Origin of the sequence: Nesterenkonia rhizosphaerae (assembly GCF_039544555.1) — a bacterium.
In the GTDB taxonomy this organism is placed as follows: Bacteria; Actinomycetota; Actinomycetes; order Actinomycetales; family Micrococcaceae; genus Nesterenkonia; species Nesterenkonia rhizosphaerae.
This window is the reverse complement of the sequence record NZ_BAABLW010000007.1, coordinates 1,688,375-1,746,045: the sequence shown is the minus strand read 5'-3', so window position 1 is coordinate 1,746,045 and position 57,671 is coordinate 1,688,375. Positions and strand designations below refer to the sequence as shown.

The following is a 57,671-nucleotide window of genomic DNA, read 5'->3' as shown; positions in this document are numbered from 1 at the left end:
TCTGGAGCTGCTCAACCGCGACCCACTGCTCGCCCCGGTCAGCGGTGTCTTCGCTGCCCAGCAGATCAAACCTCAGGCCAGAACTCTGGCTGAGGATCGAGGCATCCGCTGCGTGGTGCTCGACTACGAGGAGATGAAGGGCGTCGACGACGCCGACTCGCGGCTGTTCTGAGTCAGTTGCGCCAGGGACATGAGGCTTCCCACCGTTTGTTGCGCTTTCGACGCGATTTTCAGCCTGTCGCGCACCATCGGATGGGAGAATAGTCCTATGGCCAAGCGCAGAGCATCGAAGTGGCAGCGGGAACAGCGCCCGTTGAGCACTCAGTTCCTCGCTCCTGGCGGTATCAGTACCGGTATCGCCACCAAGCGCGACGGTGAATATCACGTGCGGTTCATTTCGGCAGCTGCTGCGCAGAAGGAATACATCTGCCCGGGCTGTCACGGTCGGATCCCACCTCAGACGGCGCATATCGTCGCCTGGCCCACTGGTTCACTCTTCGGTGTTGAATACGCTGCAGAACAACGGCGCCATTGGCATTCCCACTGTTGGAGAATCGCCGCCTGAATCCGTCCATTCCTCGGGAGGGCCCGCGCTGACCAGGTGCTATGCCGGCCACCAGTGCGGGGCCAGCGTCCAGGCAGTCACAAGATTGTGACCTTATCGTTATCTTCGATAGTGTAGGCCGCTGAACTACCGCGTATCCACCACCAAAGGACACTTCGTACCGTGCGATTCCTCTATCCCGTCTCTGCCTTTCTTCTCGGGCTGATCCTGCTCGGCTTCGGCATCGGCCAGCTCGTCCCTGGCGAACCCGAGGACGTCCGCAGCCAGCCGGCAGAGGAGGCACCGTTCACTGTCATCACCGATGACCTCATCGACGCCGAAGAGGGTCACGATGAGTTCACCATTGAAGGCGACGGCGAATACAGCCTGGCGATCGGTCGGGCACATGATATCGAGGCATGGCTGGGCGACGCCGCCTACAACCGCGTCACCGGAGTCACTGACTCAGCCGATCAGGCAGAGATCGAGGTTGAGCACATTGAGGGTGAGCAGCAGGCCCCGAATCCGCTGAACTCAGACCTCTGGGTAGCGACCGAGACCACTGAGGGCGAACTCCTCTACCGCTGGAGCACCCCCGACACGGACGAAGAATGGTCCTTGCTGGTCTTCCGCGACGGTGAAGCCGCTGCTCCCGTGACAATCTCCGCTGAGCGCCCGGCGCCGGGCTCGCAGGGTCTGGGTATCACCCTGGTGATCCTCGGAGCCCTCGCCGTGCTGGTTGCCTTGGCGCTGTTCTACCGAGCTCTGGGAGCAACGCGCCGTGAAGCTGCGGCTGACAACGCCGATGGCGCCACCGCAGCATCCGCTGGTCTGGCCACCGAGCCAGAGTCCTCATCAGTTGAATCCGATGACCAGGCGCTCGATCACCATTCGATCGCTCTGCCCGGTGCTGCTGACGCAGACCCTGCAGCAGATCTCTCCAGCGTCGAAGAATCTTCTTCAGCTGAGCCTTTGGCGGCAGACCACGCTGATATCACCGAAGAACACCCTGAAGTCGACGAGGATGAAACCACGGCCCTGAGCTTCGACTTCCAGGACGACTCCGACGATTCCTTCGCCGAGACCGAAGTCATCGACGATGAGCAGAATGAGTCGCAGCAGGAAGCCAGCGAAACTGCCATCTCCGAAGAAGACGCCAACCGTGAGACCGGGGATGAAGCAGCTGACCCCGAAGACGCACCACGGACAGACCAGGAGCACGTCATCAACGACGACGAACCCGCCTCCGAGCAGTCCAAGTCAGACGACGCGCAGACACCGGCGCAGAAGCCCAAGGGCCTGCGCGGACGATTCGGTCGTGGCACTGCCTACGCCGTCGTACCTGCGGTGGCAATTGCGCTGACCTCAGCTCTAGGCGGCACCGAGCAGGCATATGCTGCGACGGAAGAGCCCGAGCAGACCGAGACTGACATCGACGTAGCAGAGGAAGTGCCCTCCGAGGGCTACTCCGTGCTGCTGGGAACCCAGTTGGAGCGGATTCTCGGTGATATCTCCGAGGTGGTGGCCAGCGCCGATGAGGAGCAGGATGCTGAGGCCCTCCAGCAGCGGGTTGCAGGTCATGCACTCGAAGTGCGAGAGCTCAGCTACCGCAATCATGACCTCGCTGAGAGTTCTCTGCCGGCGCCTATCGGCACCGAGGTGCTCTCTGCGGCAGTGACTTCCGAGACAGAGTTCCCGCGACAGGCTGTGGTGATCACTAACCACCCAGACGGTGAAGTCCCACAGATCCTGATTCTGGAACAGAACTCCGCGCGGGAGAACTACAAGCTCATCCATGCCTCCCTGATGGCACCGGGCACCGAGTTCCCGTCCTTCTCCGCAGAGCAGGGCGGTGTGGTTCCGGTTGATCCGGAGGACGAGTCCGCCTCTCCTGCACCAGCTCAGGCACTGAGCGGCGTCGCCGGCTTCTTCGCCGATTCCGAGGACGAGTTTGGTGAGCAGGTCGCTGAGAGCATCTACCTGCAGAGCCTGCACGGCTACTACGAGGAATTGGCCGAAGCAGCTGAAGACACCGAGCTGAGCTTCCCAACCCCGGAGATGGGTGAACAGATCACAGCCCTGGAGCTGCCTGACGGTTCGACTCTGGTGGCTGGCTCCTTCGAGCTGGTGATGCAGATGGCCCCACTGGACGACGGCGATACGATCTTCCTGGAGCATGACCTGGTCGAGGAGCTGGCCGGCACTGACTGGACCACGTTCCCGACCGAGATCAGCACCACCGAGTCGGTAGTGCTCCAGATTCCGGCCGATGAAGACGGCGAGGTCGTCCTGCTGGGCATCCACGACATCATCTCTGACGCTTCCATCGACACGCCGGAGTGGTTTGAGGGCTACGATAGCGACTGATGAGTGAACAGCCTTCAATCAATGCGCGAGGGGCAGTAGACCTCTCCTCTCTGACCGACCAGTCCCAGCAGCCACAGGGCCGACCAGCCGGGGCTGCTCCGGCGGGCGCCTCGGGCTCCGCTGCGCAGCAGCCAGGTGCTGACACCTGGAGCGTGAGCATCCAGCCGCAGCAGCTGCAACAGGTGATCCAGCTTTCAGCTCAGGTGCCTGTTCTGGTGCTGATCCATGGGGCCGATGACACATCAGCTCAGTTCCGCGAGACGCTGGAAAGCGCGGTTGATGCCCAGGGCGGCCGACTCGTTCTTGCCCAGATTGACGCAGCTGCTTCCCCAGAACTAGCCCAGCAGGCGGGGCAGCTGCCCGTGGTGACCGCGTTCCTGGCCGGCCAACCAATCGGTGAATTCGACGCAACGGCACCGGCGGAGCAGCTGCCGCAATTGGTCACCCAGATCATGCAGCTGGCCACCCAGAACGGCATTACCGGAACCGTGCCGCCCCAGGGGCGTAAGGCAGGGACCGCCGAGGGCGCGAGTGAACCAGAACTGCCGCCGCTGCACCAGAAAGCTCACCAGGCGCTGGAGCAGGGAGACTACGACAGCGCGATCGCTGCTTTCGAACAGGCCGTGCGGGAGAAGCCCGACGACGAGGACGCCAAACTGGGCATTGCCCAGGTCAAGCTGATGAAGCGCACCCAGGATGTGGATCTGGCGGCAGTGCGCCAGCGCGCCGCTGAGCATCCTGATGACGTGCAAGCCCAGACCCAGGTGGCAGATATCGATGTCCTCGGTGGTCACGTCGAGGACGCCTTCGCGCGGCTGGTGCGGTTTATCCAGACCCATCCCGGTGATGATCGCGAAACTGCGCGGCGCCACCTGGTGGAGCTCTACAGCATCGTGGGTGACAGCGATCCTCGAGTGGCGGCCTCGCGCAAGCGCCTAGCCTCTGCCCTGTTCTGAGTTGGTTCCGCGGGCGGGGAGACCCCGCCACGGCCATGACGTGGCCCGCACGCCCGTGTTGCGGGCGCACGGGTCCCTGACGTCACGGCTCCACTCGGCGGGCTTATGCCCGCCATCACGCCTGAAGGGTTCCGCGGGCGGAGCCTCACGTTCGGTGGCGCAATTTGACGTCATTGTTGTGCGATTCCGGGCTTTTCAAGCCCCAGCTGCGGTTAGAACGCGCCACCGAACGGCTGTGCTGGACCGAACCGCCATGACGCGGCCCGCACCCCGCGTTGCGGGCGCGCTGGCGGAAGTCATCCGCAGGGCTGACGGCTGCCCGACTGTGGCATCGATAGGGTGGAGCCTATGGAGAATAATGCACTGAGCATCCGTGGGCTGCATAAGCGATACGGGGATAAGATCGCTGTCCAGGACCTATCGCTGGATGTGCCCAAGGGATCCTTCTACGGATTCGTCGGCCCCAACGGTGCCGGTAAGACCACCACCCTGTCGATGGCCACCGGTCTGTTGCGTCCCGACGCCGGCTCAGCCGAGATAGCCGGCGTCGATGTCTGGAAGCACCCCACCGAGGCCAAGCGGCGTATGGGCGTCCTTGCTGATGGGGTGTTGCTGTTCTCCAAACTCACCGGTGAGCAATTGGTGACCTACGCGGGACTGCTGCGTGGAATGGACCGCGAAACTGTCGCCACCCGCACCGAGGACCTGCTGCGCGTCCTGGGACTGGAAGAGGCCGCTGGCAAGCTCGTTCAGGACTATTCAGCTGGTATGACCAAGAAGATCGCGCTTGCTTCTGCCATGGTGCATGCCCCTGAGCTGCTTGTCCTGGATGAGCCCTTCGAAGCAGTCGATCCGGTTTCCGCCCGGACCATCCGCGGGCTCCTGGATGCCTACGTGGCCAGCGGCGGAGCCGTCATCCTGTCCTCCCATGTGATGGACCTCGTTCAACGCATGTGCACCCATGTTGGCATCATCGCCCACGGTCAGCTGCTGGCATCCGGAACAGTGGATGAGGTGCGCGGTGACTCAGATCTGGAAACCCGCTTCGTGGAACTTGTCGGGCTGGAAGGCACAGATCAGGAGCTCTCGTGGTTGAAAGCCTGATCCGCCTCAAGCTGCGGCTGCTGGGGAACACGTACAAACGCTCGGGATGGGCTCTGGCCGGGACCGTGATCGCCGGGCTCTACGGTCTCGGCCTAGTAGGGCTGGTGGTCACGACTCAATTCGTCGAAGGAGCCCGCGCAGAATCCGCTATGGATCTACTGATCCCCAGTGTGGTGGTCTCCACGGGTGTCACCCTGGTCTGGATTATCGTGCCGCTGGCGATGACCGGAGGCGATTCCGTGATGGATCCGCGGCAGCTGATCACCTTCGGCATTCCTCGGCGCAGCCTCGTCATTGGACTCAGTGCCGCCCGGATGATCTCTGTGGGTGCGATTCTGACCGTTCTCTGGCTGGTGGGGCAGGTCCTGCTGTGGCGCTCTGACCTTATGGCCGCGGTGATTGCCATACTGAGCGTCCCACTTCTGCTGGTGACTTTTACTGCTGTGTCACAGGCGGTCACGACAGCCGCTTCAGCGTGGCTCTCAGCCCGCAAATGGCGCGATCTGCTGGCTATCTTGGGACTCGGTCTGGCCATGATGGCGTTCCCGATCGTCTCGAGCGCCGTCAGTGTCTTTGAGAATGTGCAGGAGGCTCTTCCGGTCATCGCCGAAGTGCTGTCCTGGACCCCGCTGGCCGCCGGAGCCGCACTGCCCTACGATGCCGCCACCGGGGCCTGGGGAGCGTTTGGCTTACGGCTGCTGATCCAGTTGGCCACCCTAGGTGCGGCACTGCTGATGATCCGCGCCGCCCTGATCACCATCACCGAGAAGCCGCGTGGCCAAGGCGGCCAGCGTCGTTCAGCAAAGCGCGGAAACATCGGACTTTTCGGGCTCTTCCCGGCTACTCCCTGGGGAGCAGTCGCAGCGCGCAGTCTCACGTACTGGCTGAAAGACCCCCGATACGGTGGGTCCTTGATTGTGGTCCCCGGTCTCGCCGTGCTCGGCCTCTTCCTATGGTGGCAGTCAGGGGAGACCTGGACCCTCTACGCGCTGGGACCCTTCATCGCATGGATGCTGGGCTACGCCATCTCGGCCGATATTTCCTATGACAACACCGCATTCGCCCTCCACGTCACCACCGGGGTCACCGGCGTCGCGGATCGGACCGGACGTGCCGTCTCACTGCTGACCTTCTCTCTGCCGGTGACTTTGGCGGTAAGCGTGCTGCCGATGCTGGCAGTAGGCAACGTGGAGCATCTGCTGGTGGTGACCGCCTTGAGTCTGGGCATGCTGCTGAGCACCATCGGGCTCTCCTCGGTGATCTCCGCTCGGCTCGTCTATCCCACACCGAAACCCGGGGACTCACCCTTCAAGCAGCCTGAAGGTGCTGGCGGACGAATGATGGCGATTCAGATGGCGACCATGCTGCTCACCGCCGCAGTGATGATCCCCGATGTCGTCCTGCTCATTCTGTGGGCCGTCAATGGTGCCGGCTGGCTGTTAGGGCTCTTGGTCGCAGCAACAGTGCTCAAGGGCGTCGGATTGGTCGTGGCTGGCATAGTGCTGGGGGCACGGGTCTACGAGCGCGCCGCTCCCGAGCTCTTCCAGGAAGTCGCAGCCCACTAACGCGGCCCACTAATGCGGCCCGGAGAAGCCCAGTGCAGAGATAGCCCAGTTCGGCGTTAGCCCTGTTCAGAGGTCCTCGGAGTTCTCCACGTACGCGGTGCATTCACGTGATTGCTCAATGCGGCTGACTGCATCGGTCAGTGGCGGCATCGCATTGACCGACGAGATCTGCTCCATCGCCAGCAGGACCTCCACGGTAGGAACGCGCCCGTAGCTGATGAGCTGCCAGTGATCCTCGCGGTCCATAGCGACCCAGTCGATACCGCCGTATCTCACACAGGGTTCCGTGGTGGGACCGATGGGCTCCACGCCGCAGCGCAGCACAATCTCCGATGGCTCGCCCCAGACAGCAGTGCCTTGCGAACTGGTGGGGCGGCGCTCCTGGTCCCCGATGACTTCAGGAAGCCGCAGCATGACCTCCGCGCAGTCAGGATCTTCAGCGTTGGGAGCAGGTTCCACGGTGGCCGTGGCTGCGCAGGAAGTCAGCAGCAGCATTCCGGCTGCCAGCATGGCTCGCCGCCCTCGTGCCAACGCAGCAGACCCGGTTAGGACTGCGCCGATCCTGGGTCGGGGGCGCGGTGCGGAGGACGTCAACACCGTGGGCTGCGCGGAATTATCAGACATATGGCCTATTCTGATCGAATCTGAGGCCGCACGCTAAACGCTGGCGGTCAGCACTTGATGAGCAGGCACCCTGAGGAGAATGTGATGACTGCTGCCCCGCCGCGGCACGGCGCCCCGCACAACGGCCCCGTCTTCTTTGAGGAAGAACCTCCACCCAAGCGCCGCAAGACCGGACGATGGGTGCTTGGTGGATTCGCCGTGCTGGTAGTTCTTGGCCTGCTGGCATCACTGACGTATCTCTTTGTGCTTCAGCGTTCTTATAACGAGAACGTCACTCACTTCCCCTCCGCTGAGGATGGACAGAGCTCGGTGTTCCCACCTGAAGAGGAACGTCCCGCCGACGACGACGCCCTGAACATCCTGCTGCTGGGCTCAGACTCCGGCGGCGGATCCGGTGATAACGAGAACCTGCCGCGGGTCCCCGGCGGCGGGCGCAGCGACACCATGATGCTGGTTCACATCCCGGAAAGCCGGGATGCCGTCTCAGTCATCTCCATTCCGCGCGACCTCTGGGTCGAGATTCCCGGCGGGTACGGCTGGCATAAGGTCAACGCAGGCCTGGCACTTGGCGGGGGACAGGGCCCTGGCCTCACTGTGGCCACCATCGAGTCGCTCTTCGACGTCCGAGTAGACCACGTGGCCGCCATCGATATGCTCGGTTTCGCCGGGCTGGTGGACTCCATGGGGGGAGTCACAGTGAACTCGCCTATGGCCTTCACCGCGCAGAACGGCATGAGCTTCGCCGAAGGTCCGCAGCATATGACGTCGGAACAGGCATTGGCCTTCGTCCGCGAGCGGAAAGCCTTCCCTACAGGAGATCTCCAGCGCATCCAGAACCAGCAGACCTTCATCCGGGCAGTGATCGACCAGGCCGCCACACCCTCGACCCTGTCTAATCCGGTGCGGGTCAACGAAATGGTCGGTACTTTCGCCCAGCACCTGATCACCGACGAAGAGCTCGATGCAGGTGCCGCCGCGAGCCTGGCGTGGAGCGCACGCGGGGCAGTCAACAATATGCAGTTCACCACGTTGCCCACCGCAGGAAACGGATACTCCGCAGATGGGCAGTGGATCTTCTACCAGGACACCGAAGCCATCGCCGCGATGTCCCAGCATATGAAAGACGGGACCCTGGCGGACTACCTCTCGCAATAGCGGCTCTGCGCACTTCAGGCGCTGGTAGGGGAGAATAGGGACAGGACATACGACGACGGCGTGAGGGAGTCTTCTTCGTGAAGGGCAAAGTCAAGGGCGCAGCAGCTGCGCTGCAGTGGTTCGCCCAGGCCGAGCAGATGCTTGAAGTCCACGCGCCGCAGATCAACAGGCTCAACGTCTTCCCTGTCCCGGATTCAGATACCGGCTCGAATATGCTTGCGACCATTCGGGCCTGCCGGGAAGCCGTGGAAGAAGCCGCCGGTGCCCGCCAAAGCGATGCCGAGGAGGACCTCGGTCGGCTGCTCAGCCTGGCGGGAAGCCGGGCCATGGGGGAGGCCTGCGGAAACTCCGGCACCTTGCTGGCAGTGCTGATCTCTGGTTTCGCTGAACCCCTGCATGGGTCCTCCCGGTTGACGGTAGAAGGCCTCAGCCGTGCCCTAGACCGAGCAAGCCTGCGAGCCTGGTCAGCGTTGTCTGCACCGGTGGACGGCACGATGCTCTCGGTTCTTGATGCGGTGCGCGACGCCGCCCACAACGAAACCGCCGCTGCACAGGAACCTGACTCACGGGCGGCACTGGAGGCCGCCATGCCGCAGTTGGTGGTGGCAGCGCGGGAGGCTCTGGTGCGTACCGAGCAGCAATTGCCAGTGCTGACCCGGGCACAGGTGGTGGACTCCGGCGGGCTGGGCCTGCTGCTGGTGCTGGCCGCACTGGCTGCCACGGTTCGTGGCGAGAACCCCATGCAGTATGTCCAGGATGACCTGCTCACCGGCCTCTCCGGCTGGGCTGCTGCGGGCGAGGAGCCCCGTGCAGGGGCCTCCGGGGCGCCGTCGTCGGTAGAGCCTTCCACCGCAGACGGCAGCCTCTCCGGCGTCGAGATCATGTCCACCGTGCGTCTGGACCCACTGGGCGCAGCCTCGCTTCGCCATCGCTTGGACGAACTGGGCGAGGCTGTGATCATTACGCCCATCGGTGCCGAGGCCGAGGTCGATGGCTCCCTGCGCTGGCGTATCCACGTCCACGCCCAGGACGAGCAAGCCGTACTTGAGGCCATCAGCGCCGCCGGGGCGGTAGAAAGCAGCGCGGTCACCCCGCTGGGTTCGTGATCGCTTGCAGGTGCAGATGACCGCAGTGGGTAATTCATGAGCAGTCTCGCTCCAGACTCTGTCCGCCCGGAGACGCCCCTTGAGCGGCTGCTCGGCGGTCGGACCGCATCCAAGCTGGCCAAGGAGCTCAACCTCACCACGGCCGAGGAACTGCTGCGGCATTTTCCGCGCCGCTACGTTGCCTACGGCCAGCTCTCGGCGTTCGTGGACCTCAACGAGGGCGAACAGGTCACGTTCATGGCCGAAGTGGTGTCCTGTATTAAACGCGATATGCGCAGCCGTCGTGGCTTCATCGTCGATGTGGCGGTCAAAGACGAACAGGGCGGCCTGCTGCGGATGGCCTACTTCTACGGCCACGAGGCGTTCACCAAGCTGCGGCCTGGTGTGGTTGCACTCTTCGCCGGCAAGGTCACCACCTACGCCGGACAACTGACTCTGAATAATCCGGACTTCGAAGTGGTGGTGAAATCCGATGGCGTGACGATCCCGCACGGTGCCGGTGAAGGCAAGGATCGCTTGGAGGTGCCGGTTCCGCTTTATCCGGCCACTGCTGGAGTTTCCAGCTGGAAGATCAAAAGCTGTATGGAGATCGTGCTGAATCAGACTGACTTCAGTCTTTGGCCACAGACGATTCCACCCGCTGTGGCGCAAGCGGAGAATCTGCCCGGCCTCGGTGAAGCCTACGAGCTGGTGCACCGTCCCCAGGAGGATGGAGCGCAGGAGCGTGGATGGCGGCACTTCCGCTTTGCCGAAGCGCTTATTGTGCAGGGGCTGATGGACCGACGTCGTCGTCAGCTAGCGGCTTCCCCTGCACTTCCGGCAGCGCCGAAGCCAGACGGGGTGCTGCAGGCTTTTGACGACCAGCTGCCCTTTGACCTGACCGTTGGACAGCGCCGGTGCGGTGAGATCCTGGCGGCAGATCTCGGGCAGTCTAAGCCCATGAACAGACTTCTGCAGGGCGAGGTGGGCTCTGGTAAGACCTTGGTGGCGCTGCGCGCCATGCTGCAGGTGGTGGATGCCGGGGCGCAGGCCGCGCTAGTAGCCCCCACCGAGGTGCTGGCCATGCAGCATGAACGTTCGCTGCGACGCAGCCTGGGTGCTCTGGCCGCCGAGTTTCCAGGCGACGACGGCGTGCACATCACCCTGCTCACCGGCTCCATGAGTGCCTCAGCGAGGAAACAGGCGTTGCTGGACATCGCCAGCGGACAAGCCGGCATAGTAGTGGGCACCCACGCACTGCTGGGAGAGAAGGTTCAGTTCGCTCAGCTGGGTTTAGCGGTCATTGACGAACAGCACCGTTTTGGTGTGGAACAGCGCAACGCACTGCGCAGCCGTTTTACCCCCACCCCGCACACCCTGGTGATGTCAGCCACCCCCATTCCGCGGTCTGTGGCCATGACTGTCTTCGGCGATCTGGAACTCACCGTCCTTGAAGGTCTTCCCGGCGGGCGCAGCCCGATCGCCACCCATGTGGTGCCGATGATGCGCGGACGCGAGTGGATTCAGCGGGTCTGGGCCCGGATCGCTGAAGAGGCCCGTGCAGGTCATCAGTGCTATGTGGTGTGCCCCAAGATCAGCGCCGAGGAGGAAGGCGCGTCGGTGGAGCTGATGCTGCAGAAACTCCGAGAGATCCCGGTGCTGAGTCAGCTGCGACTCGCCGGCGCCCACGGCCAGCTCCCTGCAGCGGAGCTGGCTGCCACGATGAACGCCTTCGAACGCGGAGACCTCGATGTGCTGGTGTCCACCACCGTGATCGAGGTCGGCGTCGATGTCGCCAACGCCACACTGATGGTCATCCTGGACGCCGATTCCTTCGGAATATCCACCTTGCACCAGCTTCGCGGCCGTATTGGCCGCGGGCACACACAGAAGAACCAGTGCCTGCTGGTGACGCGGCTGCCCGAGGAACACCCTTCCGTGGAACGGCTGCGCGAAGTCGCTGCCACCACCGACGGCATGGCCCTGGCCACACTGGATCTGGCACGCCGGCGTGAAGGCGATATCCTGTCCAGCCTGCAGTCCGGCGGGCGCAGCACGCTGCGTCTGCTGCGCGCAGCCAGGGACGAAGAGCTCATCGTTCAGGCAGGAGAGTGGATCGCCCGGCTCAGCAATGAGGACCCGGACTGGCATAGCCTGCCAGAACTGCGGGATGCTGTGGAAACGTTCCAGGCACGGCACGACGACGCCGAAGACTACATCGACCGCGGTTAGACCCGACCTTCAGGAGAAACACATTGGCACGGATCATCGCAGGCACCCACAAGGGACGCCGCCTCACCCCGGTCCCTACCGACGCCACCCGTCCCACCAGCGACAGGGTCAAAGAGTCGCTGTTCTCCCGACTCGAGGGGTACAACGCCTTCGACGGCGCCGTCGTTGTTGATCTCTACGCCGGTTCCGGGGCACTCGGCTTTGAAGCGCTCAGCCGTGGCGCACGGGCCCTGGAAGCGGTGGACAAGGCAGAATCTGCCTACCGAACTCTGGGACGTAACGCGCAGCTCTTCGAGGGAAAAGTCCAAGTCACCAAAGCCGACGCACTGAGATACCTCAACAACCGCGAGGGCGAGCCCATCGAGCTGCTCTTCCTCGACCCGCCCTATGGGCTCAGCGACGCGGAGCTCAACAAGGTCCTCAGCGCAGCAGTTCCGCAGCTTCATGAGGCAGCCACTGTGGTCGTCGAGCGCGATGCCCGCAGTGGCGAGCCCACCTGGCCAGAAGGTCTCTCACGATTCCACGAGAAGTCTTACGGCTCTACGCACATCTGGCTGGCTGAACCAGCCTGAGCCTGCCGCCCCGGTACGTCAGAACCTGGACGTGTCTGCAGCAGACAGTGCCTTCGGCAATCGCTGCTGCAGACGCTGCGCTGCTTCAGAAATACTGTGCCGGTCTTTGCAGAATGCGAAACGAACCAGGCGGCGCAGTCGGTGGTTCCGCGGAATCTGGTCAGCGATGATCAGCGCGGAGACGGGAATGGCCGCTACTCCCACCTGCGCCGCTAGGAGATCGCAGAAGGCGGCGTCGTCGAGGTCTGTGAGCTCGGAAATATCTGCCAGCAGGAAATACCCCGCACCTGGTGAATTGGGACGCAGCCCTGCCTCATCGAGAGCTGTCGAAAGGTGGTTGCGAGCCTCCGCTAGCTCCGAACGAAGAGCTGAGAGATACCCCTGATCATCACGCAGCCCCTGCGCCACCGCCCACTGGAAGGCTGGGCCGGAGGAGAAACTCAGGAACTGCTTCACACCGCGCACCTGGTTGATCAGGGCCGGTGCGCCCATCACCCAACCGACCTTCCAGCCGGTGACGGAGAATGACTTACCCGCCGAGCTGACAGCTACTGCGATATCGCTGGCACCCGGGATGCTGAGGATGCTGCGGTGCTGCTGCTCCGGGTCAAGGATGAGCTGCTCATAGACCTCATCGCACATGATGCGCGCTCCGTGGCGGTGAGCGAGTTCCACGATCTGCTCCAGCTCCGCGGCAGTGAAGACCGTCCCCGTCGGATTGTGCGGGGTGTTCAGCAGCACTAGAGAGGTGCGGTCGCTGATGGCCGCAGCGAATGCATCCAGGTCGGGACGGAAATCGCCGGCGGTCAGCGGCACTCCTACCAGTTCAGCACCGGCCAAGGCAGCGCACGCCCCGTAGGAGTCGTAGTGCGGCTCAAAGCACAGCACCTGGCTGCCGGCAGTGGCGAAGGCCAAGATCGTCGCGGCAATTCCCTCTGTAGCCCCTGTGGTCGCCATGATGCTGGTATCCGGATCGAGGCTCACTCCCTGGCGCCGGAGCATATCCTCGGCGATTGCTTCACGCAGCACAGGAAGACCCATGCCGGGCGCATACTGATTCGGCGGACCAGTATGGGGCTCGGTGATGGCCGCCGCAGCGGCATCCAACAGCCACTGGGGACCCTCCTGGTCGGGAAACCCTTGGCCGAGGTTCACTGCCTCGTGGGATATCGCTGCGGCGGTGGTGCGCTCGTAGACCGTGGGCAGCACAGCATGACCGGCCTGATCGTAAGTGTTTGCAGCAGCTGCGGCGCGCGCCCAGGGAGAACTCATGGCTCCATCGTAGACTGGCGTATCGTGCGCATCGTCTATATCCATCAGCACTTCAATTTCCCCTGGGAGCCGGGGTGGCAGCGGCCGTGGCAGTTCGCTCGGCGGCTGGCTCGCGCCGGCCACGAAGTCACCGTCATCTGCGGCGGACCGCAGAAGCAGATCCAGGAGCTTGAAGGTGTCCGCGTGCACCGGCTCGCGGTCCCCTACGAGAACGCCATGGCCTTTGGGCAGCGGGTGCGCTCCTTTATCTCCTTCATGACCAGGGCGTGCTTCTATGCTTCCCGGGTCAAGGCCGACGTCGTGTTCTCTTCCTCGACCCCGCTGACCACAGCTGTTCCCGGCATTGTGGCCGCCAAGCTGCGCCGTGCCCCTTTCGTCTTCGAAGTGCGGGATCTGTGGCCGGAAGCTCCGGTGGCCTTGGGCTTCTTGAAGAACCGCACAGCGATCCGCGCAGCGCAGCGGCTGGAGAAGATCGCCTATCGATCCGCCGCCCACGTGATCGCGCTGTCCCCAGGGATGGAGGAAGGCATCAAACGAGTCTGGCCTAAGGCCCGGACAACAGTGGTGCCTAATGCTTCAGATGTCGAGAACTTCGCCGCCGCCCGGCAGAACCGTGACGCTGTGCGCGCCGAACTCGGCTGGTCAGAGGATGAGACGGTGCTCTTCTATGCCGGAAGCTTCGGCGTGACCTATGACGTGCCGTGGCTGGTGCGCCTGGCCGGGGAGCTTGCCGCCAGGAGCAGCACATTCCGCGTGGTGGCTTACGGAGAGGGAGCTGACACGGAGAACTGCCGCCGGATCGCCACCGAGTACGGACTGCCTCCGCTGGAGGTACTCCCCGGGAAGATCCCGCGCACCGAGATCGAGCGGATGCTTCCAGCCGCAGACTTTGCCGTCTCGACCCTGGTCGACAACCCCGCGCTGGAGGTCAACTCCTTGAACAAGGTCTTTGACGCGCTGGCCGCCGCCCGGCCCGTACTCTTCAATCACAACGGCTGGCTTCCTGATGTCCTGGACGCCCACGGGGCCGGATTCCGACTGAGTCGGGATCCCGCTGAAGCAGCTGTGGACCTGATTCAGCGTCTTGAAGTAGGCACCGTTGACCGTGAGGGGGCCTCCCGCGCTGCGCTGGAGCTGGCCCGCACACAGTTTGACCGCGACCTGCTCTTCAATCGTTTTCTGGAGGTTCTGGAGGCAGCCGCGGCGGGTGTGAAGTAGGTTTGAGCCATGCACTCAGCAGTATGCCCCGGCTCATTCGACCCGCTGCACAACGGACACGTGGAGATCATTGCCCGCGCCGCCAACCTCTTTGATGAGGTGATCGTGGCGGTCTCAGCCAATATCCATAAGACCCCACTGTTCACCCTCGAGCAGCGCATCGAGATGGCCCAGGAGACGTTCTCTGCACTGCGCGGAGTCACGGTCAAACCGCTGCCAGCCGGTGTGCTGCTGACCGAATTCTGCAAGGACGTCGGTGCCAGCGCCGTGGTCAAAGGACTGCGCGGCACCCATGACCTGCCCTACGAAGCGTCCATGGCGACAATGAACCGGCATCTGACGGGACTGGAGACCATTTTCCTGGCCGGCGACGGGCGCTATGCGCATCTGTCCTCCACCCTGGTGAAAGAGGTCCACACTCTCGGCGGTGACATTGCAGAGTTCGTCCCGCACGCAGTGCACCGCCGGCTGAGCGACGCCTCCTAAAGAGTTCAGACTTCTTCCAGATCAAAAACGGTAAGGTGTGCCCATGAGCAATGCGACCCCCATTCGAAAAGCTGTGATCCCGGCTGCTGGCCTGGGCACACGCTTCCTTCCTGCCACTAAGGCGATGCCTAAAGAGATGCTGCCGGTGGTGGATGAGCCTGCTATCCAGTACGTGGTGGCTGAGGCTTCCAAAGCTGGTCTTGATGACATTTTGATGATCACCGGGCGTAATAAGCGCGCCATGGAGGATCATTTCGACCGGGCCCCGAACCTGGAAGCCACTCTGGAGGCTAAGGGCGATACCAAGAAGCTCGAAGCGGTCCGGCATGCCACCCAGCTTGGGGATATCCACTATGTGCGCCAGGGTGAGGCTAAAGGTCTTGGTCATGCGGTGCTCTGCGGGAAGCAGCACGTCGGTGATGAGCCCTTCGCGGTGCTCTTAGGCGATGATCTGATTGATCCCCGTGATGAGCTTCTGACCACGATGATGGAAACCCAGCAGCAGTTGGGTGGTTCGGTGATCGCGGTGATGGAGGTTCCTGAGGAGAACGTCTCTTCCTATGGCGTGGTTGATGCCGGGGGAGCGGATCAGGAAGAGGGCGCGCAGGTGGTGCCGGTGCAGGCTTTGGTGGAGAAGCCTGCGGTTGAGGATGCGCCGTCGAACCTGGCCATTATTGGTCGGTATGTGCTGCATCCGGCGATCTTTGCTCAGTTGGAGCAGACTCCTCCGGGTAAGGGTAATGAGATTCAGCTGACTGACGCTCTGCAGGCTATGGCTGGCAAGCCGGTGGAAGAGGGCGGCGGGGTGCACGCAGTGATTTTCCGTGGTCGTCGGTATGACACCGGGGATAAGCTCAGCTATATCAAGGCTGTGGTGACTCTGGCGGTGGATCGTGAGGATCTGGGTCCGGATCTGCGGGCATGGCTCAAGGAATTCGCGGGCCAGCTCTAAGCCGTGGTAGGCTGGTCTGCTGTGAAACATCCCCAGAGCACCGGCCAGACCGGGCCTCTGCAGGTGGACGTCAAACAGCTTAAGGATCACCCCGGCGCGCAGGAAATACTGTCACGGGACGTACCAGCACCGGTGGGCTTTTCCACTGTGCTGGTGGGTATCCCGGAAGGCAGCAACCTCGCGGTGGATCTTCGGATCGAGTCCGTGCATGAGGGAGTGCTGATGACCGGCACCGCCTCGGCGGAGGTAGTGGGCGAATGCGGCCGCTGCCTGGACCCCATCAGCTACCCGCTGACGGTCGATGTGATGCAGCTGTTCAGCTGGGCCGATAAAGCCCAGGGGACGGATACCGGCGAGGACGAAGAGAACCGGGCAGTCGGCGAAGACCTGATGGTCGACGTCGAACCTGTCCTCCGCGACCTGATGGTCTCGGCTCTTCCGTTCCAGCCGGTCTGCCGGGATGACTGCCCAGGGCTCTGCTCAGAGTGCGGATTCCGCATGGAGGAGGACCCAGAGCATGAGCACGAGCAGGTCGATCCCCGCTGGGCTGCACTGCAGGGCCTGAAGAACCAACTGAATGACGGCGACGACGAGGCCTAAGCCTCGCCGACCGCCTACACTTGATCCCCTAGACACTGTCCGTCAACGAGAGAGAAGAGAGACACCGTGGCTGTTCCGAAGCGGAAGAAGTCCCGTGCCAACACCCGTCACCGCCGCTCCCAGTGGAAGGCAGAAGTGCCTACCCTGGTGAAGACTGTGGAGAACGGCCGTGTCGTCTACAGCCGTCCTCACCAGGCCAAGCTGGTGACCGACTCTGCCGATACCCCCCTGTTCTACGAGTACAAGGGCCGCAAAGTCGCTGACGCCTGATCTGCGGACCCGGTAGGAGTTGGCAGACACGAATGAGCTTCTGAAGAGTCTCGGGGTCCATATTGACCCCGGGACTCTTCGTCTTGCCCTCACGCACCGATCCTTCGCCTATGAGAACGAAGGGCTGCCCACCAACGAGCGCCTGGAGTTCCTCGGCGATTCGGTCCTTGGCCTGGCGGTCACTGATTTTCTGTATCGCGCCTTCGAAGACCTGCCCGAAGGGGATCTGGCCAAGCTGCGCGCAGCCCTGGTCTCCACTCGGGCTCTGGCCCGGATCGCTCGCAGCTTAGGCGTTGGTCCGCATATTCGGCTGGGGGAAGGGGAGATGCGCACTAAAGGTGCTGAGAAGGATTCCATCCTTGCCGACACCATGGAAGCGCTGATTGGTGCTGCCTATCTCTCCACCAATATCGAAACCGCCCGGCAGCTGGTCCTGCGGCTGGTGACTCCACTGCTGCAGGACAAAGAAGCGATGACAGCAGGCAAGGACTGGAAGACCACCGTCCAGGAACTGGCCGCTGAGCGCGGGCTGGGTGATATCAAGTACCTGATTGAGGATTTCGGGCCTGATCACAATAAGTCCTTTACCGCCACTTTGGTGATCGGCGGTGTGTCCTATGGCAATGGGGCGGGCCCATCGAAGAAGGAAGCCGAAAGAGAAGCAGCACGCGTGACAGTGGAGCAACTCACTTCCGGCGAAGGCCAGGCCGATATTCTCACCCTGGTGCTGGGCCGTTTCGAGGCCGCGCCGTCGTTATCAGGACAGGGAGAGGTCAGTGGCTGAACGACCACCGCAGCAGCCCGGCCCACAGCCGCACCGGCCGCGTCGCGCACGCGGCGGAGTCGTTCCGGAACCAGCGGCGGGTAAGGCGGGCAAGGGCAGTACACAGGCCGCTGCCAGCGAGAAGAAACCACGACGCCGCACTAAGATCATCGCTATTGTCCTGGGCGTGATAGCTGTGCTGGTCATCGCCGCCGTTGTCATCGCCGGACTCTATCTGCGCCAGCTGCAGACCACCTTCGATGACAACCGCAATGTCATTGAAGAGCTTGATCTTGCCGATGACAGCGCATACCGGACCTCAGATGACACCATCAATATGCTGCTGCTGGGAAGCGACTCCCGTGGTGATGATGAGGAAGACTACCGCGCCAGGACCGGAGAAGGCGGAGCGCGCTCGGATGTGATGATGTTCGTGCACATTCCGGCGGATCGATCCGGGGTCTATGTCATGTCCATCATGCGCGATCTGTGGGTCGAGGTGCCCGGGCATGGATACGGCAGGGTGAACTCTGCGCTGGGAGCCGGCGGATATGAGCTCGTGGTGGATATGGTCGAGGAAATGCTCTATACCCATATCGACCATGTCGCGGTCATCGACTTCGAAGGATTCTCAGATCTGACCACGGCACTGGGCGGAGTCTACGTGGACAATCCTCAGGCATTCTCCGGCCGCGAGCATGATCCGGTTTTCTTCCCAGAGGGGGAGATTCGTCTCGAGGGCGAGGAAGCGCTGTGGTACGTCCGCGAGCGCAAGTCTTTCCCCATCGGTGACTATATGCGCGTGCAGAACCAGCAGCGTGTGGTCAAAGCCATCGTGCAGCGTTTTCTCTCCGGAGATACGCTGACCAATCCGCAGCGGGTGATGAATGTGGTGGAGTCCATTGTCCCGTTCATGGAGGTGGATTCGGCACTGAATGCGGAGACAGTGGCCGGCTACGCCATGGAAATGCGCAACCTGCGGGCCAATGACATCCACATGTTCACCATGCCCACTGGCGAGCCCGCCGTGACTACCGGCGGGGCACAGGTGATCCTTCCGGATGAAGACATGATGCAGCTGCTGCAGACCTCCCTGAAGAATGAGAATATGCAAGGCTTCCTGGAGTATCTGGAGTTGTCCGAGGAAGGCGGTTCTTCGGCGTTCACGGGTGAGGCTGAAAGCTACACCCAACTGCCCGATGAGCCAGTAGGCCAGCTGATAGGGAAGATCGCGGGGGGAAGCCGCAATGCCCAATAAACCGGGCTCCAGCCAGATCACTGTAGAGGGCACGTGGATCCTGGTGTGCACATATCAGCGCAACGAGCTGTTGGCTCAGTTGCTGGACTCACTTGCTGCCGTACGTCTGCCGGCCGATTCCTCCTTGACCGCGCCGCAGGTCATCATCGTGGACAACGCGCCTGAGCCCGCCGCGGCACAGACCGTAGCCGAGCATCTGCCCAGCGCGGTGTACCTGCATCAGCCGGTGCCGGGAATCTCTTCGGCCCGTAACGCGTCGTTGGACGCGGTGCCGCAGGACGCGCAGGCGGTGATATTCATCGACGACGACGAATACGTTCCCGCCCACTGGCTGAGCGCCATGATCGACACCGCCAATGCCACCGGGGCTGATGCCGTGACGGGCCCAGTCCTTCCGGTGTTTGAAGAGGGCGAACCAGAATGGCTTGCCAACTACGGTTTTGTCCGCAAGTTGGAGCATCCGGAAGGTCCGTATCCGCGCAGGCCAGCCACCCACAACTCCCTGGTGCGTTTCGAGTGGTTTGCCGAACGCGGGATGCGTTTCGACGAGATGTTCAACTTCACCGGGGGAGAGGATTCCGATCTCTTCGAGCGGATGCAGCGTGCCGGGGCGAAGTACTGGTGGACCAAAGATGTTCTCATCTACGAGACCATTCCAGCAGACCGCTCCACTCAGGCGTGGCTGCACCAGCGAGCCTCACGCGGCGGATACGTGCGCACACTGAAGATCCGCCGTCGTCTTCCAGGTCCAGTTGTGCCGCTGCGGATCGCAGGAGAAGGCGTCCTGCGGCTGGGATACAGCGCCGCTCGGGTCTCTGCCAAGAAGCTGAGGCGCAAACCAGTGACCTTCAAAGACCATTACTACTGGCATGAAGGTCTGGGGATGATCACCGCTCTGGCTGGTCGCCGCCGGATCGAATACGCGCGGCAAGACGCTCAGCCCGAGTGAGCGCCCCCTCAGTCAGCTGCCGGGCCTGTCCGGCTGCGGCTGAGCCACGCAGCTTCGCCTGCGCAGCCCATGGGCGCAAGCCCTCAAGGGAAGGCAACCCGGGCTTACGGAAGAACCACATGCTCTGCGGATACTGCCATCGGTGCGCCCGTGGGTCGGAGAGATAGCAGCAAGCAATTTCCCATAGCAGGGAACGAACCTCCTGACGGTGCTCGGGCTGCACACGAGAGAACTGCCGCAGGTACCAGGTGACGAAGAACTTCTCGAAGCGAGTCTCCAGATAGTCCTCGAGCAGGCCCTCCTGCTGCAGCCACTTCACCTGGGCCTTCTCCAGGGTGAGACATTTGTGGAAGTACCCTGGGCCCACTGCATTAACCATGGATCCCGCCACATCGGCGTAATAGATGTAGACGGGCTCATCACGCAGTAGACAGACCTCTGCGGCTTGGAGAACCTGCAAGAAGAACAGGGTGTCCTGGCCGGCTGCGCCTTCCACCTGCCGCAGTTTTTGTTCCTTAAGCCACTGAGTGCGCACCACCATTGCTTCGATGGAGGTGGGACGGAATCCGGTTCGGCGCAGCGCATTCTTGCTGAGCCGGATCAGGCCCTCGGCATCGGCGAGCTTGCCATAGTGCGGTCTATTCGGCAGCAGCCGCTGCTGACCATTGCGGTCGGTGATCTCGTCTCCCAGGGCGAACTGAGCGCGCGGCTCCGCCTCAAGATCCTCCACGAGCTTCCAGTACCCGTCGTCGAGCATTTCGTCATCGGGATCCAGGTACGTGAGGTAGTCAGTGAAGGCGAGTTCCACCCCGGTATTGCGCGGTCGGGACGCTGAACCCGACCCGCCCTCGGCATGGAAGAATGCCGTCACATTAGGATGAGCTGCCGCGAGCTCTGCCACCGCTTCCCGAGTGGCGGTATAGGTGGAGCCGTCGTCTATAAGCAGGATGTGCATCTGAGCGAAGTAGGCGGAGTTCACCAGCGATGGGAAGGCCCTGGTACGCAGAAGCTCACCGTTATTGAAGACTGGGATGATCACGGCAAGCCGAAGGCGGTGGTTGCGGGCTGCGTCTCGCGCTTCGGCAGTGACCGTTCTAAGATCCGATGCTCCCACAGGCTCTCCTTCGGCGGTGCAGATACAGAAAAACCCCTGTCCGTTGCGTAGAACGTCAGGGGTTTTCCTTCAGCGAGGGGGTGACGGGAATCGAACCCGCGTAGCCAGCTTGGAAGGCTGGGGCTTTACCATTAAGCTACACCCCCGGCAGGCGCCCTTTGAGCGCCTGTTTACTTTAGCAAGCTCAGCGCCACTGTGCCAAAACCGCCACGCCGTTCGCTGAAGTGAACAATGTGTAGTGGGTCAGCCCCGCGGGTGCAGGATCATATTTGTCATCCGCGCCGTGGACAGCCGTCGTCCCTGGTCATCGCGCATGACAATCTCATGGCTGGCCAGCTGCTTACCCAGGTTCAGTGGGATGCAGGTGGCCCAGACCAGCCCCTCGGTGGCGCCGCGATGATGGGTGGCACCAAGTTCTGTCCCCACTACCGGATACTCGAGCCCCAGATTCACCCGGGCGTGCAGGATGGTGGCCACAGAGCCTAGGGTCTCGGCTAGGGCCAGATGGGCGCCGCCGTGCAGCAGGCCAACATTCTGCTCATTTCCGGCCACCGGGATAGTTGCCACCACTTTATCCGGGTGCATTTCGCGGTAGACCAGCCCGAGTTTCGCCCCCAGGGGCGTGATGCCATGAGGGCCCATCCATTCGTGGTACTCCGCCGGTATTCCGGCTGCTTCCAGGCGAGCAAGGCGCTCATCTTCGTCCGGGAATGGCGTGGGGACGCCCGGGAAAGGGAGTCCGGGGCGGTAAGTAGTGTCCAGGGAAGAATCATCGGTCATGCAGATAACTTTATCGGCCTATCCGTGTGGGGTGATGGGGGCTCAAGTGTCTCGTGATTCTGAATGGCGCAGTGGCTGGAGCAGCAATGAGGTCCGATGGGACAGGTGAGACGTCCAGTCAAGGCTTCTTCGCTGGGGATCACGTCATGCCGTATGCCCCGTGCGCATCACAAGAATGCTCAAGATATCTCGACAGGCATTAAAGAGCATGAAATAGTAGAACATAGATTCGATGGATGGACAGGTGCACACAGGTATAAAGCCCAGGTATAAGGCCAGGCCGTGAGGCCGGCACAGGGACAGGGGTGATCACCATGGCAGCTTCCACCACCAGCGTCCCTCCTATGCCTGAGCACCTGAGAGCCCTCGCTGGGGAGCCGGAGTTTGCTGTGGCGTGGAAGCAGCGAGTCATAGCCCGGAAAGCCGAAGCCGCGACCATCACCTCATTGGTGGAGTATCGCGAGCGCGTCATCGCCGCCTATGCCCAGGAACCTCTGCTCCTCCGCTCTGAGGCTGAGAGGTCAGCGGCTCATGATGCTGCGAGATTCTTCGGGGTCAGTGACCGTACTGCCACCAGCATTCTGAACACTGCCCAGGATGCCCGCCACTTGCTGCCCCGTACATGGAGGACATTCTGTGAGGGTCTTGTTGACCTGCCCAGGGTGCGGAAAACCATCGACGCCGCCACCACCAGTGATCTCCCCGCACACCTGCTGCAACAACTTGATCAGGCCGCGGCAGAACAAGCCCAACGTCGTAGACTCTCGGAGTTTCATCACTGGCTCACCCGCTACATCGCCTCACTAGACCCAGAGCGTTACCCCCGAGCTTGTGAGAAGGAAACCCAAGCCCGGTTTGTGCGGTTTCAGCACCTGTCTCACGGGATGAGCTACCTCCAGGCCTATATCCCCACCCTGGAAGCGGCAGCGATTGAGAAGCGCCTCAAAGCCGCAGCCCGGGGTATGGACCAGCGCAGCGCTCGCCAACCCAGCGCAGACGAGCCCACCACGAACGCGAACGCCAGGTGCTCCACTGCCACCACCCCAAGAGCGGCTGAAGGCCAGACTAGTGACGACCGGAACAGTGACCCACGGACCCTGGCTCAGCGGGAAGCAGACCTCCTCGCCGCATGGCTTCGCGATGGACGCGTCTATGACGCTGCGGTTGATGCCAAGATCATGATCATGATCCCGGAGGCCACCCTCACCGGTGACAGTGATGAGCCGGCGATGGACTGCGGACCGGTCATGGATGATCCCCGCCCACCAAGCACGCCACCTCGCCGCAGATCCCGAGGCCCAGCATCACTGGTACCAGGGCAGCACACGACGGGATGACCGCAACGCTGAGCACGACTTACTGAGTGCTCGGTATATCGGCCGGTACCCGCCAACCCGGCTACGAGACGCGCTGATCTTCCGGGACGGGACCTGCCAAGCAGAGGGATGCGCCATCAGTGCTGAGCGCTGCGACATCGACCATCAAACGCCCTGGGAACAGGCTGGAGGAACCACCGCCAGCAACCTCTGGGCGTTATGCAGGCGACATCACCGGATGAAATCCCACGGCTTTCTCCGCCCACCGGATGGCAGTCCACCCGACCAGGGGCCGCCCCATCACAGTCCGCCGGCCAGCCCTGGCGCACCGCCCTCAGACTGGCAGTCGACCGGGGAATGTACACACAGCCTCGATCGCCTCTAGCTGAGCACTGGTGTCGAGTGATCTAGCGATCCTGGCCTGCTGCTTTTACGCCGACGCTCAGGTCAAGGGGAGAATCAGGATCAGAAAACCTGGGCACGGAGGTTGATTCGCGGATTTCGAGGCTGGGTTCCAGCATGATGTGCTTATCCTCAGTCTCGCCGGCCCAGCGGTTCCGTAGCAGCTCGATGGCGGCCTGGCCCATCTCATGCCGCGGCTGTCCCACGCTGGTGAGCCGCGGACGAATCATGTCGCACTGGCGAGTGCTGTCGTAACCAACCACGCTGAGGTCCTCAGGTACCCGCAGGCCGGCATCCAGTGCGGCCCCGATGAGGTCGATGGCGATCCCGTCAGTTTCAGCAAAGACCGCTGTAGGGGAGTTCTTCTCATGCAGTACGGAGAAGAGTATGTAGCGGATTGCAGGTTTGAGCAGTTCGGGTGTTCCGCCCTCTACCTGGGCGTGGAGTTCCAGGCCCGCCTCGCGCATCTGCGCCACAAAGCCGTCCCGACGTAGCAATCCCTTCGAGAGGTGGGCGATGCGGCTATGGCCCTGGTGGAGCAGATGTTGAACAGCGATCTTGGCGCCCTGGAAATCATCGTTGCTGACAATGTCCACCCCGCGTACCGGGCGACCCATTCGCCCGATCACAACTACCGGCATTCGTTCGGCGCAGCTTCTCAGCGCAGTGTCGGTGACAGCTGTCCCGAAAACCACAAGGCCGTGCAGCGGCTGTTGGGCAAGCTTCTCGAATTCGGCACGAATAGTCTCATCATCGCCGCGGCCATCGGCGACTACCAGTCGAATATCGTGCTCATCGGTGACCTGCTGAATGCCAGCAACCACGTCATGGGAGAACACGCTGACAATGTCTCGGAGCAGAACCCCCACTGTCTTGCGATCATGCTGGGGGCCGCGTCCGGCGGAAATATAGCCGAGTTCTTCAGCTGCAGCGAGAATCTGTGTCCGGGTACGCGCAGAGACACCAGGTTGGCCTCGAAGGGCGAGCGAAGCGGCAGTCACCGAGACTTCGGCTCGTGCGGCAATATCCTTCAAAGTAGCGCGTGGCTGAGTGGTATCTGGCACACGCGCCATCGTAGTGACTTGCGGGTAATCACGGCCTTCAGATCAGTGAATTATTGGGATCGTTCACACACTGTTCACTTTCCCGCTACCCGGGAACTTAAATCACCCCCTACTCTCGGCCGGAAATTCACCGATGGTTCCACACATCGCCACGGATCAGTCATGGACCTTCCATAGATTCATTTGTGGCCGCAGGTGGTGCCGGACATTAACGATGAATGGACCGCTGCCGAAGGGGCCGTCCAGTTCGTTAAAGCCAAAGATCTATTGGGACGAGGGGCAACACATGATGAGGAAGACCATGACACCGCCGGCGCTGCTAGTGGCGGCAGCGCTGGGGCTGACCGCTTGCGGCGGCGATAACCCGGGTGAAGCCGCCGAAGCGGGGGAGGTCAATACAAACGAGTCCATCGAGTCTCTCGAGGACGTTAACGAGGCGCCGACACTGACTGAACTGGTCAGCGCTGGTGAGCTCCCGGAACTCGCCGAGCGACTTCCCGTGGCTGAAGACATCATGGTGGAGCCTGTCCTCGAGCAGATCGGTGAGCACGGCGGCACCTGGAACATGCCATGGAACGGCATCGATTCCCCGTGGGGCATCGGAAAAATCACTGAAGAGGCACTGTTCCGCTTCGCCGCCGATGGTGACGGCGTGGAGCCCAACGTTGCCAAGGGCTACGAGGTCAACGATGACTACACTGAGTTCACCATCTTCCTTCGTGAGGGCATGAAATGGTCCGACGGCGAGCCCTTCACCGCCCGTGACGTGATCTTCTGGTGGGAACATGTCATGAAGCCAGAGATTTTCCAGCGCGGAGTCTATGACGCTTTCTACTCCACTGATCCAGAGACCGGCGAACGCGCCCAGGCTGTGATCGAGCAGGTTGATGACCACACCTTCACCGTTTCCTTCGAACACCCGCGTGTGCTCTTCCTGGAGCGTCTGGCCATCGATGCCAAGTGGATGTTTGCCCCGGCTCACTATCTGGAGAACATCCTGGATGAGTTCGTCGGCGAAGAAGAAGCTATGCGCATCGCCAGCGAGCACGGTTTCGCTGACCTTGAGGGCTGGTATGAGCACATCACGTACTACTTCTGGATCTGGCCCGACCGCCCATCGCTTCGTGCATGGGTAGCCACAGAAGAGCCGCGCTCCAATAACGTCACCTGGGAGCGCAACCCCTACTACTGGAAGACCGACGCCGAGGGTAACCAGCTGCCCTACATTGATCAGGTCGTACTGGAGTCAGTCCAGGATGATAGCCACGTGCTTCTGGAGACTATGAGCGGTCACTTCGACATCTCCCAGTTCGGCTTCGGCAACTTCACCGAACTGGCGGAGAACCAGGAGCAGGGCGACTACCGCATTCTCCAGTGGGAGGGCGTGAACTGGGCCAGCGACAGCCTGATGTTGAACCAGACTGTTCAGGATGACCAACTGCGCGAACTCTTCCAGGATGCACGGTTCCGTGAAGCACTCTCGGTAGCCGTCGACCGCGAAGAGCTCTCCGAGATCCTGACGCTTGGTCTGGGCGCACCGCAGCAGGCTTCCATCAACCAGGCGCTGCCCTTCCACCAGGAAGGTTGGGCTGAGCAGTGGGCCGAGTACGACGTTGAGCGGGCCGGTGAGCTCCTTGACGAGCTGGGTCTGGAGTACGACGGCGACTACCGGACTTTGCCTGATGGTTCGGAGCTGCGGCTAGAGATTCTCCAGGAGTCCGACGACGCTCAGGCCGGTGACTTTGAGGAGCTCCTCCAGCACTACTTCGAGGCTGTGGGTATCCGTACCGATGTGCGCCTCGTTGACCGCGGCACCTTGGACCAGACCCTGTTGGACAACGAGCATGTGGCCACCACCGCATTCGGCCCAGGCGGTATCTCTCCCTACCTGCGCCCTGACACTGTGGTGCCGGTGCGCGATATTGCCGCAGGCAACACTTGGTTCGGTGAGTTCGGATGCATGTACGAACAGGTCTGTGAACCCAGCGGTGATTACGAGGTCCCCGAAGCAATCGAGCAGATGTGGGACCTGTGGGCCGAGGTCTCATCAGCTACCGATACTGAAGCTATCGAAGATGCTGCTGAGCAGATCGTGAAGCTGCACCAGGACAACCAGTGGGTCCTGGGCTATACCGGTCCGGTGCCGATGCTGATCGCTGTCAGCAATGACATTGTCAACGTCCCCGACGGGGTCACCTTTGCTGACGAGTTCCGCGACCTGGGCCATGGACGCCCGGCGCAGTTCTCCTTCGTCGGCCTTGAGGACTAAATCGGGGATCTCACCCTGAGCTGAGTCTTCCTATTCAGGAGTGGGGCCCGCCTACAGCAGTGGTGCGGGCCCTTCTCCTGCCCTTCATTGAGAATCCGAGGAGCCCTTTTCCGTGCTCAAGTACATCTTCAGGCGCACGCTGCTGATGATCCCAGTGGTGCTGATTATCTCCACGATCGTCTTCTGGATCATTCAGCTGCCCCCTGGTGACTATGTCTCCAACTACGCGCGTCAGCTCGCTGATGAGGGCGAGCAGCTCTCCGCCGCAGACCAACAGGCCCTGCGAGAGCGTTTCGGGTTGGATCAGCCCTGGTACATCAGGTATCTCGGATGGCTGTGGGGGATCATCAGCCGAGGCGACTTCGGTTACAGCTTTGCCTACTCCCAGCCCGTTCTTGATGTCATCGAGCAGTACATGGTCATGACCCTGGTAGTGGCCATCGCCTCCATGCTCTTCACCTACTTGGTGGCCATCCCCATCGGTGTCTATTCCGCAGTCAAGCAGTATTCCCTGGGTGACTACGTCTTCACCACAGTGGGCTTCCTCGGCATGGCAACCCCGAACTTCCTGCTGGCGCTGATCCTGATGTACTTGGCCTACTCCTGGACGGGAAGCCCGATGCTGGGGCTGCAGTCCCCAGAGTTCCGCGGCGCCGAATGGTCCCTGGCACGAATTGGGGATCTCCTGAAACACATGATCATTCCTATTGTGGTCATCGGCACTGCCTCCACCTGCGAACTCATCCGCGTGATGCGCGGTCAGATGCTTGATGAGCTCAATAAACCCAATGTGGTCACCGCCCGGGCTAAAGGCGTCAAGGAATCAACCATCCTGCGCAAATACCCGTTGCGCGCGGCGATCAACCCGATTGTTTCCACTCTGGGCTGGTCTTTGACCGCAATCTTCACCGGATCCACCATCACCGCGATCGTGCTGAACCTGCCCACCCAGGGCCCCGTCATGCTTGATGCCCTACTGGCCCAGGATATGTACCTCGCCGGTACCTGGCTGCTGTTCATGGCGGTACTGACCGTCATCGGCACGCTGATTTCCGACATTCTGCTGGCCTGGCTGGATCCCCGTATTCGTCATGAAAGGAACGGTGCCTCCGCATGAGCCTGACCGCGCCTAAGAACGGCACCCGCACTATTCGGCTCACCCGCCGCGAGAAGAAGATCGGCATGCAGGAGGAAACCACCTTCGACGGCGGCTATACCCGCACCCAGCAGCAGGCCGCCTCCCGAGCCCAGGACAAGTATTACGCGGCCGGCCAGTGGCGGCTGATGTGGACCAAGCTGCGCTCCCACCGGTTGGCCCAGATCTCCATGGTGGTATTGGGTCTGCTCTACTTCGGTGCGATCTTCGCCCCATTCCTTGCGCCCTATAACTTGGGAAGCTACGACGCTGCCTATATTGATGCGCCGCCGACCAGGATCCGCTTCTTCCACGAGGGCCAGTGGGTAGGTCCCTATGTCTACGGTCTCGAGCACAGTCGCGACCCGGAGACGCTGCGCAGCATCCTCACCGCTGATACAGATCGGATCCACCGCCTCCAGTTCTTCGTAGAGGGATCCGAGTGGAGCTTCTTCGGGCTCTTCAGCTCCTCTATTCACCTCTTCGGCGTTGACGGGGGCGGCCGGATCTTCCTCTTCGGCACAGACGGCATGGGTCGTGACCTGTTCTCTCGGATCCTGCTGGGTTCCCAGGTCTCACTGTCGATTCCCCTGGTAGGCGTGGCCATCAGCTTCATCCTCGGCATTGTGGTCGGATCCATCGCAGGCTATTTCGGCGGAACCATCGACTTTGTGATCCAGCGAATCATCGAAATTATGCGGTCCTTCCCGACACTGCCGCTGTGGATGGCCCTGGCCGCAGCGATCCCGTCCCGAGTCCCGGTGGTCACGATGTTCCTCTACATCACCGTCATCATGGCCTTCATCGAATGGACCACCCTGGCGCGGGTGGTCAGGTCCAAGTTCGTTTCCCTCAAACAAGAGGACTACGTGATGGCCGCCCGGGTAGCCGGTGTGCGCCCGATGAAGATCATCGGTGTGCATCTGGTCCCAGGATTCATGTCATACCTCATTGTGGCTATGACTCTGGCTATTCCGGGGATGATCCTGGGTGAGACCGCATTGAGCTTCCTTGGACTAGGTATTCAAGCTCCGGCTACCAGCTGGGGAGTACTGCTGCAGGAAGCCCAGAACGTGGCCTCGGTCTCGATCTACCCGCACAAGCTCATTCCACTGATCTTCGTGATCCTGACCGTGCTGGCTTTCAACTTCCTCGGCGATGGCCTCCGCGATGCAGCTGACCCGTATAAGAAGGCGAATAAACGATGACGGCCCCCGCACCCGGCACCACCGTGCTGACCGTAGAAGATCTGAAAGTACATCTGCCCACCGAGGCGGGCACCCTCAAAGCAGTTGACGGTGTGGGCTTCACTCTCAAAGCAGGCAGCACCCTGGGGTTGGTGGGAGAGTCAGGATCTGGGAAGTCACTGACTTCCAAGACCCTGCTCCGGCTCAACCCCGAGGACTTTGACGAGGCCGGGCGGATCACCCTGCATGCCACAGACGATCATGATGAGCTCGAGATCCTGTCCCTGGATCCCAAAGGTCCGCTGGTTCGTACAGTCCGCGGTCGTCGCATTGCCATGATCTTCCAGGAGCCGATGACGGCATTCTCTCCGCTGTACACCATTGGCAATCAGATCATTGAGGCGATCCTGCTGCACACAACCTCGGACCGTCATGAGGCACGCCAGATCTGCCTGGCCATGATGGCTAAGGTCGGTATTGCTGACGCCGATCGCCGCATCGACCAGTACCCGCATGAGTTCTCAGGCGGCATGCTCCAGCGAGCACTGATTGCGATGGCACTGAGCTGCAGCCCCGAGATCCTCATCGCCGATGAACCCACTACCGCCCTGGACGTCACCATCCAAGCTCAGGTCCTGGAACTGATCTCTCAGCTGCAGGAGGAGCTGGGCATGGCGGTACTGTTCATCACCCACGATCTGGCCGTCGTCGCCGAGGTCTGTGATGAAGTGGCCGTGATGTACCTGGGCAAAGTGGTGGAACAGGCTCCGGTGCGTGAGATCTTCAAGAACCCCCGCCACCCCTACACCCGGGGGCTGCTCCGCTCCATCCCGCGGCTGGGGATGGGCCGTCGTGAGCGCCTCTACGCCATTGAAGGCACTGTGCCACAAGCCATCGACCTGCCACCCATGTGCGGTTTCTACGACCGCTGCGCCCACAGGATCGACGGTGTCTGCAACACCGCCACCCCGCAGCTGCTTCCGGTTGCCCCCCAGCATCAGGTGCGGTGTTTCCTCGAGGATCCCGACATCGCTAGCGGGTCCAAGCCAGCAGAGCCGGTGCCAGAGCCGGCAACCAGCCCTACTGCCCATCGGGCACCCACCGCAGCAGAGCCTAAGGAGCAGCGATGAGCACTCTGACCCTGAGCACCTCACCGGAGCAGAAACCCCAGGAACTTCCCGGCGAACACCCGACGGAACCAGCGGTGCTGGAGGTCAAGAACCTCACGAAAGAGTTCGCCGTCTCAAAAACTGTGTCATTCCCCGCCGTCGACGACGTCTCCTTCAGTCTGCAGCAGGGCGAAACCCTGTCCGTGGTGGGCGAGTCGGGCTGCGGCAAATCCACGTTGGGCCGTTGTATCGTCCGCGGCATCGATGCCACTTCCGGAGAGGTGATCTATACACCGCAGGAAGGCAGCGAGGTTGACTTTCTGAGCCTGAAGGGACGCCAGCTGAAGAAAGTCCGCAAGGACATCCAGATGATCTTCCAGGACCCGCATTCCTCGCTGGATCCGCGGCAGACAGTTTTTGACATCATCGCTGAGCCGCTGAAGGCCACCACACGCATTCCGCAGGCGGAGCTGCGCCGTCGGGTCCGTGAAATCGCAGAGAAGGTGGGACTAGATCCCTCTCATCTGCGGCGCTACCCGCACAGCTTCTCCGGCGGACAGCGCCAGCGCATCGGCATCGCCCGAGCACTGGTGACCCGGCCCAGCGTGATCGTCGCCGACGAGGCGGTCTCCGCATTGGACGTCTCCATTCAGGCCCAGATCATCAACCTGCTGCGAGACCTGCAGGATGAGCTGGGTGTCACCTACCTCTTCATCGCCCACGATCTCTCCATCGTGGAGTACATCTCTGACCGTGTGGCAGTGATGTACCTGGGCCGCATCGTGGAACTGGCCCCCACCGATTCGCTCTTCGCCGCCCCCAAGCACCCCTACACTGAGGTGCTGCTCTCGGCGGTCCCGCAGCCGGATCCTGAGGTGCGCAGGCAGCGCATTGTGCCCAAGGGGGAGGTGCCCTCACCGGCAGATCGGCCTAAAGGGTGCCTGTTCGCCAACCGGTGTGCCTATGCCACCGAGCTGTGTGAGCAGAAGGCACCTACGCTTCAAGAGACTGCGCCGGGACACTTCTCGGCCTGCCATTACGCCAGTCAGCTGCAATTGAAGGGGCTGGCGCAATTGGAGATCACCGGTGCTGAAGACCACACCGGATAGCTTCTCCCGCCAGGCCCGCGGCCTGGTGCTTCCCTTCGTTCTGCACGCCCTGCTGTCGAACTCGTTCATCCTCTTGGACACCGTGATGGTGGCCTCCCTGGGGCAGAGCGCAGTGGCGGCAATGGCCGCAGCCGGACAGTTCAGCTTCATCCTGGGCATGCTCATGGCCGCCACGTGGGGCTCGGCGACCTTCATCACCCAGTTCCACGGGCGCGGTGATACTGCCGGAGCGCATCGGGCGCTGGGGGTGATGCTGCTGCTTGCGGTGAGCCTCTCCACCGTCATGGCGGTGCTGGTGTTCCTGTTCAAAGAGCAGATTGTTCTGTTCTTCATCACCGATCCTGCAACAGTCAGCGCCGCAGTGCAGTACCTGAGCATCATCGTGATCGCCTACGTGATCAACGCGGTCAAGGACTCCTACGCCAATGCCCTAGGCGCTATCGGCAAAATCAAAGTAGTCCTGCTGCTGGGTGTGGTGGGACTGCTGACCAACACGGGGCTGAACCTGCTGCTGATCTTCGGCTTAGCCGGCTTCCCCCGGCTGGAGCTGCAGGGAGCCGCTGTTGCCACGGTGATCTCCTCAGCGCTGACCTGCCTGGTCCTCATCGGATTCATCTACATCCGCCGCTACTGGGTCAACGCCAGCGTGCGCCAGATGTTCAGCTTCCGGAAGGCCTTTGTCGGCAGGATGCTGCGCGTCTGTTTCCCGCTGCTGCTGCATGAGGGCGTCTGGGCCTCCGGAAGCCTCATCTATGCCATGGCCTTCGGGCATTTGGGCGTAGCCGCACTTGCCGCCTATCAGCTGGTCAGGACCCTCAACAACTATTTCCTCATCGGTGTCTCAGGATTCTCCTATGCCGCCCGAGTGCTGGTGGGCAAGAACTTAAGCAATGAGGACCCGGCGCAGGCCATCGACTATGCCAAGCGCTTCACCCGTACTGCGGTGGTGGTCGGCCTGATCGCCACAGCAGTCCTGCTGCTGGCCAATCCTGTGGTTGTCTCGCTCTTCCCTGAGTTGGAAGAGAGCGCCAGCCGATATCTGCGCCACATGCTCTACATCCACGCCGCGATGGTGCTGATCTTCTTCCTCAATCACATCTGGATCACCGGAATCATGCGCGCCGGCGGGGACAACCTCTTCTCCTTCCGGCTGGTGGCAGTGACCACATGGGGGATAGGGGTGCCGTTGGTGCTGCTGGGAACCTTCGTCTTCAACTGGCCTGTAGAAGTCATCTTCCTGCTCTTCACCACCGAAGAGCTCACCAAAGCGATCTGGGGATTCTTCCGCATTCGCTCGGGCCGGTGGGCCAATAACTTAACGAAAGACATGACATGAGCACAGACACCCAAGGTTCTCTTCGATCCTGGACTCACGAAACACCGCAGAGCCGCCGTCGCTACCGGGTGTTCTCAGAGTTCCAGCCGCGCTACGAGGAGCTCAGCGGCGGATTCAGTGCCCAACAGCTGCAGAGAAACTACCCCTCAGACGGTCACGGCGGTCATGACTTCATTCCGCTGCTGGACAGTTTTGATCTCCTGATCCGTGAGCACCCCGACGTGCTGGAGCAGGATCTGGCACTGGCGATTCAGCACAACCAGGCAGCTGCCGAGGATCCCGCGCAATGCCGGGCTGCCTTGGAATCACAGTACGAGGATCAACTTCTGGCATTGGCTCCGGGGCTCGGGGCTCACTTGGGTCACCTGTTCCGCGAAGCCATCCTTGACGGTGACCTTCCCAAAACCGTGCAGCTGCTCTCCAAATTCCGTCCTCACGGGCGCGTTGCTCACCAAGGAGCATCCTGCAATCCGGCCAAAGCGCGTTGGGCCAAATGGAGTGTGCGTCCGTTCCTGCGGGCGCCTGAGCATATTCACCAATTCGACGTCGACGGCGGCAACGCCTACTCCGGCCACGACGGATCGTTCCCTTCGGGCCATACCTCCGAGGCCTACTGGCAGGGTGTCACCCTTGCGACCCTGCTGCCAGAGCTGGCCGCAGGGATCCTCGCCCGCACCGCCGACCTGGGCCACTACCGGGTGCTGATGGGGGTTCATTATCCGCTGGATGTGATTGGCGGAAGGATGATGGGCAGCTATATTGCCGCGAACCGCTGGTCAGATCCGTTGTTCCGGGAGCTGCTGCTCGAATCCCGTGAGGAGCTGTGCTCAGTGCTGGAATCGGCTGTCGGGGCAGAGCTGGTCACCAGCATCGAGCAGGATAAGCCATATCTGCCGCTTAGGGCTGCGCGAGACCATTATCGGCAGTACCTCAGCTATGGCTTTGGTCAGCTGGGCCCCGCTGGTGTGCCGCTTGAGGTACCGGAATTTGCGCCGAATCTGCTGATCACCGCATACCCGCAGCTCAATGCCGAAGAACGCGCACAGGTGCTGCGCGATACTGCCCTGGACTCCGGCTACCCACTGGATAAGCAGGGGCCCGACGGCGGCTGGCAACGCATCGACCTACTCGCAGCAATGACAGAACACTGAGTGACCGAGCCCCGAAAGGACAACGAAAAATGAAGAAATCCGCAATGACGTTCGCCCTAGCCCTGCTGCTGACGGGCCTAGCGGCACCGGCAGCCTCGGCCGCCGAATCCGTGACCGTTATCCCACATACCGAAGTCGTTGGGTTTGCTGAAGTTGAACCGGTAAGCCGGGACCAGCAACTGGCAAAGCAGTTCCAGCCCTTCCTGGAAGTCCGCACTGGCTGCGTGCCGTTCCCTGCTGTGGATGCAGCTGGCAACGTCAGTGGAGGACTTGCTCCCACCGGAGGCTCCAGCAGCGGATGCAGCAGCCATACCGGCCAGGTCTATGCGCGGTCAGGCTGGCACAACGGTGCCTACGCGATCATGTACTCCTGGTACTTCCCCAAGGACTCACCATCGCCTGGACTCGGTCACCGGCATGACTGGGAGGGACTCGTGGTGTGGCTGGATGATCCCGCGGCCGTGAACCCACAAATCGCGTCCATCTCGTACTTCCAGCATGGGAACTACCGGCACACACCGGCCACGGAAGACAACACTCACCAGGGACGACCGCTCATGGCTTACTACCACACGTGGCCGGTCAATCACACGCTCTGGGTCAGCAGCCGGGTCGGCGGCCAGCAACCGTTGATTGCTTGGGAAGACATGACCCCAGAAGCCCGCCGTGCCCTGGAGGTGCATGATTTCGGGGCAGCCAATGTGCCGTTTAATGATGCGCGGTTCAGCAGCCACCTGGAACGGGCGTGGTATCAGTGACCAGGCCGCAGAGCACCGTGCCGCATGACCAGATCCCCGTACTAGAACACTTGGAGAATGGGTACGGGCGCGCCGTCGCCCAGCGTCATCAGCCCTATCTCTCGGTGCTCTCTGGGTGTGTGCCATATCCAGCAGTGGACGCCCAGGGTCGTGTCAGTGAAGGGCTGCCCACGGACAGCCCGGAGGAAGGATGCTCGCAAAGCTCCGGCCAGTGCTATTACCGCGCGGTCAAGCGAGGGGACTTATGGGGCATCGTCTACGCCTGGTACTTCCCCAAGGACTGTCCCGCACCTGGTGCCGGTCACCGGCATGACTGGGAGGGTGCCGTGATCTGGGCACGAGATGACGAGGGGACAACTCAGCTGGAGCATTTTGGGTACTCACAGCATGGCAGGTTCTTCATCGTTGAAGCTGATACGCATACGGCCTACCATGGACATCCGCTGCTGGCCTACTCCCGATACGGTGAGCGGGTCACCCATTCCATGTGGCTGCACGACCAGCCAGGAGGGTTGCAGCCGCTGATCGGTTGGGAGGAGCTGCCTGCGGCGTCTCGCCGAGCCCTCAACGTTGCTGACTTCGGGGCAGCGGATGTGTTGATAGCAGACCGTAACTTTCAGCGGAACCTGTTCAAGGCCTGGCCCGGTCAGCCCGAAGAAGTCATGGACCTTCTGGGCTGAGCGTTAGCCAGCCTGTGAGCTGTCCCAGCACTCACCCCCTCGCGATAAGGTGAGGGGGTGAGTGCTGAAGCCAATAAGCTGCTGGTCATTGATGGTCATTCCATGGCGTTCCGGGCGTTCTACGCCCTGCCGCCGGAGAGTTTCCAGACCACCTCGGGGCAATACACCAATGCCGTCCACGGCTTCACGAATATGCTGCTGAAGCTCATCCGTGAAGAGCTCCCCACACATATTGTTCTCGCCTTTGACTTAGACACCCCCACGTTTCGGCACCAGTCCTACGAGGAGTACAAGGGCGGACGCGCGAAGACTCCAGAGGAGTTCCGCGGCCAGATCGACCTGATCAAGAAAGTTGCCGAGGCGCTGACCATCCCGGCTGTCACCGTGGAGGGCTACGAGGCCGATGACATCGTTGCCACCTACGTCACCCGCGCCGAGGCTGCCGGCTGGGAGACCCTTATCGTCTCTGGCGACCGGGACGCCCTGCAGCTGGTCACCGAGAACACCAAGCTGATGTACCCCACCTCGGGCATCTCCAAGGTGACGGTGCTGGACCCGGCTGCAGTAGAGGCCAAGTACCTGGTGCCCCCAGCGAAGTACCCGGACCTGGCTGCCCTGGTGGGGGAGTCAGCTGACAACCTCCCAGGCGTGCCAAAGGTGGGGCCGAAGACGGCGGCCAAATGGATCGCCCAGTACGGCTCTACCCGCGAGATCATCAACAATGCTGCCGAGATCGGCGGCAAAGTGGGGGAGAACCTGCGTGCAGCAGTCGCCGATGTGGAACGAAACCTGGAGCTGAACCTGCTGGTGCGAGACCTCGAGGTTCCGCTTGATCTTGAGGACGCGGTGCTGACTCCGCCTGACCGGGAAGCGGTCGAACCGCTTTTCGACGCGCTGGAGTTCAACCAGATCCGTGATCGGCTGTTTGAGGTCTTCGCCGCGCGATTCCCCGAAGCGGACCTTTCTGCCGAACCTACTGGGGCGCTGCCGCAGGTGACAGTGGCCTCCTCCGCTGCCGAACTCACTGACTTCCTCGCAGACCACGACGACGCCCCGTTAGCTCTTGCCCTGTGTCTGGATCGCAGCGGAGAATCACTGTCCACTAAGGCAAAACGCGATGAAGCCGCCCGGCTTGCCGAAGCGCTGGCCGTAGTGCTGGTGCCAGCTTATGAGAGCCCCGATGAAGCAGTGCAGGCCCTCGCTGTGCCGCTGGTCGAGGCCGACGCCGAACTGGAGTCTGCCCTTGCTGCCTGGCTGACGGAACCCGGTTTGCCGAAGCTTGTTCATGACTATAAGGACGCCGGCAAACGACTGGCCTGGCGAGGGCTGAGCCTGCGCGGCGTCGTCGAGGACACCCTGATTTCGGGATACCTGATCCAGCCTGACCGGCGGAACTTCGCTTTCGCGGATCTGGTCACCCAGCACCTGGGTGCATCCACTGAGCCCGGTGACTATGTGGGTGGAGAGCAATTCCGCAAGAAGAACGACGACGGCGGCCAGGGCACGCTCTTTGATGAGGAGCCGATCCCCGGGGTCATTGAGGAGGACCTGGCACGTGCAGGGGTGCACGGGATGCTGCTGCACAGCCTCTCCTCTACGCTGCACGCCGAACTTGCCGAGCGCAAAGCCGAGCAGCTGCTCTATGAACTGGAGATCCCACTGGCGGAGATTCTGCTGCAGATGGAGCTCACTGGCATCGCGGTCAGCCGTGAGAAGCTGCAGAACCTCGACACGGAGTTCCAACGCACAATCGAAGAGTCGGCGGAAGCGGCCTATGCCGTCGTCGGACATCCGGTGAACCTCGGCTCCCCGAAGCAGCTACAGACAGTGCTCTTCGAGGAGCTGCAACTGCCCACCCAGGGCGTGAAGAAGAACAAGACCGGCTACTCCACCGACGTGGAAACCCTGCAGGACCTGCTGGCCAAGACTCAGAATGAGTTCCTGGTGCATCTGATGAACCACCGCGATGCTTCCAAGCTGCGTCAGACCGTGACCGGGCTGACCGAAGCGGTGGGCGACGACGGCCGGATCCACACCACCTACGCCCAGACTGTGGCAGCCACCGGGCGACTCTCCAGCCTGCACCCGAACCTGCAGAACATCCCGGTACGCACTGCGGCGGGACGGAAGATCCGTGATGCTTTCACCGTGGGTGAGGGCTACGAGACCCTGTTGACCGCCGACTATTCGCAGATCGAGATGCGCATCATGGCTCACCTCTCCGGTGACCAAGCCCTGATCGAAGCCTTCCGCGCAGGTGAGGATCTGCACAGTTTCGTGGGCGCCAGGGTCTTCGGCGTGGGTACCGATGAGGTGAGCGCCGAGCAGCGCTCCAAGGTCAAGGCCATGAGCTACGGCCTGGTGTACGGACTCTCCAGCTTCGGGCTGTCCAAACAGCTCAATATCGGGGTGGATGAGGCCCGTGAGTTGATGAACGAGTACTTTGAACGCTTCGGGGCGGTGCGGGACTACCTGCGCGATGTGGTGTCACAGGCCAAGAAGGACGGTTACACCGCAACGATCTACGGCCGCCGTCGCTATCTTCCTGATCTGACCAGCGATAACCGGCAGCTGCGCCAGATGGCCGAGAGAGCTGCGTTGAATGCGCCCATCCAAGGGTCCGCGGCGGATATCATCAAGCGCGCCATGATCGACGTCGACGCCGCCCTGGCGCAGTCCCAGCTGAAATCCCGGATGCTGCTGCAGGTTCATGACGAACTCGTACTGGAAGTGGCACCGGGGGAGCGGGAGCAGGTGGAGAAGCTGCTGGTGGAGAAGATGAGCTCGGCAGCCGATCTCACTGTTCCTCTCGATGTGCACGTGGGTGCCGGGTCTACCTGGCACGACGCCGCGCACTGAGTTCGGGCTGGGCTGGTCCCGCGGGCGGGGGAACCCCGCCACGCTCTCGGCGAGCTAGCGCTCGCCTTCACGCCTGAAGGTCCCGCGGGCGGGGGAACCCCGCCACGTGGGGCTTGCAAGCATACGGTGGCGCAGTTTGACGAGAATTCGGCCCGAAAACGAAGCAGAATGTGGTCGAACCGCGCCACCGTACGAAGTAGGGTGGGAGGCGTGAGCATACCTGCGCCAAAGCTGCCCCAGATTGCCCCGCTCCCTGATGGACTGACCAGCCGCACCTTTCCGCTGACCCTGGGGGAGGACGGCAAGCCGGATCCCGCAGGTGCCGCCTTCATCCGTACCGTGGAGCATGGCTTCTACGAGGAGTGGTACAGCGACGAGAAACTTGAGCGCCTGCAGCCAGCCCTGGCTGAGGACAACCAGCAGTGCACCGGCGTCTTCGTCGACCCGGGCTTTGCCGCATTGGAGCCCTGGGGCGACGCTCTGGAACAGATCGGCTTCGACGCCGCGCTCCACCCGGTGGGCACCTTCGTCGACTATGACAAAACGCTCAACGCCGGAGGCGAGCTACTGCCGGCACGTCTGGTCACTGGAGTCACCGTCAACCCGGGATTCCGTCGCCGCGGCATCCTCAAGCACATGATGACGACGGCGCTGGCCCGCGCGGTGCAGGACGAGATGCCGCTGGTAGCCCTGACTGTCTCCGAAGGCAGCATCTACGGCCGCTTCGGCTTCGGAGCAACCACCCGCGAGCAGCGCCTGGAGGTTAATGTCACCAAGGCCGGTGAGGCCTTCGCCCTGCGCACCCCGGCCACTGGCAGGGTTCTGACTGTGGACCCGGCGGAGCTCGGTGACGTCGTAGACGCCACCTTCGCCCAGTTCCATCAGCGCACCCGCGGTTCAGTGGAGCGCCAAGCGTTCTACCGCAAAGCTGCTACCGCTCAGTGGAATCCGGAGGACATCACCAGCCAGTGGCGCAAGGCCCGCACCATTGTGCACATCACCGAGGAAGGCACTATCGGTGGCTATGCCGTGTTCACCTTCACCGGCTGGGACAACGAGCCGCATACTATGCAGCTGCGCGATATGGTCACCGTGGATGCTGCAAGCCGGATCGAACTCTGGCGGCACCTCGCCGATATGGACCTAGTAGGGCGGATCACCCAGAACAACGCGCCGGTGGATGACCCGCTTGCGGCCGCGCTGGTGAACCCGCGTGCGCGCAAGGTCACCGCCCAGCGCGACGTGCTCTGGGTGCGGATTCTCGATGTGGTGCGCGTTCTGCAGGCTCGTGAGTGGGGTGCCGACGGGCAGTTCGTGCTGGAACTCTCCGACCCGCTGGGAATCTGTGCAGGCAGCTTCGCCATCACCGTGACCTCGGGGGCGGCACGGGTGCAGCCTGCCGCTGATGCAGCAGGCCCGCGTTTCCGCACTGATGTTGAGACGCTGGGTGCAGTGTATTTGGGTGATGTGTCCGTCCTGACTATGCGCGACGCTGGACGGATCAGCGGCCCCGAGGACGCAGACTGGAACTCTCTGGCGGCGACCTTCGATCTGCCGACTGCCCCCTACTGCGCCACTCACTTCTAGGTGACGCATCGCCGAGTTCTCGGTGCTCAGGACATATTCGGGGGCGGTTGTACTGAATTGCCTCGGGAGTATAGACTGATTGGGCGCGTTCTGCGCACAGAGCTGTGAGATTCGGTCGCTATTCAGCGTCGAGTCTGGCATCTGATACAGATCCTGCTGGATTGCCTGCGAAAGCTCGCATGCATTCAAGCATTGAACTGTTCACCTGTCCACCGCTCAGTGCACTCGCTGAACCGTGCACTGACCAACCACCATCAATCCATATCGGAGCCCCTACTACATGACCACCACCGCAACTGCACCCGGTGCCCCGCAGGTCGCTATCAACGACATCGGAACCGCCGAAGAGTTCCTCGCAGCCGTCGATGCGACGATGAAGTACTTCAACGACGGCGACATGGTCGAAGGAACCATTGTCAAGGTTGACCGCGACGAGGTTCTCCTGGACATCGGGTACAAGACTGAAGGCGTCATCCCGTCCCGCGAGCTGTCCATCAAGCACGATGTTGACCCGGACGAGGTCGTCGCCGTCGGTGACAAGGTCGAGGCCCTGGTTCTCCAGAAGGAGGACAAGGAAGGCCGTCTGATCCTGTCCAAGAAGCGCGCACAGTACGAGCGCGCCTGGGGCGACATCGAGCGCATCAAGGACGAGGACGGCGTCGTCACCGGCACCGTCATCGAGGTCGTCAAGGGCGGCCTTATCCTGGACATCGGCCTGCGCGGCTTCCTCCCGGCCTCCCTGGTGGAGATGCGCCGCGTGCGCGATCTGGCCCCCTACATCGGCCAGGAGATCGAAGCTAAGATCATCGAGCTGGACAAGAACCGCAACAACGTTGTGCTCTCCCGCCGTGCATGGCTGGAGCAGACCCAGTCGGCTGTCCGCTCTGACTTCCTCAACAAGCTCGAGCGCGGTCAGGTCCGTAAGGGCCACGTCTCCTCGATCGTCAACTTCGGTGCCTTCGTGGACCTGGGTGGCGTCGACGGCCTGGTGCACGTCTCCGAGCTGTCCTGGAAGCACATCGACCACCCGAACGAGGTTGTCGAGGTCGGTCAGGAAGTTACCGTCGAGGTCCTCGAGGTGGACATGGACCGCGAGCGCGTCTCGCTGTCTCTGAAGGCCACCCAGGAAGATCCGTGGCAGACCTTCGCCCGCACTCACGCTCTGGGTCAGATTGTGCCGGGCAAGGTCACGAAGCTTGTGCCCTTCGGCGCATTCGTCCGCGTCGAGGACGGCATCGAGGGCCTGGTGCATATCTCCGAGCTGGCAGTGCGCCACGTGGACCTGGCCGAGCAGGTTGTCTCCGTGGGCGACGACGTGTTCGTCAAGGTCATCGACATCGACCTGGAGCGCCGCCGCATCAGCCTGTCCCTGAAGCAGGCCAACGAGGGTGTTGACCCGGAGGCCGAGGAGTTCGACCCCGCGCTGTACGGCATGGATGCCGAGTACGACGAAGAGGGCAACTACAAGTACCCCGAGGGCTTCGATCCCGAGACCAACGAGTGGATGGAAGGCTACGACGAGCAGCGCGCTGCTTGGGAAGCACAGTACGCCGCCGCTCAGGAGCGCTGGGAAGCTCACAAGGAGCAGGTCCGCAAGGCCATCGACGCCGACGCCGAGGCTGCAGCCGAAGCTTCGGTGGGGGGCTCATCCTCCAGCCGCAAGGCTGAGCCGGCTCCGTCCAACTACTCCTCCGCACCCGCTGGTGGCGAGGATGCAGGCACCCTGGCCTCCGATGAGGCTCTGGCAGCACTGCGCGAAAAACTGACCGGCAAGTAATTGTTGGCTAGCTGATATCAGCTGCAACGAGAAACCCGCTTCACCGCTTCAGGTGGGGCGGGTTTTCTCGTATCTAAAAGCCTAAAACGGGATCGTTACCATCTTGAGACCCGGCCATGCGATCGCCGTCAGGAGCGCGATACGGCGTCGCTGACAAGCCAGTCCCAGCCTTTTCCCAGGGTTTATGGGGTGACTTATGGGGGATTCTTTTCTAGCGTGGAGCCGATATGCCTAGCTGGAACTCGGCCTAATTGGCTGCAGAACCGGCGTTGGGCGCCCGCCGTGAACCGTGATCCACGGCGGGAAGACAAGATTGAGAGACCGGACGTTTCTCACGAAAGGCACCAATGCTAGATAAGGTCCATGACCTTTTCAGACTGCGCACGAGTCCCGTGATCTTCTTCGTGTCAGCAGGTTTGATCGCGGTCTTCGTCATACTTACCCTCGTCATGCCAGAGGGCATGGCGTCGTTCTGGGGTGCCGGGTCGGGGTGGATTTATGACAACCTGGGATGGTTCTACATCTCCGGCCTGACCATCTTCCTCATCTTCCTGATCATTGTGGGTTTCGGTCGGTTTGGGCGCATTCGTCTAGGTCAAGATGATGAGAAGCCCGAGCACAGCGATATGTCATGGTTCGGCATGCTCTTCGCCGCAGGCATTGGCACCATCCTGATGTTCTGGGCTGTTGCTGAACCGGCTAACCATTTCGCGGAACCGCCCCGGGGAGAATCGACTGGAGTCGAGGCCCGCTCGATGGAAGCTGCCAGCGAGGCCATGGGCTTCACGCTCTACCACTTCGGTCTACATACCTGGACGATTTTTGCGCTTCCCGGATTGGCTTTTGCCTACTTCATCTATAAGAGGAACCTCCCGCCACGCGTGTCCTCTATCTTTCAGCCCATTCTTGGAGACAGGATTCACGGGCCTATCGGCAAATCTATCGACATCTTCGCCATTGTGGGCACTATCTTCGGAGTTGCTGTCTCGATCGGGCTGGGCACGCTGCAGATTCACGCTGGTCTGGCCCAGCTGTTCGGTGTGAGCGACGCCGACTGGAACTTCATCATCATCATTGCAGTGGTCACCATTGTGGCGACGATTTCCGCGGTGCTGGGCGTGAATAAGGGCATTCGGCGGCTGTCCAACTTCAACATCTGGACCGCCATCGCCTTACTGATCTTCGTTCTGGCCACGGGGCCCACGGTCTATATGCTGCGCGGCACAATCGAATGGGCCGGCGTCTATCTCAGCATGTTGCCCGAACTTGCGTTCTGGAACGATACGTTGGCCGATACCGGCTGGCAGAACGGCTGGACCATTTTCTACTGGGCCTGGACCGTGGCTTGGGCACCCTTCGTGGGCATCTTCATCGCGCGGATCTCACGGGGGCGCACGATCCGACAGTTCGTGGCCGGGGTGCTTGGTCTACCGACCCTGTTCACCATCATCTGGTTCGGCATCTGGGGCAGCGGCGTCTTCGACATCGAGTTCAATGGCGACGGCGGACTAGTGGACTCAGTGCTGGAGGATGGCGTGGAGACCGCGTTGTTCGCGTTCCTGGCCGAGTTCCCGCTGGCCCCGGTGACTTCGGCTGTAGCCATCATGCTGGTGGGCGTCTTCTTCATCACCTCGATGGACTCGTGTTCCCTTGTTCTTGACGACATGTGCAATGGCTACGAGGGCAAAGCCCCGCTGCACCAGCGAGCGTTCTGGACGGTCGCTATTGGCACCATTGCTGCACTGCTTCTGACGGCCACCGGCGAAGGTGGACTTGCCGCGTTGCAAGAGGTCGCGCTGGTGTTCGGACTTCCCTTCTTCATTCTCGGGTACTTCATCATGTACAACCTCTCTCGAGCCATGCGGGAGGACGCTGGAGAAGTCGGGTTCCTCAGGACCCGCCGCTGGCTGCAGACATTGCCGCCGGAGGAGTACGAGCGCCGCATGGAGGAGGCAGATGCTTCGCTGGCCGAGGCCGTGGTGGCACCGGACTACGCAGAGGGCACACAGCCGGAGAACGCTCCAGAACTGGAGCATGCCGAGCAGCCCCCGGTCGTGGAGGAATACCGCGTCCGCACCGGCGAGACCCCCATCATCGATCCGGCGAATCCGGGCGATACGGGGATCCCGCCTCGTGGGTGATCGTATCTAGTCCTGCTCAGAAGCCCGTTCCGGCAATTCCGCCGGGACGGGCTTCTTGGTCTCTGCATCTCCGGAGACTCGCGACTTCACCAGGGACGCGAGGACGGTCACGGTCAGCACACCCAGAATGACCAGCAGCGAGAGTCCGGTCGAGATCTCCAACACCGCGACATTCTCACCATTGTTGATGAACCACAGATTGTTCTCATGCAGCGCATGGAGCATCAGCTTGATGCCGATGAACCCGAGGATCACGGCAAGACCGTAGGAGAGGTACACCAGGCGCTCCAGAAGGCCGTCGATCAGGAAGTACAGCTGGCGCAGACCCATGAGCGAGAATGCGGTGGCGCTGAAGACGATATACGGCTCCTGGGTCAGGCCGTAGATCGCGGGGATCGAGTCCAGAGCGAAGAGGATGTCCGTGCCGCCGATTGCCACCATCACCAGCAGCATCGGAGTCAGCATCCGCCGGCCATTGATTCGGGTGGTGAGCTTGTCGCCGTCGTAGTCATCTGAGGTGTTGAGCCAGCGCCGAGCGGCACGGACCACAAAGTTATCGGCCTCCTCCTGAGCTTCCTCACCGGAGAGTTCCTTCTTCAGCAGCTGGCCGGCGGTGAGCAGCAGGATGATGCCGAAGATGTAAAAGACATCGCTCCAGGCGTGGATCAGCCCCGCACCCAGGAAGATGAAGGCGGTACGGGCGATCAGCGCAAAGACGATGCCGAAGAGCAGCACCTTCTGCTGGTACTTCCTGGGCACGTTGAAGCTGGAGATGATCACCAAGAAGACGAAGAGGTTATCGACCGAGAGCGCCTTCTCCGTGATGTAGCCGGCATAGTACTCAGTGGCGTGGGCGGTGTCACCGAAGAAGATGAAAACCAGGCCAAAGAGCAGGGCCACACCGATATAGAAGGCCGACCAGATACTGGCTTCACGCAGCGTGGGTTCATGGGCCTTGCGTACGTGGGCGAAGAAGTCGAAGGCGAGCAGGCCGAGGATCGAGGCAATAGTGATGCCCCAGACGAGGGGAGTGATCTCCACAGTAAGGAGTCCTTTCGGGAGTGCGACGATGCGAGTCATCCTCGCGAGTCTCTCCGCCCCGGATCAAGGTCTACAATGTCCACCATCATCCAGGACCGCTGTGCCCGGCGGAGCATCGGTGCTCCGCGTGCTGACGTACACAGCGCCTAGGGGTACTCCCTCACGCAGAGATAATGGTACACCTGTCTTATGACACTCCACGTACAGCAGCCCAGCACGCAGGTGATTCATCAGCCTGAACAGCACCGCTTCGCCATCATGGTCGAGGCACAGTCCGCCGGCTTCGCTGAATACCGCGAAACCGGCGCCCACGCCCGTGCTTTTACCCACACCGAGATCGACGAGTCCTTCCAAGGGCAGGGACTGGCGAAACAACTGGTGAGTGAGGCGCTGGATCTCACCCGGGAGCAAGGATTGACAGTGCTGCCGTACTGTCCCTTGGTGCGCTCTTTCATTGCCAAGCACTCCGAGTATCTCCAGCTGGTACCGGCTGAACGACGGCATGAGTTCGGTCTGTGAGTACCCCTGCGGACAGCGGAGCTGACCTGCCGCGCTGCAGCTGGGCGTCCGGGGCACCAGAGTTCCCCCAGTATCACGACACTGAATGGGGATTCCCGGTGGGGGAGGACCGCAGGCTCTTCGAGAAACTCTGTCTTGAGAGTTTCCAAGCGGGTTTGAGCTGGCGCACCATCCTGACCAAACGTGAGAACTTCCGAGCTGCGTTCGCAGGGTTTCAGATCTCGACTGTCGCCGGAATGACGGCGGACGACGTCGCCCGGTTACTGACGGATGCGGGCATCATCCGGCACCGCGGCAAAATCGAAGCGGTGATCAACAATGCCCGCCGGGCCGAAGAACTCATCGCCCAGCAGGGATCGTTGGCGGCTTTCGTCTGGTCATTCGAACCGCGGCCTGAAGAACTGGGCGAACCCCAGACCATGACCACCTCACCCTCGGCGGTGGCGATGGCCAAGGAACTTAAGAGTCGGGGATGGAAGTTCCTCGGCCCTACCACCGTATTCGCTTTTATGCAGTCCATGGGCCTGCTCAACGATCACGCCTGGGACTGCTTCATCAGGCCCCAGGTCGATCAGGCCCGCGCCCAGTTCATCCGCCCAAGCGCCAGCAGCTGATTACTCGGCGGCTTTGATCTGCCGCAGCTCCTTCTTCAGGTCTCCGATCTCATCACGCAGCCGGGCGGCCAGTTCGAAGTTCAGCTCTTCAGCCGCATTGTGCATCTGCTGGGTCAACTGGTTGATCAGATCTGCCAGATCCGTGGCTGGAGTCTTTGCAGCCACAGAGGTCTGTGCGGTGGCCTCGGCAGCGGCACCGGCGGCGCCGTCGTCCTCCTGCTGGAAGGCGGTGAAGCCGCGGTGCCCCTTGCCGTAGGTGAATCCTGTGGCCAGACCGCCCATGCCCTGCAGGAGATCCGCGGTATCGGCATCCTCGCGCGCCAGCTGGTCGGTGATATCGGCAATACGCTTCTGCAGCGGCCGGGGATCGATCCCGTGCTCCTTGTTATAGGCCACCTGGATCTCACGGCGACGCTCGGTCTCATCAATAGCCCGACGCATGGAGTCGGTGATCTTATCGGCATACATATGCACCTGTCCTGAGACATTTCGGGCGGCACGGCCGATGGTCTGGATCAATGAGGTCGTGGAACGAAGGAAGCCTTCCTTATCCGCGTCCAGGATGGCCACCAGTGAGACCTCAGGCAGATCGAGTCCCTCACGCAGCAGGTTGATACCGACGACGACGTCGTAGGTCCCCTTGCGCAGTTCACGCAGGATCTCGATTCGTTTGAGGGTGTCCACATCCGAGTGCAGGTATTCCACCTTCACCCGGTGCTCCAGCAGGTATTCGGTGAGGTCTTCTGCCATCCGCTTGGTCAGGGTTGTCACCAGGACCCGCTCATTGCGTTCGGTGCGAGCACGGATTTCACCGAGCAGGTCATCGATCTGACCCTTCGTGGGTTTGACCACGATCTCCGGGTCCACCAGGCCGGTGGGACGGATGATCTGCTCCACCACGCCGTCGGCCTGTCCCAGCTCATAGCTGCCCGGGGTAGCCGAGAGGTACACGGTCTGACCGATGCGCTCTAAGAACTCATCCCATTTCAGCGGCCGATTATCCATAGCCGAGGGCAGTCGGAAGCCGTGCTCGACCAGCGTGCGTTTACGGGACATATCGCCCTCGTACATGCCGCCGATCTGCGGGATGGTCACATGGGACTCATCGACGATCAGCAGAAAATCGTCAGGGAAGTAGTCCAGCAGACAGTGCGGCGCGGAGCCGCGCGGGCGGCCGTCGATATGCAGTGAATAGTTCTCGATGCCGTTGCAGAAGCCCATCTGCTGCATCATCTCGAGGTCGTAGGTGGTGCGCATGCGCAGCCGCTGGGCCTCAAGGAGCTTGTTCTGGGATTCCAGCTCAGCCAGCCGCTGCTGCAGTTCATCCTCGATGCTGGTGATGGCTTTGGCCATCCGATCATCACCGGCCACATAGTGGCTGGCGGGGAAGATGTACATTTCCTCTTCCTCGCGCACTACGGTGCCGGTGAGCGGATGAAGGGTATAGATCGCCTCGATCTCATCGCCGAAGAACTCGATGCGCACTGCGAGCTCCTCGTACATCGGGATGATCTCCACGGTGTCACCGCGGACCCGGAACGTCCCGCGGTGGAAGTCAGTGTCATTGCGCACGTACTGCATGCCCACGAACCGGCGCAGCAGCTGGTCCCGCTCGATAGTGTCCCCGCGTTTGAGCGGCACCATCTGCTTGATGTACTCCTCCGGGGTGCCCAGACCGTAGATACAGGAGACGGTGGCCACCACGATGACGTCGCGGCGGGTCAGCAGCGCATTGGTGGCGGAGTGCCGCAGCCGCTCCACCTCGTCATTGACCGAGGAGTCCTTCTCAATGAAGGTATCGGTCTGCGGGACGTAGGCCTCGGGCTGGTAGTAGTCGTAATAAGAAACGAAGTACTCCACCGCGTTGTTCGGCAGCAGCTCTCGGAACTCGTTGGCCAGCTGAGCTGCCAGGGTCTTGTTCTGCACCATGACCAGCGTCGGGCGCTGCAGACGCTCAATCAGCCAGGCGGCGGTGGCGGACTTACCTGTGCCGGTGGCGCCCATGAGCACCACGTCCTTCTCGCCACCCTGGACGCGGGTCGCGAGCTCCTCGATGGCTTTGGGCTGATCACCGGAGGGCTGGTATGGGCTCTCCACCTTGAACGGAGCAACGGTCCGCGAGATCTTCGGCGCAAGAGACATAACACCAGGCTACTGTGTGGCCCTGACACGTTCGCTGAGGTTCACCATCAGCTCATCAACCTTTTGCTGCAGGTGCGACAGGCGGCCGTCGTTGATGAGCACCACATCGGCTGCTGCGGCGCGCTCAGCATCGGTGGCTTGCGCGCGGATTCTCGCTTCGGCATCATCCTGGCTCATCCCGCGGTTGTGCACCATCCGCCGTACACGCTCCGGGTGCGGGGCCTGAACCACCACGACGACGTCGAACCGATCCTGCTGCCCGGTCTCCACCAGCAGCGGGATATCCTCCACCACGATGCTGCCGGCAGGGGCTGATTCCCGCAGCGCCGCGGCAGCAGCACGCACACGCGGATGGACGATGGCATTGAGGCGGGCGCGGGCATCGTCGTCGGCAAAGACCACTCGGCCCAGTGCGGCCCGGTCCAGTCCACCCTCAGTAGTCAGAACCTGCTCACCGAAGGCGGCCACCACTTCATCAAGACCCTCAGTGCCAGGTTCCAGCACCTGCCGGGCCAGCAGATCCGCGTCGATGATGAGGGCACCATGTTCTGCCATTCGCGCCGACACAGCAGACTTTCCCGAGGCAATGCCACCGGTCAGGCCAACCGAGAGTATTCCGGTCACAGGTCAGTGCTCCGTGCGGTGGAGCAGCTCGCGCAGGATCATCGGGCCGTCGTCGTTGAGCCCGTCATGGTGGAACTCATCGGTCTCCCATACGGAGAGATTGGCCACCCGCGCTGCGGTTTCCAGCGAGAGCTCCCGAGCGACATACACGTCGTCGGTGTACACCGCAGCTGCGGCCGGCACCTGATTACGGCCCAGCTGTTCCAGATCGTAGAGCGGATCCCAATCGCTGATCTGCGCCAGCGCGTCGGCGGTCTCATACAGCGGCGCCAGGACCGGGTCCTGCTGCACGTGCTCACGGAAGATCATCTCCCCGGTCAGCAGCGGAGACTCAGCGTCGGCGGCGAAGGCCGGGAACTGCTCAAGCACCCGTTCAGCGGACCACTCGGTGGGGGCTTCCTCAGGAAGACCGTAGATCGATTCGTGCAGCACCGCATACATGGGAGATGCAGCGAAGGAGGCCTGCTGCCCGACGGCGGCAAGGAAAGTATCACTGAGCGTCGTCTGTGCGTCGGCTCCGGTGGTGAAGGCTTCTTCGAGGACATAGTGCAGGGAATCCACACGCGTATTGCCGCCGAGGAGCATGCCCAGCATCTGGAGTCTGGGAATGGTCAACTCGGAGCCATCGAGCAGCCGCACCGGAGCGCCGGCGCTCTTCCGCTCACGCACATAGCTGATGATCTCATCAAGGCGCTGCCGGTCCTCCGGGAAGCGCGCAAAATACTCGGCATTCCTAGCGGCCATCAGCCGGTAGGTGTGCTGGTAGACCCGATCAGCGTGCCCGGTCACTGGTGCTAGACCGCCGGTGATCATCACCCGGTCCAGATGCTCAGGCGCAAAGGACAGATAGCTCAGCGCGCAGAACCCGCCGTAACTCTGCCCCAGCACGCTCCAGGAGTTCACCCCGAGGTGCTCGCGCAATGCCTCGGCGTCTTTGACAATGCTGTCTGCCCTGAAATGGCGGAGATAAGCTACCTGCTCTGCCACACCGCCTCGGGCAGTGAGACTGTGACGGTTCAGCGCGGAGGACAGCCCAGTGCCGCGCTGGTCCAGCATGATGATGCGGAAGTCCTTGGCCGCCTCGGCCATCCAGCCGGAAAGCCGGGCCGGCCGATTGCCCTTACCACCTGGGCCACCCTGCAGGAAGAGCAGTACGGGCAGCGCAGAGACGTGCAGCTCGCCCTTGGCTTGAGCCTCAGCGCCGATGAACTCCCGGGCGTAGACGGTGATGCGTTCACTTCCGTTGCGCTCAGCGGGGGCGCTGCCGTCCAGTGGCACCTCGAGACGGTGGTCGATGATCCGGGTACCGTCGAGCAGCAGGCGAGTCTCGTTCATGGGCTCCAGCTTAAGCAGTTCTGAGCTCGCCGACATGGTAGACCCGTACGACAGCTGCTTCGGCCTCATCGGAGGCAGCCAAGTCCACCCAGGCATGAATGCCCTGATCGTGGTTGCCCTGGTCATCATCAAGGACCTGCACGGCATGCCAGAACCCGGGGCGCCCGGCGGGCTGGCGGTCCAGCCGGAAAAGCGTCGCGCTTCGGGACTTGGCGTCGGTGTACACATCCTCGTATTCGTCGAAGAACGCATCAAGCGCCTGCCCCCAGCGATCCGGCTCCGCCCATTCGGTCTGCGGCGCTCGTGCACCCTCCCGAGGCAGGAACTCTGCGTGTTCACGCTCCAGTGCCGCCAGCGCCTCGTCCTTCTCCTGGGCAAAGAGCTCAGCCCGGCGGAACATCGCATTGCGCACCAGCACAGTGAAAGCCCTGACATTGGCAGAGAACCCGGCGGGCTCGGAAGCCTGCTCCAGCTGACGGCGTTCTACCTCGGCCAGCTTCTCAGGATCATCACTGGCAGCCAACCGCTCCCACTCTTCAACCAACGAAGAGTCGGTCTGGGCGATCACTTCACCCAGCCAAGCGATCAGGTCCTCCAGCTCCTCAGTCACCTTCGAGGTGGGCACTGTCTGACGCAATGTGCGGTAGGCGTCGGAGAGATAGCGCAGCAGCACTCCCTCGCTGCGCGCCAGACCATAGAAGTTCACGGCATCCACGAAGGTGAAGGCCCGTTCGATCATGTCGCGAACCACCGACTTGGGCTCCAGCACATGGTCGGCCACCCAGGGCGCGGAGGAGCGGTACACCTCGAACTGCTGCTCGAGCAGCTCCGCCAGCGGTCGCGGGTGAGTCAGCTCATCCAAGATCCGCATCCGTTCGGTGTAGTCCACACCCTCGGCCTTGAGCTCAGCAATCTTCTCGCCCTTGAGCTTCTTCACCTGTGCGCCGGTCACCTGATAGGGGGTGTCCAGAATGGACTCGATGACGCTGATGACATCCAGCGCATAAGTTTCTGATTCGGGATCCAGCAGCTCTAAGGCGGCCACCGCAAAAGGAGCCAGCGGCTGATTCAGCGCAAAGTCATCTTGTAAGTCCAGGGTCAGATCAACGGTGCGCCCGTCCTCATCCGGTTCCTCCAACCGTTCCAGCACCCCGGCGGCCAGCAGCTCACGCAAAATCTGCAGAGCGCGCCGTTGCAGCTGCGCCTGCCGGGCCCGGGACTCGTCCGAGGCCGTGATCAGTCGACGCATCGCCATAATCGGGTTCTCCGGCCGGTTCAGCAGATGCAGCACCATCGCATAGCTGACCTTCATCCGGGAGACCATCGGTTCCGGCTCAGCCTCGATGAGCCGCTGATAGGTCTTCTCGCTCCAGGAGACGAAACCCTCCGGCGGCTTCTTCTTCGGCTTAGACTTCATCGCCTGAGCGACCTTGGCCGCGTCGTCGCCGTGTTTGGCCTGCGCTTTCTTCAGCGCGAGCTCATTCTCGATCACATGCTCCGGGGCCTGTACCACCACTGTGCCCGAGGTATCGAAGCCGGCCCGACCGGCCCGTCCGGCGATCTGGTGGAACTCCCGTGCGTTGAGCTGACGGACCCGCTCGCCGTCGTATTTGCTCAAGCCCGTCAGCAGCACTGTGCGAATCGGCACATTGATGCCCACCCCGAGAGTGTCAGTTCCAGAGATGACCTTCAGCAGCCCCTCCTGAGCCAGCTGCTCCACCAACCGTCGGTATTTGGGCAGCATGCCGGCATGGTGGACACCCACCCCCGACTTCAGCAGTCGGCTCAGTGTTTTGCCGTAGCCCTTGGCGAAGCGGAAGCGTTCCAGGCGTTGGTTCAGAGTCTCGCGCTCAGCCTTGGAGAGCAGGTTCAGACTCATCAGTCCGACAGCACTTTCCGCAGCCTCACGCTGGGAGAAATGCACCACGTACACCGGTGCCTGATGAGTTGCGGCCAGTTCTTCAAGCTTCTCCGTCAGCGGTGCGGTGGAGTACTCGTAGCTCAGCGGCACTGGACGCACCGCGGAGGAGACCACGACGACGTCGCGTCCGGTCCGCTGGGCAATCCGCTGCTCAAAACGGGTGGTGTCACCCAGGGTGGCCGACATCAGCAGGAACTGTGCCTGCGGCAGTTCGATCAGCGGCACCTGCCAGGCCCAGCCGCGATGCGGGTCGGCATAGAAGTGGAACTCGTCCATGACCACCGGACCCACAGTGGCCTCCTCGCCATCGCGGAGGGCCTCATTGGCCAGGATCTCGGCAGTGCAGCAGATGATCGGAGCGGAGGCATTGACTGCGGAGTCCCCGGTGACCATGCCGACGTTCTCGGCTCCGAAGACTTCCACCAGGGAGAAGAACTTCTCCGAGACCAGTGCTTTGATGGGCGCGGTGTAGACGCTGCGCTGCCCCCGCGAAAGGGCGAGGAAGTGGGCGGCGAGCGCCACCATGGATTTGCCGGAACCGGTGGGAGTAGCCATGATGACATGCTCGCCATCAGCCAGCTCCAGGATGGCATCCTCCTGGGCGGGGTAGAGAGTTAGGCCGCGGTCGGTGACCCAGGAATTGAAGGCTTCGAAGAGCTCCTCAGGGCTCGGGGGCTGCCCGGGATTGTCGGGGGATGAGGTCAGTTTCTGCAGAAGCGGGCGGGGGCTCACTGTGGGGGAGTCCTTACCAGCCACGTTCCCGCCATTCGGCCAGTTTCGGCCTTTCCTCGCCCAGCGTGGTGGGTTCCCCGTGGCCCGGGTGGATGATGGTGTCGTCGTCATATTCGGCGAAGAGACGCGTCTCGACGTCGTCCAGCAGGGTAGTGAAGTCCTCGGAGCTCCAGGTCTTGCCTACGCCGCCGGGAAAGAGTGAGTCGCCGGTGAAGATATGGGTGGGCCCATCCTCCACCGGATAGACAAACGCCACTGATCCGGGTGTGTGTCCGCGCAGGTGGATCACATCGAGGCAGATTCCGTCGTACTGGACAGTGTCTGCGTGCTGCAGGCGATGGCTGATGCTCACACTCTTCTGCTCTTCAATGGCTGCGGCGTCATCGGCTCCAGCGGCAAGTTCAACCCCAGGGTTCTCAGCCAGCTCCGGCAGGGCCCGAATATGGTCCCAGTGCTGATGGGTGGTCAGCACAGCACGAAGGTTTAGAGCGCAGGGGGTGTCGGCGGCAGCGGCGCTGAGCAGCTCGCTGATGGCCGCGGCGTCGTCGGCTGCGTCGATCAGCACCTGTACCCCTGACTTCTTGGAGGTGAGCAGATAAACGTTATTGCTCATTTCTGACACCGCGATACGACGAACAGTGATGGCGGGCAGATCGTAGATCAGGGAACTAACCGAGGGCATGCGCCACAGTCTATGGCGTGCCCGGAAGTCGGCGCCATGCGTGAGCTGCACCAGTATCTTCTGCTGGCCGGTCAGGCCAGGGCAGAACGCAACGACGACGACAGTCCCAACAGCTGCTGCAGCAGATCCGCTAACTGGGCAGCATCGGCGGCAAGGTGGTCAGCCCCGGCCGCTTCGAGTTCACCGTCGGGGGCATAGCCCCAGGTCACCCCGATGCAGCGCAGGCCGTGAGCGTGGGCACCGGCGACGTCGAAGATCCGGTCGCCCACCATCACGACTCGGTCCCGGCGCTGGTGCTCATCGAGGCCATCTGCACCTACTGCACTCAGTGCGGCGGCCACTATCTCCGTCTTACCGGAGTGCGGGACTGTTTCATCCGGGTGCGAGCCGTGGACCGAATCAATCAGCCCCGCCAGCCCCTGGATCTCCAAGAGCCGGTTCGCCAGAGGCTCTGGCTTGGAGGTCGCCACCGCTCGGGATACACCGGATTCGCCGAGGGTCTGCAGCAGTTCTTTGATTCCGGGGTAGACCTTGCTCGCAGCCATGCCAGAGTTCAGGTAGCTGCTGCGGTAATGGTCCATGATGCTTGCCACGTTTTCCTGGGTGACTCCCGGCAGTGCCTTCAGCGACGTGAGCAGCGGAGGGCCCACCATCGAGTCAAGCACCTGTTGGCTGGGCACGGGTACACGGTGGGCCGCCAACGCGGCCGCGATGCCTCCGGTGATGGCTCCAGCCGGGTCCACCAGGGTTCCGTCGAGGTCAAAGATCACGCTGCTGGCGAAGCCGGTGGAAACGCCGGGAGTGCTGGAGAAGGACATGAGCACATTCTCCCACCGCCAGCTGCGGCGTCAGGACGCGGTCCCGGCTGCTTCATGAGCCGCTGGGTAGTAAAGGACAGGAGGAATCGAACACTTGTTCGAATCGGGTTGCGGCCTTAGACTTGTGCGCGTGTCTGACACCACTACCGCAGTGATCGAGTCCGTTGATGACTACTACCGAGCCCTGTCCTCGCCCGCCCCAGAGCACGGGGCCAACGGCACCGCGGCTTCTGCAAGTGCTGCGTCCCAGGGGGCAGTGGGCCGAGCTGAAGCTGACCGGATCGTGGTCCAGGGGGCTCGGGAGCACAATCTGAAGAACGTGGCGCTGGAGCTGCCTCGCAATGCGTTCATCGTCTTTACCGGCCTCTCAGGCTCCGGTAAGTCATCACTGGCATTCGACACGATCTTTGCGGAGGGCCAGCGTCGCTATGTTGAATCGCTCTCAGCCTATGCCCGCCAGTTCCTGGGCCGGGTGGACAAGCCGGATATCGACTTCATCGAAGGCCTCTCACCGGCGGTGTCCATTGACCAGAAGTCAACGTCCCGGAACCCGCGCTCCACTGTAGGTACAGTCACCGAGATTCACGATTATCTGCGTTTGCTCTGGGCGCGTATCGGAGTGCCGCACTGTCCCGAATGCGGTGAGCGGATTGAGCGCCAGACTCCACAGCAGATCGTGGACCAGATCCTGGCATTGCCGGAGAAGACCCGCTTTCAGGTGCTGGCTCCTGTGGTGCGCGGGCGCAAGGGCGAGTTCAAGGACCTCTTCCGCGAACTGGCCAGTCAAGGCTTCGCGCGTGCGGTGGTCGATGGTGAGCTGATTCAGCTCAATGAGCCACCCACACTGGAGAAGCAGTACAAGCACACCATCGATGTGGTGATTGACCGTCTGGTAATCCGTGAAGGCATGCGCCAGCGCCTGACCGACTCTATTGAGACTGCCCTGAAGCAGGCCGAAGGCCGCGTGGTCATCGATATGGTGGATCTGGATGAGGCTGGCCAGCCCACCGACCCCAGCCGTGTCCCTGAGGAGCTGAGCGGCCCCAAATACCGCAGCTTCAGTGAGAATCTCGCCTGCCCCAATGAGCACCCGCTGCCGATCGACGAGATCGAGCCACGCACCTTCTCCTTCAACTCGCCCTTCGGCGCCTGTGACGTCTGCTCCGGAATCGGTTCCCGACTGGAAGTTGATGAGTCTCTGGTAGTTCCTGATGATTCCCTGTCCCTGGAGGACGGCGCCATCGCCCCCTGGGCTGCAGGAAAGGGGACCAAAGAATACTGGCTGCGCGTGATGGAGGGACTAACCGATGAGCTGGACTTCTCGCTGCGCACCCCCTGGAAAGACCTTCCCAAAAAGGTGCAGAAGGCTCTGCTGCACGGACGCAACTACAAGGTCAAAGTGCAGTTCCGCAACCGCTGGGGCCGCGAACGTCGCTACACCACCGGCTTCGAGGGTGTGCTGACATATCTTGAGCGCAAGCACGAAGAGGTGGAATCGGATAACGCCCGGGACCGCTACGAGCAGTACATGCGCCAGGTGCCCTGCCCGGCCTGTGATGGTCAGCGGCTGAACCCGGCAAGCCTGTCAGTGCTCGTCCAGGACAAATCCATCGCTGACGTGGCCCGATTGCCCCTGAATGAGTGCGCTGCGTTCTTCAACGGCCTCACGCTCTCCGCCCGCGATGCAAAAATCGCCGAGCAGGTCCTGAAGGAGATCCTCGCGCGGCTGAATTTCCTTCTCGACGTCGGGCTTAATTATCTGACCCTGGAACGCGCCGCCGGCACGCTCTCCGGCGGTGAGGCCCAGCGCATTCGGCTGGCCACTCAGATCGGTTCCGGACTGGTGGGCGTGCTCTATGTTCTCGACGAGCCCTCCATCGGACTGCACCAGCGCGACAACACCCGACTGATCCAGACCCTGACCCGGCTGCGGGACCTGGGGAATACGCTCATCGTGGTCGAACACGATGAGGACACCATCGCAGAGGCTGACTGGATCGTGGACATCGGTCCCGGTGCCGGAGAACGTGGTGGTCAGATCGTTCATTCGGGGTCGGTCGAGGGGCTGCGCGCCAATGAGCGCTCAGTCACCGGTGACTACCTCTCGGGCCGGCGCAGTATCGCCGTGCCAGCCCAGCGCCGCCCGGTAGACCCGCAGCGGTCACTGCGAATCGTCGATGCCAGCGAGAACAACCTGCAGAACCTCACTGTGGACATCCCGCTTGGCATCTTCCTGGCGGTCACCGGAGTCTCAGGATCGGGCAAGTCAACCCTGATCAATGAGATCCTCTATAAGGCACTGGCCAATAAGCTCAACAATGCTCGCCAGGTGCCCGGACGGCATCGGCGCATCGATGGCATCGAGGACCACCTGGACAAGATCATCCACGTGGACCAGAGCCCCATCGGCCGCACCCCCAGATCAAATCCAGCCACCTATACCGGGGTCTTCGATCACATCCGTAAGCTCTTCGCGGAGACTCAGGAGGCCAAGACGCGTGGTTACCAGCCCGGGCGCTTCAGCTTCAATATCAAAGGTGGGCGCTGTGAAGCCTGCTCAGGCGATGGCACGCTGAAGATCGAGATGAACTTCCTGCCGGATGTCTATGTGCCCTGCGAGGTATGCCACGGCGCTCGGTACAACCGGGAGACCCTGGAAGTCCACTACAAAGGCAAGAACATCGCCGAAGTTCTGGATATGCCTATCGAGGAGGCAGCGGAGTTCTTCTCCGCCTTTACGCCGATCGCGCGTCACCTCAACACGCTCGTTGATGTCGGGCTGGGCTATGTACGTCTGGGCCAGTCAGCCACAACACTCTCCGGCGGCGAGGCTCAACGAGTGAAACTCGCGTCTGAGCTGCAGCGGCGGTCCAACGGCCGCAGCATCTATGTCCTGGACGAGCCCACTACTGGCCTGCACTTCGAGGACATCCGGAAGCTGCTGCAGGTATTGCAGGGGCTGGTGGACAAAGGCAATACGGTGCTGACTATCGAGCACAATCTTGATGTCATCAAATCTGCAGACTGGCTGATCGACTTAGGCCCCGAAGGCGGCACTGGTGGCGGGCGCATCATCGCTGAGGGGACCCCTGAGGAGGTTGCTGCCCGTGCGGCGGAGACCGGTTCGCATACCGGGGCATTCCTCAAGCCGCTCCTGAAGGAGTGAATCGCGCTGACCAGGTCGAAGCAACTAAGATCTGCTCAGTGAGCCGAGAGATTGCAGACCACCCGGAAAAACGGGTGGTGACCCACGATGCCATCCGCAAGAGCTTCGCTGGTGTGGTGAAGTTGACCTGCCGACCGACCATCACTGGGATGGAGAAAGTACCCAGTGACGGCGGATTCATCGTCGCAAGCAACCATCTCTCCTTTCTCGATTCGGTGTTGATTCAGGCGACTTTCCCTCGTCCGGTGAGCTTCTTCGCCAAAGCTGAGTACTTCACACAGCCGGGGCTGCGTGGGAAAGCGATGAAGATCTTCTTTGAGTCGGTCGGCTC

Annotated in this window: 49 protein-coding genes and 1 tRNA gene (2 of these 50 running past the window's edge); 37 read left to right on the top strand and 13 right to left on the bottom strand. The window is 62.0% G+C overall.

The features are described from left to right. The 6 genes from nucS to ABEA23_RS13835 form a co-directional block, all read left to right on the top strand. Window positions 1-172 carry the final stretch of an endonuclease NucS gene (nucS, locus tag ABEA23_RS13860; RefSeq protein ID WP_345478696.1) on the top strand. It extends 521 nt beyond the left edge of the window, so the window shows 172 of its 693 coding nt (coding positions 522-693); its start codon lies beyond the left edge, outside the window; its stop codon occupies window positions 170-172. A gap of 96 nt (window positions 173-268) precedes the next feature. Further along, window positions 269-565, top strand: coding sequence for a hypothetical protein (locus tag ABEA23_RS13855; protein ID WP_345478568.1), 297 nt, complete (start codon window positions 269-271; stop codon window positions 563-565). Window positions 566-727: 162 nt separating this feature from the next. Then, window positions 728-2,911 (top strand): hypothetical protein, encoded by a 2,184-nt coding sequence (locus ABEA23_RS13850; protein WP_345478567.1) that lies wholly within the window; start codon window positions 728-730, stop codon window positions 2,909-2,911. Further along, the gene (locus tag ABEA23_RS13845) at window positions 2,911-3,867 is read left to right on the top strand and encodes a tetratricopeptide repeat protein (protein ID WP_345478566.1); all 957 of its coding nucleotides are present in this window, start codon (window positions 2,911-2,913) and stop codon (window positions 3,865-3,867) included. Before ABEA23_RS13850 ends, ABEA23_RS13845 begins: the two co-directional genes overlap by 1 nt. 348 nt (window positions 3,868-4,215) lie before the next feature. Further along, window positions 4,216-4,971: an ABC transporter ATP-binding protein gene (locus ABEA23_RS13840; RefSeq protein ID WP_345478565.1), complete on the top strand. Its 756-nt coding sequence runs from the start codon at window positions 4,216-4,218 to the stop codon at window positions 4,969-4,971. Beyond that, window positions 4,956-6,536 (top strand): transporter, encoded by a 1,581-nt coding sequence (locus tag ABEA23_RS13835; RefSeq protein ID WP_345478564.1) that lies wholly within the window; start codon window positions 4,956-4,958, stop codon window positions 6,534-6,536. Before ABEA23_RS13840 ends, ABEA23_RS13835 begins: the two co-directional genes overlap by 16 nt. 66 nt (window positions 6,537-6,602) lie before the next feature. Here ABEA23_RS13835 and ABEA23_RS13830 read toward each other — a convergent pair whose 3' ends face one another. Then, entirely contained in the window at window positions 6,603-7,160 is a 558-nt protein-coding gene (locus ABEA23_RS13830; protein ID WP_081652602.1) for a DUF3515 family protein, read from the bottom strand. Window positions 7,161-7,244: 84 nt separating this feature from the next. Here ABEA23_RS13830 and ABEA23_RS13825 point away from each other — a divergent pair, with 84 nt between their 5' ends. The 4 genes from ABEA23_RS13825 to rsmD all read left to right on the top strand — a co-directional run bounded on the left by ABEA23_RS13825 (window position 7,245) and on the right by rsmD (window position 12,204). Next, window positions 7,245-8,315, top strand: coding sequence for an LCP family protein (locus ABEA23_RS13825; protein ID WP_345478563.1), 1,071 nt, complete (start codon window positions 7,245-7,247; stop codon window positions 8,313-8,315). A gap of 77 nt (window positions 8,316-8,392) precedes the next feature. Continuing rightward, the gene (locus ABEA23_RS13820; protein WP_345478562.1) at window positions 8,393-9,421 is read left to right on the top strand and encodes a DAK2 domain-containing protein; all 1,029 of its coding nucleotides are present in this window, start codon (window positions 8,393-8,395) and stop codon (window positions 9,419-9,421) included. 36 nt (window positions 9,422-9,457) lie between these two features. Further along, window positions 9,458-11,632 carry an ATP-dependent DNA helicase RecG gene (locus ABEA23_RS13815; RefSeq protein ID WP_345478561.1) on the top strand — a complete coding sequence of 725 codons (2,175 nt, stop codon included), beginning with the start codon at window positions 9,458-9,460 and terminating at the stop codon, window positions 11,630-11,632. Window positions 11,633-11,655: 23 nt separating this feature from the next. Beyond that, complete coding sequence (rsmD, locus tag ABEA23_RS13810; protein WP_044494589.1) at window positions 11,656-12,204, top strand: 16S rRNA (guanine(966)-N(2))-methyltransferase RsmD; 549 nt, start codon at window positions 11,656-11,658, stop codon at window positions 12,202-12,204. Window positions 12,205-12,222: 18 nt separating this feature from the next. Here the strand turns inward: rsmD and ABEA23_RS13805 are convergent, their stop codons facing one another. Beyond that, window positions 12,223-13,476, bottom strand: a complete 1,254-nt coding sequence (locus tag ABEA23_RS13805) for an aminotransferase class I/II-fold pyridoxal phosphate-dependent enzyme (protein WP_345478560.1) — start codon at window positions 13,474-13,476, stop codon at window positions 12,223-12,225. 24 nt (window positions 13,477-13,500) lie between these two features. Here ABEA23_RS13805 and ABEA23_RS13800 point away from each other — a divergent pair, with 24 nt between their 5' ends. The 8 genes from ABEA23_RS13800 to ABEA23_RS13765 all read left to right on the top strand — a co-directional run bounded on the left by ABEA23_RS13800 (window position 13,501) and on the right by ABEA23_RS13765 (window position 19,972). Next, window positions 13,501-14,694, top strand: coding sequence for a glycosyltransferase family 4 protein (locus ABEA23_RS13800; RefSeq protein WP_345478559.1), 1,194 nt, complete (start codon window positions 13,501-13,503; stop codon window positions 14,692-14,694). 9 nt (window positions 14,695-14,703) lie between these two features. Next, window positions 14,704-15,180 carry a pantetheine-phosphate adenylyltransferase gene (coaD, locus tag ABEA23_RS13795; RefSeq protein ID WP_345478558.1) on the top strand — a complete coding sequence of 159 codons (477 nt, stop codon included), beginning with the start codon at window positions 14,704-14,706 and terminating at the stop codon, window positions 15,178-15,180. A gap of 43 nt (window positions 15,181-15,223) precedes the next feature. Further along, window positions 15,224-16,132 carry a UTP--glucose-1-phosphate uridylyltransferase GalU gene (gene galU, locus ABEA23_RS13790; protein ID WP_345478557.1) on the top strand — a complete coding sequence of 303 codons (909 nt, stop codon included), beginning with the start codon at window positions 15,224-15,226 and terminating at the stop codon, window positions 16,130-16,132. Window positions 16,133-16,153: 21 nt separating this feature from the next. Then, entirely contained in the window at window positions 16,154-16,732 is a 579-nt protein-coding gene (locus ABEA23_RS13785; protein WP_345478556.1) for a YceD family protein, read from the top strand. Between the two features lie 66 nt (window positions 16,733-16,798). Beyond that, a complete protein-coding gene (rpmF, locus tag ABEA23_RS13780) occupies window positions 16,799-17,002 on the top strand; it encodes a 50S ribosomal protein L32 (RefSeq protein ID WP_044494594.1) in 204 nt (67 codons plus the stop codon). A 19-nt stretch (window positions 17,003-17,021) separates the two neighbouring features. Next, the gene (rnc, locus tag ABEA23_RS13775; protein WP_345478555.1) at window positions 17,022-17,786 is read left to right on the top strand and encodes a ribonuclease III; all 765 of its coding nucleotides are present in this window, start codon (window positions 17,022-17,024) and stop codon (window positions 17,784-17,786) included. Then, entirely contained in the window at window positions 17,779-19,023 is a 1,245-nt protein-coding gene (locus ABEA23_RS13770) for an LCP family protein (RefSeq protein ID WP_345478554.1), read from the top strand. Before rnc ends, ABEA23_RS13770 begins: the two co-directional genes overlap by 8 nt. Then, the gene (locus tag ABEA23_RS13765) at window positions 19,013-19,972 is read left to right on the top strand and encodes a glycosyltransferase family 2 protein (RefSeq protein WP_345478553.1); all 960 of its coding nucleotides are present in this window, start codon (window positions 19,013-19,015) and stop codon (window positions 19,970-19,972) included. Before ABEA23_RS13770 ends, ABEA23_RS13765 begins: the two co-directional genes overlap by 11 nt. Here ABEA23_RS13765 and ABEA23_RS13760 read toward each other — a convergent pair. The 3 genes from ABEA23_RS13760 to ABEA23_RS13750 form a co-directional block, all read right to left on the bottom strand. Continuing rightward, window positions 19,911-21,086 (bottom strand): glycosyltransferase family 2 protein, encoded by a 1,176-nt coding sequence (locus ABEA23_RS13760; RefSeq protein WP_345478552.1) that lies wholly within the window; start codon window positions 21,084-21,086, stop codon window positions 19,911-19,913. The two genes, ABEA23_RS13765 and ABEA23_RS13760, sit on opposite strands and share 62 nt — an antisense overlap. Before the next feature lie 75 nt (window positions 21,087-21,161). Next, a tRNA-Gly gene (locus ABEA23_RS13755) sits at window positions 21,162-21,232 on the bottom strand. 97 nt (window positions 21,233-21,329) lie between these two features. Continuing rightward, window positions 21,330-21,866: a hotdog fold thioesterase gene (locus ABEA23_RS13750; protein WP_260072214.1), complete on the bottom strand. Its 537-nt coding sequence runs from the start codon at window positions 21,864-21,866 to the stop codon at window positions 21,330-21,332. A 344-nt stretch (window positions 21,867-22,210) separates the two neighbouring features. Between ABEA23_RS13750 and ABEA23_RS13745 the strand changes: the two genes are divergently transcribed. Then, window positions 22,211-23,203 carry a DUF222 domain-containing protein gene (locus tag ABEA23_RS13745; RefSeq protein WP_345478551.1) on the top strand — a complete coding sequence of 331 codons (993 nt, stop codon included), beginning with the start codon at window positions 22,211-22,213 and terminating at the stop codon, window positions 23,201-23,203. Beyond that, window positions 23,085-23,567: an HNH endonuclease signature motif containing protein gene (locus ABEA23_RS14290; protein WP_425577194.1), complete on the top strand. Its 483-nt coding sequence runs from the start codon at window positions 23,085-23,087 to the stop codon at window positions 23,565-23,567. The genes ABEA23_RS13745 and ABEA23_RS14290 overlap by 119 nt, the downstream gene beginning before the upstream one ends. 22 nt (window positions 23,568-23,589) lie before the next feature. On the opposite strand, the gene ABEA23_RS13740 is transcribed toward ABEA23_RS14290, so the two are convergent. Beyond that, window positions 23,590-24,648 (bottom strand): LacI family DNA-binding transcriptional regulator, encoded by a 1,059-nt coding sequence (locus tag ABEA23_RS13740; RefSeq protein ID WP_345478550.1) that lies wholly within the window; start codon window positions 24,646-24,648, stop codon window positions 23,590-23,592. Window positions 24,649-24,934: 286 nt separating this feature from the next. Here ABEA23_RS13740 and ABEA23_RS13735 point away from each other — a divergent pair, with 286 nt between their 5' ends. The 13 genes from ABEA23_RS13735 to ABEA23_RS13675 all read left to right on the top strand — a co-directional run bounded on the left by ABEA23_RS13735 (window position 24,935) and on the right by ABEA23_RS13675 (window position 43,746). Continuing rightward, window positions 24,935-26,917 carry an ABC transporter substrate-binding protein gene (locus ABEA23_RS13735; RefSeq protein ID WP_345478549.1) on the top strand — a complete coding sequence of 661 codons (1,983 nt, stop codon included), beginning with the start codon at window positions 24,935-24,937 and terminating at the stop codon, window positions 26,915-26,917. Window positions 26,918-27,029: 112 nt separating this feature from the next. Next, window positions 27,030-28,034, top strand: coding sequence for an ABC transporter permease (locus tag ABEA23_RS13730; protein ID WP_260072220.1), 1,005 nt, complete (start codon window positions 27,030-27,032; stop codon window positions 28,032-28,034). Next, window positions 28,031-29,260, top strand: a complete 1,230-nt coding sequence (locus tag ABEA23_RS13725; RefSeq protein ID WP_345478548.1) for an ABC transporter permease — start codon at window positions 28,031-28,033, stop codon at window positions 29,258-29,260. Before ABEA23_RS13730 ends, ABEA23_RS13725 begins: the two co-directional genes overlap by 4 nt. Next, window positions 29,257-30,369, top strand: a complete 1,113-nt coding sequence (locus ABEA23_RS13720; RefSeq protein WP_345478547.1) for an ABC transporter ATP-binding protein — start codon at window positions 29,257-29,259, stop codon at window positions 30,367-30,369. The genes ABEA23_RS13725 and ABEA23_RS13720 overlap by 4 nt, the downstream gene beginning before the upstream one ends. After that, on the top strand, window positions 30,366-31,457 hold the full coding sequence (locus tag ABEA23_RS13715) for an ABC transporter ATP-binding protein (RefSeq protein ID WP_345478546.1): 1,092 nt from the start codon (window positions 30,366-30,368) through the stop codon (window positions 31,455-31,457). The genes ABEA23_RS13720 and ABEA23_RS13715 overlap by 4 nt, the downstream gene beginning before the upstream one ends. Further along, window positions 31,435-32,793 carry an MATE family efflux transporter gene (locus ABEA23_RS13710; RefSeq protein ID WP_345478545.1) on the top strand — a complete coding sequence of 453 codons (1,359 nt, stop codon included), beginning with the start codon at window positions 31,435-31,437 and terminating at the stop codon, window positions 32,791-32,793. The genes ABEA23_RS13715 and ABEA23_RS13710 overlap by 23 nt, the downstream gene beginning before the upstream one ends. Further along, complete coding sequence (locus ABEA23_RS13705; RefSeq protein ID WP_345478544.1) at window positions 32,790-33,944, top strand: phosphatase PAP2 family protein; 1,155 nt, start codon at window positions 32,790-32,792, stop codon at window positions 33,942-33,944. The genes ABEA23_RS13710 and ABEA23_RS13705 overlap by 4 nt, the downstream gene beginning before the upstream one ends. Before the next feature lie 29 nt (window positions 33,945-33,973). Further along, entirely contained in the window at window positions 33,974-34,702 is a 729-nt protein-coding gene (locus tag ABEA23_RS13700) for an NPP1 family protein (protein WP_345478543.1), read from the top strand. Further along, window positions 34,699-35,382, top strand: coding sequence for an NPP1 family protein (locus ABEA23_RS13695; RefSeq protein ID WP_345478542.1), 684 nt, complete (start codon window positions 34,699-34,701; stop codon window positions 35,380-35,382). The genes ABEA23_RS13700 and ABEA23_RS13695 overlap by 4 nt, the downstream gene beginning before the upstream one ends. A gap of 57 nt (window positions 35,383-35,439) precedes the next feature. Continuing rightward, window positions 35,440-38,241 carry a DNA polymerase I gene (gene polA / locus ABEA23_RS13690; RefSeq protein ID WP_345478541.1) on the top strand — a complete coding sequence of 934 codons (2,802 nt, stop codon included), beginning with the start codon at window positions 35,440-35,442 and terminating at the stop codon, window positions 38,239-38,241. 210 nt (window positions 38,242-38,451) lie between these two features. Further along, window positions 38,452-39,828, top strand: coding sequence for a GNAT family N-acetyltransferase (locus ABEA23_RS13685; protein ID WP_345478540.1), 1,377 nt, complete (start codon window positions 38,452-38,454; stop codon window positions 39,826-39,828). 280 nt (window positions 39,829-40,108) lie between these two features. Next, window positions 40,109-41,605, top strand: a complete 1,497-nt coding sequence (gene rpsA / locus ABEA23_RS13680; RefSeq protein ID WP_044494615.1) for a 30S ribosomal protein S1 — start codon at window positions 40,109-40,111, stop codon at window positions 41,603-41,605. 347 nt (window positions 41,606-41,952) lie between these two features. Beyond that, entirely contained in the window at window positions 41,953-43,746 is a 1,794-nt protein-coding gene (locus ABEA23_RS13675; protein ID WP_345478539.1) for a BCCT family transporter, read from the top strand. Window positions 43,747-43,752: 6 nt separating this feature from the next. Here ABEA23_RS13675 and ABEA23_RS13670 read toward each other — a convergent pair whose 3' ends face one another. Then, window positions 43,753-44,787 carry a TerC family protein gene (locus ABEA23_RS13670; protein WP_345478695.1) on the bottom strand — a complete coding sequence of 345 codons (1,035 nt, stop codon included), beginning with the start codon at window positions 44,785-44,787 and terminating at the stop codon, window positions 43,753-43,755. Between the two features lie 189 nt (window positions 44,788-44,976). On the opposite strand from ABEA23_RS13670, the gene ABEA23_RS13665 reads away from it, so the two are divergent. After that, entirely contained in the window at window positions 44,977-45,306 is a 330-nt protein-coding gene (locus tag ABEA23_RS13665) for a GNAT family N-acetyltransferase (protein ID WP_345478538.1), read from the top strand. After that, a complete protein-coding gene (locus tag ABEA23_RS13660) occupies window positions 45,303-45,920 on the top strand; it encodes a DNA-3-methyladenine glycosylase I (protein ID WP_345478537.1) in 618 nt (205 codons plus the stop codon). The genes ABEA23_RS13665 and ABEA23_RS13660 overlap by 4 nt, the downstream gene beginning before the upstream one ends. Here the strand turns inward: ABEA23_RS13660 and uvrB are convergent, their stop codons facing one another. The 6 genes from uvrB to ABEA23_RS13630 all read right to left on the bottom strand — a co-directional run bounded on the left by uvrB (window position 45,921) and on the right by ABEA23_RS13630 (window position 54,174). Further along, window positions 45,921-48,062: an excinuclease ABC subunit UvrB gene (gene uvrB, locus ABEA23_RS13655; RefSeq protein ID WP_345478536.1), complete on the bottom strand. Its 2,142-nt coding sequence runs from the start codon at window positions 48,060-48,062 to the stop codon at window positions 45,921-45,923. It lies immediately after the preceding gene. A gap of 9 nt (window positions 48,063-48,071) precedes the next feature. After that, complete coding sequence (gene coaE, locus ABEA23_RS13650; RefSeq protein ID WP_425577192.1) at window positions 48,072-48,686, bottom strand: dephospho-CoA kinase; 615 nt, start codon at window positions 48,684-48,686, stop codon at window positions 48,072-48,074. A gap of 3 nt (window positions 48,687-48,689) precedes the next feature. Continuing rightward, window positions 48,690-50,021, bottom strand: coding sequence for an alpha/beta fold hydrolase (locus ABEA23_RS13645; RefSeq protein ID WP_345478535.1), 1,332 nt, complete (start codon window positions 50,019-50,021; stop codon window positions 48,690-48,692). A 10-nt stretch (window positions 50,022-50,031) separates the two neighbouring features. Then, on the bottom strand, window positions 50,032-52,647 hold the full coding sequence (locus ABEA23_RS13640) for a DEAD/DEAH box helicase (RefSeq protein ID WP_425577227.1): 2,616 nt from the start codon (window positions 52,645-52,647) through the stop codon (window positions 50,032-50,034). Between the two features lie 40 nt (window positions 52,648-52,687). Continuing rightward, window positions 52,688-53,356, bottom strand: a complete 669-nt coding sequence (locus ABEA23_RS13635; protein WP_345478533.1) for an MBL fold metallo-hydrolase — start codon at window positions 53,354-53,356, stop codon at window positions 52,688-52,690. Window positions 53,357-53,427: 71 nt separating this feature from the next. After that, window positions 53,428-54,174: an HAD hydrolase-like protein gene (locus ABEA23_RS13630; RefSeq protein WP_345478532.1), complete on the bottom strand. Its 747-nt coding sequence runs from the start codon at window positions 54,172-54,174 to the stop codon at window positions 53,428-53,430. 184 nt (window positions 54,175-54,358) lie between these two features. Here ABEA23_RS13630 and uvrA point away from each other — a divergent pair, with 184 nt between their 5' ends. Together uvrA and ABEA23_RS13620 are read left to right on the top strand one after the other, a co-directional pair. Next, window positions 54,359-57,340, top strand: coding sequence for an excinuclease ABC subunit UvrA (uvrA, locus tag ABEA23_RS13625; RefSeq protein WP_425577226.1), 2,982 nt, complete (start codon window positions 54,359-54,361; stop codon window positions 57,338-57,340). Window positions 57,341-57,414: 74 nt separating this feature from the next. After that, window positions 57,415-57,671, top strand: the 5' end (the start) of a protein-coding gene (locus ABEA23_RS13620; RefSeq protein WP_345478692.1) for a lysophospholipid acyltransferase family protein. 421 nt of this gene lie beyond the right edge of the window; the window shows 257 of its 678 coding nt (coding positions 1-257); its start codon is at window positions 57,415-57,417; the stop codon falls past the right edge of the window.

Bases quoted from the DNA above. Each gene is read 5' to 3' on its own strand.
- ABEA23_RS13855 (WP_345478568.1), top strand. From the start codon at position 269: ATGGCCAAGCGCAGAGCATCGAAGTGGCAGCGGGAACAGCGCCCGTTG.
- ABEA23_RS13845 (WP_345478566.1), top strand. From the start codon at position 2,911: ATGAGTGAACAGCCTTCAATCAATGCGCGAGGGGCAGTAGACCTCTCC.
- ABEA23_RS13840 (WP_345478565.1), top strand. From the start codon at position 4,216: ATGGAGAATAATGCACTGAGCATCCGTGGGCTGCATAAGCGATACGGG.
- ABEA23_RS13830 (WP_081652602.1), bottom strand. From the start codon at position 7,160: ATGTCTGATAATTCCGCGCAGCCCACGGTGTTGACGTCCTCCGCACCG.
- ABEA23_RS13825 (WP_345478563.1), top strand. From the start codon at position 7,245: ATGACTGCTGCCCCGCCGCGGCACGGCGCCCCGCACAACGGCCCCGTC.
- ABEA23_RS13815 (WP_345478561.1), top strand. From the start codon at position 9,458: ATGAGCAGTCTCGCTCCAGACTCTGTCCGCCCGGAGACGCCCCTTGAG.
- ABEA23_RS13805 (WP_345478560.1), bottom strand. From the start codon at position 13,476: ATGAGTTCTCCCTGGGCGCGCGCCGCAGCTGCTGCAAACACTTACGAT.
- coaD (WP_345478558.1), top strand. From the start codon at position 14,704: ATGCACTCAGCAGTATGCCCCGGCTCATTCGACCCGCTGCACAACGGA.
- galU (WP_345478557.1), top strand. From the start codon at position 15,224: ATGAGCAATGCGACCCCCATTCGAAAAGCTGTGATCCCGGCTGCTGGC.
- ABEA23_RS13765 (WP_345478553.1), top strand. From the start codon at position 19,013: ATGCCCAATAAACCGGGCTCCAGCCAGATCACTGTAGAGGGCACGTGG.
- ABEA23_RS13750 (WP_260072214.1), bottom strand. From the start codon at position 21,866: ATGACCGATGATTCTTCCCTGGACACTACTTACCGCCCCGGACTCCCT.
- ABEA23_RS13745 (WP_345478551.1), top strand. From the start codon at position 22,211: ATGCCTGAGCACCTGAGAGCCCTCGCTGGGGAGCCGGAGTTTGCTGTG.
- ABEA23_RS14290 (WP_425577194.1), top strand. From the start codon at position 23,085: ATGAGCCGGCGATGGACTGCGGACCGGTCATGGATGATCCCCGCCCAC.
- ABEA23_RS13735 (WP_345478549.1), top strand. From the start codon at position 24,935: ATGATGAGGAAGACCATGACACCGCCGGCGCTGCTAGTGGCGGCAGCG.
- ABEA23_RS13725 (WP_345478548.1), top strand. From the start codon at position 28,031: ATGAGCCTGACCGCGCCTAAGAACGGCACCCGCACTATTCGGCTCACC.
- ABEA23_RS13720 (WP_345478547.1), top strand. From the start codon at position 29,257: ATGACGGCCCCCGCACCCGGCACCACCGTGCTGACCGTAGAAGATCTG.
- ABEA23_RS13715 (WP_345478546.1), top strand. From the start codon at position 30,366: ATGAGCACTCTGACCCTGAGCACCTCACCGGAGCAGAAACCCCAGGAA.
- ABEA23_RS13705 (WP_345478544.1), top strand. From the start codon at position 32,790: ATGAGCACAGACACCCAAGGTTCTCTTCGATCCTGGACTCACGAAACA.
- ABEA23_RS13700 (WP_345478543.1), top strand. From the start codon at position 33,974: ATGAAGAAATCCGCAATGACGTTCGCCCTAGCCCTGCTGCTGACGGGC.
- rpsA (WP_044494615.1), top strand. From the start codon at position 40,109: ATGACCACCACCGCAACTGCACCCGGTGCCCCGCAGGTCGCTATCAAC.
- ABEA23_RS13675 (WP_345478539.1), top strand. From the start codon at position 41,953: ATGCTAGATAAGGTCCATGACCTTTTCAGACTGCGCACGAGTCCCGTG.
- ABEA23_RS13665 (WP_345478538.1), top strand. From the start codon at position 44,977: ATGACACTCCACGTACAGCAGCCCAGCACGCAGGTGATTCATCAGCCT.
- uvrB (WP_345478536.1), bottom strand. From the start codon at position 48,062: ATGTCTCTTGCGCCGAAGATCTCGCGGACCGTTGCTCCGTTCAAGGTG.
- ABEA23_RS13645 (WP_345478535.1), bottom strand. From the start codon at position 50,021: ATGAACGAGACTCGCCTGCTGCTCGACGGTACCCGGATCATCGACCAC.
- ABEA23_RS13635 (WP_345478533.1), bottom strand. From the start codon at position 53,356: ATGCCCTCGGTTAGTTCCCTGATCTACGATCTGCCCGCCATCACTGTT.
- ABEA23_RS13630 (WP_345478532.1), bottom strand. From the start codon at position 54,174: ATGTCCTTCTCCAGCACTCCCGGCGTTTCCACCGGCTTCGCCAGCAGC.